Origin of the sequence: Paenibacillus favisporus (genome assembly GCF_040545415.1) — a bacterium.
Taxonomy (GTDB): Bacteria; Bacillota; Bacilli; order Paenibacillales; family Paenibacillaceae; genus Paenibacillus_AQ; species Paenibacillus_AQ favisporus.
This window is the reverse complement of sequence record NZ_JBEPLV010000009.1, coordinates 57,672-115,342: the sequence shown is the minus strand read 5'-3', so window position 1 is coordinate 115,342 and position 57,671 is coordinate 57,672. Positions and strand designations below refer to the sequence as shown.

At 51.9% G+C, this 57,671-nt stretch carries 46 protein-coding genes and 1 pseudogene (1 of these 47 only partly in view); 11 read left to right on the top strand and 36 right to left on the bottom strand.

Annotated elements, in window-relative coordinates:
- From ABID47_RS31495 to ABID47_RS31455, 9 genes are all read right to left on the bottom strand, one after another.
- Positions 1-846 carry the 5' portion of a carbohydrate ABC transporter permease gene (locus tag ABID47_RS31495; protein ID WP_354502928.1) on the bottom strand. Its footprint begins 21 nt before the window's first position, so only the first 846 of its 867 coding nucleotides appear in the window; its start codon is at positions 844-846; the stop codon falls past the left edge of the window.
- Positions 846-1,778: an ABC transporter permease gene (locus ABID47_RS31490; RefSeq protein ID WP_354503117.1), complete on the bottom strand. Its 933-nt coding sequence runs from the start codon at positions 1,776-1,778 to the stop codon at positions 846-848. Before ABID47_RS31490 ends, ABID47_RS31495 begins: the two co-directional genes overlap by 1 nt.
- 192 nt (positions 1,779-1,970) lie before the next feature.
- A complete protein-coding gene (locus ABID47_RS31485) occupies positions 1,971-4,268 on the bottom strand; it encodes a helix-turn-helix domain-containing protein (RefSeq protein ID WP_354502926.1) in 2,298 nt (765 codons plus the stop codon).
- A 308-nt stretch (positions 4,269-4,576) separates the two neighbouring features.
- Entirely contained in the window at positions 4,577-8,275 is a 3,699-nt protein-coding gene (locus ABID47_RS31480) for a DUF4450 domain-containing protein (protein WP_354502924.1), read from the bottom strand.
- Positions 8,265-8,489, bottom strand: a complete 225-nt coding sequence (locus tag ABID47_RS31475) for a hypothetical protein (protein ID WP_354502922.1) — start codon at positions 8,487-8,489, stop codon at positions 8,265-8,267. The genes ABID47_RS31480 and ABID47_RS31475 overlap by 11 nt, the downstream gene beginning before the upstream one ends.
- A gap of 11 nt (positions 8,490-8,500) precedes the next feature.
- Positions 8,501-9,793: a Gfo/Idh/MocA family protein gene (locus ABID47_RS31470; protein ID WP_354502920.1), complete on the bottom strand. Its 1,293-nt coding sequence runs from the start codon at positions 9,791-9,793 to the stop codon at positions 8,501-8,503.
- Positions 9,794-9,811: 18 nt separating this feature from the next.
- A complete protein-coding gene (locus ABID47_RS31465; RefSeq protein WP_354502918.1) occupies positions 9,812-10,933 on the bottom strand; it encodes a glycoside hydrolase family 88/105 protein in 1,122 nt (373 codons plus the stop codon).
- 251 nt (positions 10,934-11,184) lie between these two features.
- Positions 11,185-12,408, bottom strand: a complete 1,224-nt coding sequence (locus ABID47_RS31460) for a S41 family peptidase (protein ID WP_354502917.1) — start codon at positions 12,406-12,408, stop codon at positions 11,185-11,187.
- Positions 12,409-12,416: 8 nt separating this feature from the next.
- Complete coding sequence (locus ABID47_RS31455) at positions 12,417-13,019, bottom strand: TetR/AcrR family transcriptional regulator (RefSeq protein ID WP_354502915.1); 603 nt, start codon at positions 13,017-13,019, stop codon at positions 12,417-12,419.
- A 236-nt stretch (positions 13,020-13,255) separates the two neighbouring features.
- Here ABID47_RS31455 and ABID47_RS31450 point away from each other — a divergent pair, with 236 nt between their 5' ends.
- From ABID47_RS31450 to ABID47_RS31440, 3 genes are all read left to right on the top strand, one after another.
- Positions 13,256-14,737, top strand: a complete 1,482-nt coding sequence (locus ABID47_RS31450; RefSeq protein WP_354503115.1) for a DHA2 family efflux MFS transporter permease subunit — start codon at positions 13,256-13,258, stop codon at positions 14,735-14,737.
- Positions 14,738-14,942: 205 nt separating this feature from the next.
- Positions 14,943-16,127, top strand: a complete 1,185-nt coding sequence (locus tag ABID47_RS31445) for a cytochrome P450 (RefSeq protein ID WP_354502913.1) — start codon at positions 14,943-14,945, stop codon at positions 16,125-16,127.
- 29 nt (positions 16,128-16,156) lie between these two features.
- Positions 16,157-16,396 carry a DUF362 domain-containing protein gene (locus ABID47_RS31440; RefSeq protein WP_116230504.1) on the top strand — a complete coding sequence of 80 codons (240 nt, stop codon included), beginning with the start codon at positions 16,157-16,159 and terminating at the stop codon, positions 16,394-16,396.
- Between the two features lie 93 nt (positions 16,397-16,489).
- On the opposite strand, the gene ABID47_RS31435 is transcribed toward ABID47_RS31440, so the two are convergent.
- The 10 genes from ABID47_RS31435 to ABID47_RS31390 all read right to left on the bottom strand — a co-directional run bounded on the left by ABID47_RS31435 (position 16,490) and on the right by ABID47_RS31390 (position 32,416).
- Positions 16,490-18,958 carry a family 43 glycosylhydrolase gene (locus ABID47_RS31435; RefSeq protein ID WP_354502911.1) on the bottom strand — a complete coding sequence of 823 codons (2,469 nt, stop codon included), beginning with the start codon at positions 18,956-18,958 and terminating at the stop codon, positions 16,490-16,492.
- A 114-nt stretch (positions 18,959-19,072) separates the two neighbouring features.
- A complete protein-coding gene (locus ABID47_RS31430; protein WP_354502909.1) occupies positions 19,073-20,833 on the bottom strand; it encodes a glycoside hydrolase family 2 protein in 1,761 nt (586 codons plus the stop codon).
- Positions 20,830-22,863 carry an alpha-L-arabinofuranosidase C-terminal domain-containing protein gene (locus ABID47_RS31425; RefSeq protein ID WP_354502907.1) on the bottom strand — a complete coding sequence of 678 codons (2,034 nt, stop codon included), beginning with the start codon at positions 22,861-22,863 and terminating at the stop codon, positions 20,830-20,832. The genes ABID47_RS31430 and ABID47_RS31425 overlap by 4 nt, the downstream gene beginning before the upstream one ends.
- 60 nt (positions 22,864-22,923) lie before the next feature.
- Positions 22,924-23,823, bottom strand: a complete 900-nt coding sequence (locus ABID47_RS31420; RefSeq protein ID WP_251675720.1) for a carbohydrate ABC transporter permease — start codon at positions 23,821-23,823, stop codon at positions 22,924-22,926.
- 16 nt (positions 23,824-23,839) lie between these two features.
- On the bottom strand, positions 23,840-24,802 hold the full coding sequence (locus ABID47_RS31415; RefSeq protein ID WP_089547274.1) for an ABC transporter permease: 963 nt from the start codon (positions 24,800-24,802) through the stop codon (positions 23,840-23,842).
- A 44-nt stretch (positions 24,803-24,846) separates the two neighbouring features.
- Positions 24,847-26,418: an extracellular solute-binding protein gene (locus tag ABID47_RS31410; RefSeq protein ID WP_354502904.1), complete on the bottom strand. Its 1,572-nt coding sequence runs from the start codon at positions 26,416-26,418 to the stop codon at positions 24,847-24,849.
- A gap of 127 nt (positions 26,419-26,545) precedes the next feature.
- Positions 26,546-28,222 (bottom strand): response regulator, encoded by a 1,677-nt coding sequence (locus ABID47_RS31405; protein WP_354502902.1) that lies wholly within the window; start codon positions 28,220-28,222, stop codon positions 26,546-26,548.
- Entirely contained in the window at positions 28,222-30,021 is a 1,800-nt protein-coding gene (locus ABID47_RS31400) for a cache domain-containing sensor histidine kinase (RefSeq protein WP_354502900.1), read from the bottom strand. The genes ABID47_RS31405 and ABID47_RS31400 overlap by 1 nt, the downstream gene beginning before the upstream one ends.
- A gap of 372 nt (positions 30,022-30,393) precedes the next feature.
- Positions 30,394-31,728 (bottom strand): sensor histidine kinase, encoded by a 1,335-nt coding sequence (locus ABID47_RS31395; protein ID WP_354502898.1) that lies wholly within the window; start codon positions 31,726-31,728, stop codon positions 30,394-30,396.
- Between the two features lies 1 nt (position 31,729).
- Positions 31,730-32,416 carry a response regulator transcription factor gene (locus tag ABID47_RS31390; RefSeq protein WP_354502896.1) on the bottom strand — a complete coding sequence of 229 codons (687 nt, stop codon included), beginning with the start codon at positions 32,414-32,416 and terminating at the stop codon, positions 31,730-31,732.
- A gap of 155 nt (positions 32,417-32,571) precedes the next feature.
- Between ABID47_RS31390 and ABID47_RS31385 the strand changes: the two genes are divergently transcribed.
- From ABID47_RS31385 to ABID47_RS31375, 3 genes are all read left to right on the top strand, one after another.
- Complete coding sequence (locus ABID47_RS31385) at positions 32,572-32,781, top strand: SHOCT domain-containing protein (protein ID WP_306434095.1); 210 nt, start codon at positions 32,572-32,574, stop codon at positions 32,779-32,781.
- A 107-nt stretch (positions 32,782-32,888) separates the two neighbouring features.
- Positions 32,889-33,941, top strand: a complete 1,053-nt coding sequence (locus ABID47_RS31380; RefSeq protein ID WP_354502895.1) for a DJ-1/PfpI family protein — start codon at positions 32,889-32,891, stop codon at positions 33,939-33,941.
- 36 nt (positions 33,942-33,977) lie between these two features.
- Positions 33,978-34,625 carry a DUF2306 domain-containing protein gene (locus ABID47_RS31375; RefSeq protein ID WP_354502894.1) on the top strand — a complete coding sequence of 216 codons (648 nt, stop codon included), beginning with the start codon at positions 33,978-33,980 and terminating at the stop codon, positions 34,623-34,625.
- A 116-nt stretch (positions 34,626-34,741) separates the two neighbouring features.
- Here ABID47_RS31375 and ABID47_RS31370 read toward each other — a convergent pair whose 3' ends face one another.
- Positions 34,742-35,302 (bottom strand): AAA family ATPase, encoded by a 561-nt coding sequence (locus tag ABID47_RS31370; protein WP_354502893.1) that lies wholly within the window; start codon positions 35,300-35,302, stop codon positions 34,742-34,744.
- Positions 35,303-35,485: 183 nt separating this feature from the next.
- Between ABID47_RS31370 and ABID47_RS31365 the strand changes: the two genes are divergently transcribed.
- A complete protein-coding gene (locus ABID47_RS31365) occupies positions 35,486-36,049 on the top strand; it encodes a restriction endonuclease (RefSeq protein WP_354503113.1) in 564 nt (187 codons plus the stop codon).
- 89 nt (positions 36,050-36,138) lie between these two features.
- Here the strand turns inward: ABID47_RS31365 and ABID47_RS31360 are convergent, their stop codons facing one another.
- The 9 genes from ABID47_RS31360 to ABID47_RS31320 form a co-directional block, all read right to left on the bottom strand.
- Positions 36,139-36,951, bottom strand: a complete 813-nt coding sequence (locus ABID47_RS31360; RefSeq protein ID WP_354502892.1) for a formate/nitrite transporter family protein — start codon at positions 36,949-36,951, stop codon at positions 36,139-36,141.
- A complete protein-coding gene (gene nirD, locus ABID47_RS31355; RefSeq protein ID WP_354502891.1) occupies positions 36,926-37,276 on the bottom strand; it encodes a nitrite reductase small subunit NirD in 351 nt (116 codons plus the stop codon). The genes ABID47_RS31360 and nirD overlap by 26 nt, the downstream gene beginning before the upstream one ends.
- 12 nt (positions 37,277-37,288) lie before the next feature.
- Complete coding sequence (gene nirB, locus ABID47_RS31350) at positions 37,289-39,694, bottom strand: nitrite reductase large subunit NirB (RefSeq protein ID WP_354502889.1); 2,406 nt, start codon at positions 39,692-39,694, stop codon at positions 37,289-37,291.
- 238 nt (positions 39,695-39,932) lie between these two features.
- The gene (locus ABID47_RS31345; protein WP_435530690.1) at positions 39,933-40,418 is read right to left on the bottom strand and encodes a VOC family protein; all 486 of its coding nucleotides are present in this window, start codon (positions 40,416-40,418) and stop codon (positions 39,933-39,935) included.
- 137 nt (positions 40,419-40,555) lie between these two features.
- Positions 40,556-41,431 carry an alpha/beta fold hydrolase gene (locus tag ABID47_RS31340; protein WP_354502885.1) on the bottom strand — a complete coding sequence of 292 codons (876 nt, stop codon included), beginning with the start codon at positions 41,429-41,431 and terminating at the stop codon, positions 40,556-40,558.
- A 296-nt stretch (positions 41,432-41,727) separates the two neighbouring features.
- The gene (locus ABID47_RS31335) at positions 41,728-42,231 is read right to left on the bottom strand and encodes a DUF1572 family protein (protein WP_354502883.1); all 504 of its coding nucleotides are present in this window, start codon (positions 42,229-42,231) and stop codon (positions 41,728-41,730) included.
- Positions 42,232-42,386: 155 nt separating this feature from the next.
- Positions 42,387-43,361: a phosphotransferase gene (locus ABID47_RS31330; protein ID WP_354502881.1), complete on the bottom strand. Its 975-nt coding sequence runs from the start codon at positions 43,359-43,361 to the stop codon at positions 42,387-42,389.
- Between the two features lie 330 nt (positions 43,362-43,691).
- Entirely contained in the window at positions 43,692-44,150 is a 459-nt protein-coding gene (locus tag ABID47_RS31325) for an NUDIX domain-containing protein (protein WP_354502879.1), read from the bottom strand.
- A gap of 45 nt (positions 44,151-44,195) precedes the next feature.
- On the bottom strand, positions 44,196-44,591 hold the full coding sequence (locus tag ABID47_RS31320) for a VOC family protein (protein ID WP_354502877.1): 396 nt from the start codon (positions 44,589-44,591) through the stop codon (positions 44,196-44,198).
- A gap of 163 nt (positions 44,592-44,754) precedes the next feature.
- Here ABID47_RS31320 and ABID47_RS31315 point away from each other — a divergent pair, with 163 nt between their 5' ends.
- Positions 44,755-45,237 (top strand): nucleoside deaminase, encoded by a 483-nt coding sequence (locus ABID47_RS31315; RefSeq protein ID WP_354503112.1) that lies wholly within the window; start codon positions 44,755-44,757, stop codon positions 45,235-45,237.
- Positions 45,238-45,355: 118 nt separating this feature from the next.
- On the top strand, positions 45,356-46,267 hold the full coding sequence (locus ABID47_RS31310; protein WP_354502875.1) for an AraC family transcriptional regulator: 912 nt from the start codon (positions 45,356-45,358) through the stop codon (positions 46,265-46,267).
- A gap of 102 nt (positions 46,268-46,369) precedes the next feature.
- On the opposite strand, the pseudogene ABID47_RS31305 reads toward ABID47_RS31310, so the two are convergent.
- The 7 genes and pseudogenes from ABID47_RS31305 to ABID47_RS31275 form a co-directional block, all read right to left on the bottom strand.
- A pseudogene (locus tag ABID47_RS31305) lies at positions 46,370-46,606 on the bottom strand (isochorismatase family protein); the annotation flags it as partial.
- Between the two features lie 166 nt (positions 46,607-46,772).
- Entirely contained in the window at positions 46,773-47,450 is a 678-nt protein-coding gene (locus ABID47_RS31300) for a DUF3995 domain-containing protein (protein WP_354502873.1), read from the bottom strand.
- Between the two features lie 12 nt (positions 47,451-47,462).
- Positions 47,463-48,521 (bottom strand): hypothetical protein, encoded by a 1,059-nt coding sequence (locus tag ABID47_RS31295; RefSeq protein WP_354502871.1) that lies wholly within the window; start codon positions 48,519-48,521, stop codon positions 47,463-47,465.
- A 166-nt stretch (positions 48,522-48,687) separates the two neighbouring features.
- The gene (locus ABID47_RS31290) at positions 48,688-49,347 is read right to left on the bottom strand and encodes a response regulator transcription factor (protein ID WP_354502869.1); all 660 of its coding nucleotides are present in this window, start codon (positions 49,345-49,347) and stop codon (positions 48,688-48,690) included.
- A 48-nt stretch (positions 49,348-49,395) separates the two neighbouring features.
- Complete coding sequence (locus ABID47_RS31285; RefSeq protein ID WP_354502867.1) at positions 49,396-50,835, bottom strand: sensor histidine kinase; 1,440 nt, start codon at positions 50,833-50,835, stop codon at positions 49,396-49,398.
- 454 nt (positions 50,836-51,289) lie between these two features.
- Positions 51,290-54,202, bottom strand: coding sequence for a glycoside hydrolase family 3 C-terminal domain-containing protein (locus ABID47_RS31280; protein ID WP_354502866.1), 2,913 nt, complete (start codon positions 54,200-54,202; stop codon positions 51,290-51,292).
- Between the two features lie 133 nt (positions 54,203-54,335).
- On the bottom strand, positions 54,336-55,232 hold the full coding sequence (locus tag ABID47_RS31275) for a copper amine oxidase N-terminal domain-containing protein (RefSeq protein WP_354502864.1): 897 nt from the start codon (positions 55,230-55,232) through the stop codon (positions 54,336-54,338).
- Between the two features lie 260 nt (positions 55,233-55,492).
- Between ABID47_RS31275 and rlmD the strand changes: the two genes are divergently transcribed.
- Together rlmD and ABID47_RS31265 are read left to right on the top strand one after the other, a co-directional pair.
- Entirely contained in the window at positions 55,493-56,902 is a 1,410-nt protein-coding gene (gene rlmD, locus ABID47_RS31270) for a 23S rRNA (uracil(1939)-C(5))-methyltransferase RlmD (protein WP_354503109.1), read from the top strand.
- A gap of 35 nt (positions 56,903-56,937) precedes the next feature.
- Complete coding sequence (locus ABID47_RS31265; RefSeq protein ID WP_354502862.1) at positions 56,938-57,645, top strand: DNA alkylation repair protein; 708 nt, start codon at positions 56,938-56,940, stop codon at positions 57,643-57,645.
- Positions 57,646-57,671 lie beyond the last annotated feature (26 nt).

Below are 57,671 nucleotides of genomic sequence, written 5' to 3'. Positions count from 1 at the left end.
CATTGCGCCCTTCACAAAATACTTCTGCAGAAACGGGTATGCCAAAATAATCGGCGTCGCGGCAAAAATAATCGTAGCTGCCTTCAGCGTTGTCGTGTTGTATCCGATGTTACCCAGCATGTCGGCGACTTCTAGCGTCTCAGGTGTCATGATATATTCCCTGAGCTTAACCTGCAGCGGATGCAGGTCCGAGTCGCGGATAAACAGAATCGCCCGCTGAAAGGTATTCCAGTACCCTACGGCGTAAAACAGGCTGACGGTTGCGAGCACCGGCTTAGATAAAGGCATATAGATTTGGAACAATACGCGAAAATCGTGGCAGCCGTCGATCTGCGCCGAGTCCTCGAGCTCTGTAGGAATGCCCATGAAGAAGGTCCGGATAATGACCATATTGAATGTACCGATCGCGCCGGGCAGGATCAGCGACCAAATCGAATCCAGAAGGCCGAGTGATTTGACCGTCATGTAGAATGGAATCAGCGGTGCGTTGAAAATCATCGTAATGACGATCCCGAACATGACATGCTTGCGAATAAGAAACTTGGCGTGTGCCAGCGGATACGCGGTAAGTACGGACAGCAGCACGCTGAGGAACGTCCCCACGACGGTAATAAACACGGTGATGCCAAACGACTGCCATAAATCCTGCCTGTGCAGGATATAGATCCACGAATCGGCCGTCCATTCGACCGGGAGGAGAAACACTTTTTTGGAGTCTGCGGCAACCGGCGAGCTCAGCGAAACCGCCAGCATTTGCAGGAGCGGAGCAATCATCGTAAAAGCCGCTGCCGTTAGCACAACATAGTTGACGACGGTAAACAGTTTTTGACTCAGCGTTGTTTTCATCACCATAACCCCTGCTCTGTTTTTCTGGCTAACCTGTTAAAAATCCACAGCAATATAAATCCGATGATCGATTGGAACAAACCGATCGTCGTCGTCATGCTGTACTGCCCTTGCAGGACACCGGCACGGTAAACGTATGTCTCGATAATATCCCCGACCGAATAGGTCATCGGTGTCAGCAAGTTAAAGATTTGCTCGAAGCCGAGTTCGAGAAAGTTGCCGATCCGAAGCAGAAACAGAACCGTAATGGTCGGCAGCAGCGAAGGCAGCGTGATGAACAGCGTTTGTTTCCATCTGCTGGCGCCATCCACGACCGCTGCTTCATATAGATTCGGGTTGATCCCTGCCAGCGCGGCAAGATAGATGATGGTTCCCCATCCGACCTCTTTCCAAATGCCGGAGATGACCACGATCGAGCGGAACATTTTCTCCTGCTGCATGAACAACACTGGCTCATAGCCAAACCAGCCCCGAACGACGTTGACGATACCGCCTGTCGCTAGCAGTTCAAACACGATGCCGCCAACAACGACCCAGGATAAAAAGTGAGGCAGATAAAAAAGGCTTTGGTACGTCCGCTTCATGACCATGCTGCGAATTTCGTTGAATAGCAGCGCCAGCACGATCGGAGCCGGAAATCCGAACACGAGCTGATACAAGGCGATCAGCGCCGTATTGCGCAGCACTTTCCAAAAATCAGGATAGGAAAATATGAATTTGAAATTGTCCAGGCCGACCCATGGACTCGCCCAAATCCCCTTCATGATCTGGTAATCCTGAAAGGTGATAATGCTCCCGGCAAGCGGAACGTATTTAAATATGATGTAGAACAAAATGCCGGGCAAAATCATGAGATACAGCATCCAATGCTTCCTAACGTTTTTCAAATAACGGTTCCCTGATTCCCGCTGCCGGTTTGCCTGGCGGGGCATCTCATGAGAATAAGCCATCCCCTTATCGACCGCCTTTCTTCCGAAATGAAACTTGCGATAGCGCGCTTCTAAATCATACGGTCCCCTGCAGGCTTCCGGCAATGAATCATTCGGTTTTGGCATGAGCAGATAAAGAAAATCCACCCATATGAACGTTTCGCTCATCGGATGGAGAATTGGTTGATTGCCCGCTCAGACGGGAAACTTATTATATTTCTTGTGCTCACGGTATTTTCCGGGGGTAATGTCCTTCAGTTTGCGGAATACCCGAATAAAACTGTTCTCATGCTGATACCCGACCATTCGGGCGATTTCTGATAGCTTGTAATCCGTTTCGATTAGCAACTCGCCGGCACGCTCGACACGCAGCCTTGTAAGATAATCGTGAATGGTTTCGCCCATCTCCTGTTTGAACAATTGGCTGGCCAGGCTTACGCTGATCGGAACGGAAGCGGCGATTTCCTGCACGCCGATATTTCCGTCCAAATGGCGGTTCATGAAATCGACCATCTGCTGGACCATCATGAATTCTTTGCTGCCGCTTAAACTTCGGAAGTGGTCCGCAAGACGGCAGGCCTCCCTTTCCAGCAAAAGAAGGATTTCGCTGAGATCCAGCGTCTCGAGCTCCAGCGCAACCTCCGCCTCATCCCATCCTGTGCCGGATTTTATACCATCCAATTTGAACAGACCCTTCCGGATCGTCGCCAAAAATGCCAGCGCTTCGGAAGGTGAAGGCTCCTGGTTGCCCAGGTGCTCGCCAAGTCGTCCGATAATTCGGAGCACCTGCTCCGTTGAACCCGACTGCACCGCTTCAAGCAGATTCGCCGTTTGGGCCGCATCCTGGATCGGTTCCGCCGAATGTCCGGACATCTCGATTTCCCTGTACGGAATGACTGTGCAGTAGCCGAGGTAGAGACGGTAACTGACGGCAGACTGTGCCTCATAAAACGCAAGCCTCAGCTTCAGAATGTCATCGAATGGCAGGCTGACACCAATCGATATGTCCGTTCGCAGCATCCCCTGCACCATGCGTGTGGCGTCGCTAAGTCGATGCAGGAGATCAGGCTCCTGCCCCTCACGGCCGGATGCGTGCTGCACCAGCAGGGCTAGTTTATCTCTTCCGAGGTCAAGATTCACACTGCGGTAGGCGTTCGCAAGCAGTTCCTCCACAATATTCAGCATGGCGTATTTATACAAAAAACGGTCGTTGTCCGAAACGTTCTCCGCCCACGCCTTATACCGGTCGATCGAAATGACGATGACCCGCAGAGGAGCATCGGTCCATTCCTGAAAGTATTGGCGCCAGCGGGATTCGATTTCCCGCTTTCCGGACAAGTTGCCCATCACCACGTCCTGCACAAATTTGGAGGCGGCTTCCGTTTTCGTCTGCCGGATCTGCCGGGACAGCTCTTCATGCGACGTTAGCAGCCGGGACGTGATGCTTTCCAGCTTCCCGAAATCCGCTCCGTCCTCGCTCCGTTCATAATCCGCCAGAAGCTTTCTCATTCTGCGAATCGGCCGGAACGAAACGGCGTGGATATGAAAAATAAGCCAGGCGCCGAGCACAAGTGTAACGAAAGAAACGAGAAGAACGACCGTTCGGATCGTTTTCGATTTGGCCAGCACCTGATCCTGGGGCACGATGGAGACGTAATTCCACTGTGTGATCGGCGACGGATTGTAGGTCAGCAGCAGCCGCCTGCCTTCATGTTTGAAATCACCATACAGCTTATCGTCTAGACGGCCGATCGTTTGATGGATCGCCTGCTCGTCAATCAGATGGCTTCCAAGCGCGTAGACGAGATTTCCGTTTTTGTCCAGGATGTATTGGGAGTTGCTAATCGGCGAGACGCTGTTGAGGTGCATCTGCGAAAACAGCACGGAGCTATTGAAGTTCATGGCGATCAGCCCTCGGGTCTTCCCCTGAATCACGATTTTACGGAAATAAGTCAGCTGGCTTCGCCCCTCATGATCCGAAGAAGCGGACAGCTGTCTTGATTTCACCAGCATGGGCTGTTCCTTCAGCTCCTTTTCGACTCCGATCCAATCCGAGTCCGGAAATGTGCTGAACCTGGAGCTGTATCCCTGCGGATACGCAATGAAGCTGCGGGTGTCCATATTATATATGTATACGCTTTCTAAATAGGGCAGATTGACGACGATCGATTTCAAGTAATCGGTCAGCTGTTTTATGTCACGCTGGGTCGCCTGCGCTTCCTCCGTTAAATACCAGTACACCCCGTTGTTGAGCGCCAGCTTGATCGCACTGCTGTCCGTGTCCTGGATGTAGCCTTCGATAAAGTTCATTTTATCGCTCAGAAGTTGATGATGCATCTCGCTTAGTTCACTTTGCAGCACCGATTTGGATGTGTAATACGAGGTCAGGCTGACCGCCAGTATGATTACAAAAACCGCAATCGTAAGGACAAAAACCAGCCTGGCCTGCGTCGTCGACAGCAGCGTCTTTGCCCAATTGGATAGCTTCGTCATCGTTGCACATGCCTCCCGACTAACTGAATGTTCTCCTAATGTTACCACATACACCCCGAATTCAATGATATGAAATTGGAATTGCAGCAGATTTTTTGTAACCGCCATCATTTCGGTAAGGCAAAGCAGACTCCGTAATCCCATTGGTAGATAGCTGGCTGCTCTAAATTTCATGCTGACAAAGCAAAAAACCGGGCTTGCGCCCGGAAATTCACAGCATAAAGCAGCATAGCGTGCCGGATTTACCTGCCGATGACCTATGACCCGAGTTATCTTGGGCTTCTGGTTAGATGACTCCACCGTTTGTTCTAGTCCACAACAGTCAAACCAAGCACGCCGATGATGATATCGTTCGCTACAGCCCGTATTCTCACCCGGTCAATGTCTTTCGGCTTCACGGCGATATCCTTCACCTGCGCGTAAAGCGATCGGGCATAGATTTGGTTCAGCTCATGCCAATCCGGGCCTTCCGGTTCGGCATAGCTGTCATTCCAATGCTCCGAGTCACGAATATCGCCGATGCATAAACGGCACAGCGGAACGGGCCCATAGACAGCTCGGTCACAATCCCGCTCCGTCTCCGGTCCTTTCTCCATGGACCTGAAGTCTCGCGGAGCCACCAACGGATGGATCTCAGCTTCACCGTCATGGTAAATAACTTCAATATCCGCGTTGACAACGCCGCACTGCATTTGGTTCGTGTAACCGGTCAGCAGCAAATAGATCCGCCGGCCGCTGCAGCCGACCGGAAGTTCAAGCGAGTCCGGAAACGCGTCCCAACGGGAAGCAAAGGCACCGTTAGGAAGCTGCGGATCCCGCTGCTGCAAAAAAGATACCCCCGCTTCCGTCACCACAAGTCCGTTTGCGTTGACCTGGCGGCTCAGCAGAAGGTCGTTGATGAGTTCCATGCCGATCGATCGGGTTACGCACCAATTGGAAGGAATTAAATGGATCGGGACCTGCAGCGAGCAAAAGGGGCTTCTCGGCGACAAATACTCTATACGGAACAAATCGCCAGCCCTTGCGTTAAAAGCCTGTTCGATCGGAATATGGTGCAGCTTCACACCAGCTGCAAGCTTTAGGGTCCAATCCGTGTACGAAGCTTCCGCCTCCATTTGTTCTCCGTCCGGCAGGGATAACTTCAACGGAAAGCGGTTGGTCCCCGGCAGCGCCTTTGCCCCCTTCATCCGAAATGTCAGCGGACCGGTGCTCTCCCCTCGCCGCAGCCCGATCGGGTAGGAAACCGACCCGTAGGATGCTTCGAATTGCAAATATTCCTGCGTATGATTGGTGAATCGTACGCGGAACTCTTCATCTTCCGGGCTCCAGTCGACACACCTTGTCTCGATAGGCGGCCGAACGTCGATATGGAACGGCTGCCAAGAAGGTAATCCGTTCTGCAGAACGCGAACGAAAGCCGTATGTCTCCCCAAGGCATCCTGACGGACTTCGCCTTCGATCGCATCCTCCCCAGAGCCAATCGATGGATCCCGAAACATGCCTTGCGGATCGTAAATCTCCTTGGCCAGCATCCCTTCCGGAAGCTGTACCCTCCACTTCCGGCCGGCGGCAGCGGTAAGTTCAGGAGGCAGCGCTGCGCGTTCGGTGCCTTCGTAGCGAACGATAACGCATACCTCCTTTCCTGCCGGCAGCTCGATTCCGTCCACGATAAGATAAGGATGTCCGATGCCTGCTTTTAGCTCGAATGCGGTTGGCGATCCGTTTGCCTCGGCAGACAGCACAGCGGAGCGAGCCCTTAGCTTCACCCGCAGCGAAGCGTTCACGGACGACCGGAATACGTACGTTTCGGTCTGGCCTTCCCGGCTATAGCTGTACCCGATTCGCTCTGAACGGAAGGATGCTCGTTCCCATCCCTCCGGAAAATTAGGCGAAATTTCGTACCGGCCATGCTGCAGCTTCGCTTGTATGCCGTACAACCCTTCGGTCACCGTTCTGGCAAACATGCTGGATGTATCAGTAAAGTCGACGCTTTTGCCCTCGTAGACGCACATGAAAGCTCCCGGTGACACATGGCGGGAGGTCGAGTCGTAAACAGCACCGAGCAATAGCTTATACCCCTCTTCCGCCTGCCCGATCCGAAAGTAGCTCAATGCCGCGTGCAGGACATCCGCATAATCGATGTCCCGGACGCTCCAAACGTAGGGCGCCCAATTGCTGTTCCATACGAGTTCTCCAACACCTTCGCTTGTTTCAATAGCTACGCGCTCGAGCACGTGCTTCGTATACTGCAGCGTTTGATAAATTTGAAAATCGTCCAAAATGCCGGATTCGATCGTATGCACGATCGTCGGCAGACTGGCCGAAGGATGGACCAAATTAGCGCCGTATCCGTCTTGCGATTCCGCGATGTGTCCTTCCCGGACGAGCCACAGCCTGCCGTGCACCGCTTCGCGAATTTGCTGCGCGCGCCGGCGGTAAGGCGCCGGATCTTCGCCCAACTGCCCGGCCAGCTCCGCAGCACCTAAATGGGCACGGTAATTATAAGCGGAAGCTAAGGCGCAGCCTGCTCCCGATGCGAATACGCCGTCGCTGGCCCAATAGTTGGCGTAGTTTTCGTACAAGCCGTCGCCGTCAGCATCAAAGCACAGCTGCTCCCAAGCCAAATGCCGTTTCAGCGCGGGGTACAGCTGTGCCGCAAACGTTCGGTCGCCCGTCCATTCCCACTCCATCAGCAGCTGGTCCATGAACACCTGCTGCATATCGTATTTGGCCGTCCCTTCCATGCCCTTCGTGTAAGGAATCATCCCTTCGCTGACGAAAACGCTGCGGCCGCTTTGTCTGGCCAGCCCGAATTCAGGATCGGGCTCCGGCCGCCCGGTGCCTCCGGGGCCGCCCTTGAGCTGCAACCCGATAAAGTGGCCAGCCTCCGCTCGTACACGGTCATGCCAGCCGAGCTGAATCGGACCATACATGCTGCGCCAGCCCGACAACCGGCTGTTCCAGGACCACGCTCCGTGGGCGAACACCGGCGACAGCCAGGACCCTTCCAGCGCGGCACAAGCGGTTCGGAGCGCCGCGTTCAGGAGTTCGCTCGGCGTATCGACTGTCGCGGTTGTCGCAACCTGTTCGTAACAGGCGGAAGCTTCCTGGTACAGCTGCTCTGCTGCGGAAACCTCGAGTGGAACGATCTCTGCGTCGCCGTAGCGAAGCACAATGTAATGTGGTTTGTTCCAATCCGTATCGCCACTGCTTTGAAAGACGAGCAGCGGCCTCTTCGCAGACGAATCCATATCCGGTAACGGATTCGCCGGCGAAGCACCGGATTCCCGCGGTCTCGTCCCGAACCCTTGTGGTGCCGATCCTGGATCCGATGCATGAAACGCTCCGCCTTGAAACCACACCCGAGTTTCCATGGCGTCATCCACATTAAACGTGCCGGGCATTGTCGTTTGTCCCGTGATCCGGCCTCCCTTCATCCAACCGGCGGACAGCTCGAAGCCGTCACCGTGTGCTTGGATCTTGTTCCCTTCGCAATCGACCGGTTTCAGCTCCGTCACTTCCTGAGGCGTGTAGCCGGGGTCCAGCGTCCTGGCGTGGGTCTGCCCGGACGCCCCGCCATATGCCGCCGTAACCGTTAATCCGTTCAGGCCACCGGGGGCGTCGAGTTTTACCACCATGCCCGCTTCGGCCGCAAGTGGCATCACCTCAAGGCGCAGCATTCCCCGCGGTCCAAGGATCGGGTCTGTCATCTCGTAGACCATACGTGCCCCGTCATACCTGGCTTCGATCCTCCCGCATTGACGCAGCGGCTTTATTGACCGCCCGTCCCCGAGCCCAAGCAGCAGCCGGCCGCCGTCGCCGGGCAGGAACATCATCCACTCGGGAAGGTCGCCTGCAAAGACGCGGAACCGTTTGCCGATATGCGGCAAGTAGGCACCGTACAACGCACGATTGTATACCTGAGGCCCGTTTACAACCTGGAAAGCCCCGTCCATCGCTTGATATGGCGAAGGGGTTCGGCCGGACAGATACGTTCTATTCGGCATGGGCGGCCGCTCCCTTCGCGGGCTCTTGCAAGCTGGAGAGATACGTCCGGTGCCTCTTCGTTTCAATGCCAGCCAGCAGTGCGATTCCGACGCCATACGTATCGTTGATCAGCCAGGACAGCCGCTCCTCATTTGTCCATTCCCTCCTCGGCACCTGTGCCTCGGTTGTCCATCCCCCTTGAGCGATCGCATTTCTTTCATCAACGTAGCCCATGGCAAACCTCCTTATCTGAATATGACCAGGTCGTCAATATGAACCGCCTGTCCCGTCCGGATCGAGCGGTTGGCGGCAATTCCCGTCAAAATCGACTTTGCGCCGTCGATGTGGTTGGCAGCACGCTGAAAACGATCTTCCGCCGGGTCTCCGAAAATATCGCGAAGCAATGCCGGATCGCCTCCACCATGACCACCCGCGGCCAGCTCCACCTCAACGTCGTACGGCTGGCCGAACATCGGGATAACGCGGATCGATCTCGTTTTCACGGCACCTTCCTGCGCTTTGTCACCTCCCGCATTCACGTAGGACTGTTCGCCAACGGCCATTTCGATACGACCTTTCGTGCCGTTAAATGCGATTCGGTAGCCTTCCCAAGGCATGTACGCATTTAGCGAGTATGTGAGTATGGCATTGTTTTTGTAGCGAACGAGAACGCCCATCGTGTCTTCAATGCTGATCCCGTCGCTAAATACGCTCCGGTCACGGATATAGCCGTCCTCTTGCTCGGCATCCAAATACAGCGCCTTCAAGCTTTCGCTTTCATCCATATGAAGCGCGAACGGATCCTCCTTCGCGTTCGGATGTCCAGTCGAGCGGTCATAGAATGATGTGACGCCTCGCTTCTCTGCGTTTTCCTTCCCATAGAACAGCAAATCGCCGAACGCGAATACCGTCTCCGGCTCGGAGCCGATCCAGAAATTGACCAGATCAAAATGATGCGTCGATTTATGCACGAGCAGCCCGCCGCTGTTGCGTTTGTCCCGGTGCCAGCGCCGGAAATAATCCGCCCCGTGCTTCGTGTTCAGCAGCCATTCGAAGTGGACCGAAGTGACCTGCCCGATCGTGCCGTCCGCAATCAGCTCCCTTGCTTTGGTATGATGCGGAGCATATCTGTAATTGAAGGCGACCCGCACGTTACGCCCGGTCCTTTGCACGCAGTCCAGAATTTGCTGGCATTTGTTCTCGTCGACCGTCATCGGTTTTTCCGTAATGACATCACAGCCCAGTTCCATCGCCCGGATGATGTATTGGTGGTGCGTCCGGTCGACCGTCGTGACGATGACGGTATCCGGCTTATGCTCGGCGATCATACGGTCGAAATCACTCGCCGGATAGGTTGGAACCGGATGGCTTCCGTATTTTTCATTAAGCAGCTTGTTGGCGTAATCCATACGCGTCCGATTCGTATCGCAGAAAGCAAGCAGCTCCGCTGATTCCTTATATTCCGTGACCAATGCAGAATAAAAAAATTGGGATCGTCCTCCTGTGCCAACCAGCACGTACGTTTTTTTCTTAGGCATCGTCGTCATCGTCCTTTCCTATTCGATTGGCTGCTGTTCCAGCAGCTCGGTTTCGATGGCAGCCATCAGAAACGCTGCCGTTCCTTTCGGATCGTCCTGCCTCGTTGGTTCGCCTATGTAATAGTCATATGATCCGTCCCGATATGGACGCCCGCCAAGTCCCGCTACCTTGCAAATGCCGTTAAGGTGAATTTCCCCGTCCGCTTCCGTAACGCAGTGGGTGATTAATCCTTCGAATCCCCGCTGTGCCGCTTGCGCTGCTTCATCCTGCAAATAGCCGAGACGGCTGCCCTTAGCGAGCGCGTATACAAACATGGCTGAAGCGGATGTCTCCAAGTAATTGCCCTCACGGCCTCTTTGATCCAAAATTTGATACCACAATCCGGACGATTCGTCCTGCACACGAATGACCGCTTCCGATAGACGATGAAACAGACCGACAAGCAAGCCCCGCTTTGGATGGTCCAGCGGCAGGTCATCCAGCACGTCGGCAGCGGCCATCATAAACCATCCCACGGCCCGTCCCCAGAAGTGGGGTGAACAGCCAGTATCCGGGTCCGCCCAACGCTGTTCTTTGCTTTCGTCCCAAGCATGGTACAGCAGCCCTGTTACTGGATCCCGCGCCCTTCTTTCCATCAGCTCAACTTCCTTTGCCGCTTCGTCGTACCAGGAGGTCTCGCCGCCTAAGGACGCATAGGACGTCATAAATGGTGCCGTCATGTAGACGCCGTCCAGCCACATCTGGAACGGATATATTTTTTTATGCCACAGTCCCCCGTCGCTTGTTCGCGGATGACCTTTCAGCTGCAATGCCAGCCATTCGATCGCCGACCGGTATTTCCCATCGCCCGTCTCACGAAGCAGCGCGAACAGCGGCTTGCCGGAATTGATTTGATCGACGTTATAGTCGTTCAAGCGGTAGCCGCGAATGGAGCCATCCTCCTGAACATACAAATCGACGTTTGTTTTCACATAGTTGAAATAACGGATGTCACTGGTTTTGTGCCACATTTTTTCCAACGCGGTGAGCAGGCAGCCGATTTCATAATTCCAGGACAGGCGCGAATAAAAAGGCAAGTCAGTAACCAGCGGGTAGCGCGCAATGAAAGAACGCGCCCATTTATCCGACCAGCGCTCCATGAACATCTCCCCTTTCTGTGCTTCATCCTAGACGCCGCCATACCTTGACGGCAACCGTTCGAATCACCATCAAATAGTCCATTCCCATACCATGCGGCCGTCTGAAGGATCGGTTTATTTCCCGCAGAATCGGTTGATCCACATGGGATGCTGTCACCGCTAACCGAAAAGCCGTTGGTCGGGTATATGTCCTGTAAAATAATAAAGGCCGGGCACTGTATGCCCGACCTTCGTTTTATTACGAATTACAATCATGCATTTTTGATAACCTCAAGCGCCTTCTCCAGCGTTCTGTCCCTTCGTTGATACAGATCTTCTCTCCTCACCGGAACTTCGATATCAGGTACGATGCCAACATTCTCAAATGGGTCCCCGTTTGGAAAATAGGAGCGGACGGCTCCGACCAGCACAACGATATTGCCATCATCGAAATGCTGAACGAGCGGCTGACCGGTTGAACCGTAAGTCCTCTCTCCGATGATGATTGCTCTTCCGTTGTCAATAAATTGCATGGTAAAGTCTTCGGCTGCAGAACCGGTGAATCGATCCACCAAGATGATGACATTTCCTTGGTAGGAGGTTTCGGCCGAAGGTTGCGTATAGTCCGGATCAAATATGGAAAACCGATAATCCGTTGTAAAGGAGATTTCGGCATTCGGATGCCGACGGCATAAAAACTCGGGATGCCGCGCCATCTCTTTCCACCACCGATACGGACGGTTCATAAGCTTATGCGTTAACCTTCCCGGCGTGCTCCCGCCGCCGTTTCCTCTCACATCGATGATGATCGATGAGGCGTGTTGATATTCCCCGATCAGCTCGAGAGCCTTCTCTTCAAACCTCGAATGGTTAAAGCTTGGAATATGTATATATGCCGTTTTGTCTTGCTGCAGCCATTTTCCTGAAGTATCGCCATTGTTGTGACTGTTATAATCTATAGGCTGACGGGATAACGTAACCGTTCGAGTATTGCCCTGCTCATTCAACAATTCGATATCTGCCTTCTCCTTCATGTAATAATGCGAAAAATACACAGATAGACGGCCAGCCATCATACGCCAATCCGCAATCCTGGCCCATTGATTCATCTCGTTCAGCCACTCGTTCATCGATTTACCGGCAATGGATACCACCTTATCCCCGGGGCGGGTAAGACCGGTGTCGTCTTCCTTTACAAGCCAAGAGCCATCCGACTCCAGCAGTGATAATGGAAATACCCCGCCATGCGGGAACGGCGCCGCCCTGTCGATATAATTCGAATGAGCGTTACGAAGCTGTCCAAAATACGCCCACATCACCTTTTGAAAATCAGCCCGGTTCTCGGCCGCTGCGGCTTTGTCGAAAAACTCTTTTGCCGCTTCCCCCAATTCATCAGGTGTGATGGTTGCACTCTCCCAGTGCGCAAATGCTTTTTCGGTCATCCGGATCGTTTCCGATAAAATCAACAGCCGCTCTTTTAAAGATAATTCATGCATCCAACCATTCACTCTCCCTTCGTTTCAATCCGGCTGCGCATCAGCAAATAAAACTGCTTAGCGAGAAAGGCCGGTGTGTACGGCATGTCATTCCGCAGCCAGGCCACAATCGTACCAATGAGGGCTGCTGATCCGTGCCAGATGGCGATGTCCTTGGGTATGCCTGCTTTGTAACAAAAAGACTCGGTCCCCATCTCTTCGATTCTTGCCGAAATTAACTCGGTCAGCATATTTAACAACCTTTCACTGAATATGGGCGCCTTCCGCGATCCCAAGATCACCTTGTAGAACTTGTGATGCTCTGCAATATGCTCCAAAAGCCGCAGCATCATGGACCAATCCTCTTCCTCGGTTGCCGGTTTTTCCGGCTCAATGCCCACGGCCTGCTTGAAATCTTCGATCATATCATCGGCCATTTTTTCCAGCATGTCGGGAATATCGCGGTAATGCAAATAGAAAGTGACACGGTTAATGGTGGCTCGTTCGGCGATTCGGCTAATGGACATTTTCTCAATATCCATCTCCTGCAGCAGATCGATAAAAGCATCCTTGATGAGCTGCCTTGTACGAAGCACTCTGGGGTCGGTCGGCTGTTTGGAAACGTCGGGCATTTTTTTCCTTCCTTTCTCCTGGCCTGCGTAATAGACAATTTAATACCAATGTGCAGTAAATCTTATCACTAATCAACATTAAAACGATGAAACGAAAACTAATTTACATTTTTTGTGAAAACGTTGTTTGTAAGCTTCCACTCTTCTGTCTATAATCTCATTTATACAATGTTAATTATCCAACACATTGTAAATTAAGTCTAGAGAGAAAAGAAAGGAGTAGATTGAGTCATCCTATGGACACAACCAGCAGTTCCGTCAAGAAGGGCCCGATTCTAATCATTATGATACTGGGCGCCTTTCTCGCAACACTGAATCAGACAGTCATGAGTGTGGCCACCCCGGAATTGATGATTGATTTCAACATTTCGGCCACCACAGCTCAATGGCTGACCACCGGCTATATGCTGGTCAACGGAATCCTGATTCCGATTACGGCTTATTTTATGCAGAGGTTCTCCACCCGCCAGCTGTTCCAAGCTTCGATGATGATCTTCCTCGTCGGAACCATTGTTTCCGCCCTCGCGGTCAACTTCCCGGTTCTGCTCACGGGACGCATGATTCAAGCTGCTGGCGCCGGTATCATCATGCCGCTATTAACCAACGTGATTTTGGTATTGTTCCCTCCGGAAAAGAGGGGCGCGGCCATGGGGATGATGGGACTCGCCATCATTTTCGCTCCAGCGATCGGCCCGACGCTGGCCGGCTACATCCTGGAAAATTTCAAATGGCAAACGATGTTCTATGGCATGATCCCGCTTGCCGTTATCGTCATTATCTGCGGCTTTATTTATTTGAAAAACGTGTCGGAGACAGTCCGCTCCAAGATGGACATCATCAGCGTCGTTCTGTCCACAGTCGCATTCGGCACGCTGCTGTACGGTTTTAGCCAGGCAGGGAGCCAAGGATGGTCCAGCGCCGAGGTGCTGGTGTCCATTGCCGTCGGCGTGATTGCCCTGGTGCTGTTTGTTTGGAGACAGCTGGTTTCCAAGAAACCCTTGCTGGATCTAAGGGCTTTCAAGTATAACATGTTCTCCCTGACTACGGCGATCAACATCATGGTCACGATGGTCATGTATGCGGATATGATGCTGCTTCCGTTATACCTGCAAAATGCACGCGGCTATTCCGCCTTGGAATCCGGATTGCTGATGCTCCCGGGGGCGCTTGTGATGGGACTGCTGATGCCCGTCACCGGCCGCCTGTTTGACCGCTTCGGCGCCAAATGGCTTGCCGTTGCCGGATTGATCATTACGATCGCAACAACCGCCGGATTCATCAACTTGACGGATCATACCACCTATGCGTATCTGCTGTTCATGTCGACAGGACGCCGGATCGGTATGGCCCTGCTAATGATGCCAATCCAGACCGCAGGTCTCAACCAACTGCCTGCCCGATTAAACGCTCATGGAACTGCCATATCCAACACCGTGCGTCAAGTAGCCGGTGCGGTCGGTACGTCCCTGTTGGTAACGGTCATGTCCGACCGGACGAAAACGCATCTGACGGACATGATGGCGTCCGGCGGCGCAGCGGCGAATCAGAAGCAAATGGTTCTGGAAGCGACCATCCAAGGAATTAACGACGCCTATGTTGTCATTATCGGTATCGGTATTGTTGGCCTGCTGCTCTCGTTCTTTATCAAGCGCACGTCCCGGAATATTGAGCATGCATCCGAAGCTGCAATTCAAAAAGGCGTCGTGAGCGAGGCCTAAGGGTTCGCCCATGGTCTTGATCCAACCGTTATAACCGGAAAGCGGACCTTTAGGCGTGGGTCATTCGGTCGTGGTTCCTCTGACGAATATATGTTAAATTAACATATGTTAATTTAATCGTAATCCATAATAATTCAAACCGGGAGGGAGTATTATGCAGAAGGAAATTATCTCCTTAGCTAAAATCACCTAATTTCGATCCGCCGTGGAAGAATTCAGCCCTTTTGAATGGTACAGGCACCACTTGGAACATGATCCGATCAGCTATAATGAGGAAACGAATTCCTGGAATGTCTTCCGGTATGAAGATGTAAAAAGAGTATTGAGCGATTACGAGTACTTCTCCAGCGTGAGGGCACGGACGACGATCAGTGTCGGCGCCGATAATGAAGCCGGCCAGCATAATTCGGGACGGGTCGATCTCAGTTCGGATCCTCCGGAACACCGCAAAAGCCGCAGCCTGCTGTCGGCGGCGTTCACGCCAAGAAGCTTGAAGCTGTGGGAGCCGCGCATCCATGAGGTGGTCAGCCAGTTGATCAAAGACATGGGCGACGAGCCGGTTATCGATATCGTCAAGAGCTTCTCAAGCGCGCTGCCCACCATCGTGATCGCCGACCTGCTCGGCGTTCCGTCCGAAGACCGCTTCTTGTTTAAGGAATGGGTCGATCATCTGTTCCTCCCTCTTCCGGCCGACAATGTCGAAGACGTTCAGGAGCTGAAGCGGCAGGCGGCCACGAATTACTACAACTATCTCTATCCGCATGTCATCGCCAAAAGAAGCCAGCTCACCGATGATATTATTTCTGATCTGATTCAGGCCGAGGTCGATGGCGAACGTTTGACCGATGACGAAATCGTCCGGATGACCATGTTCATTCTCGGGGCCGGCATTGAGACGACAAGCCATCTGCTGTCCAGCACGTTCTATTCCTTCCTGTATGATAACGACCAGATCTACGGTGAGGTCCAGGCTAACCGTGAGCTTCTTCCAAATACGGTGGAAGAAATGCTTCGCTACCGGTTCCACATGGCGAAGATGGACCGTACGGTGAAGCAGGATAATAACGTGCTCGGCGTGGAGCTTAAAAAAGGAGACGTCGTCGTCGCTTGGATGAGTGCTGCGAATATGGACAAAGAGGTTTTTGAGGACCCGTTTACGCTGAACATCCACCGTTCCAACAATAAACGGCATCTGACCTTCGGCAACGGTCCGCATTTCTGCCTGGGAGCACCGCTGGCCCGGCTAGAAGCCAACATCGGCCTGGGGCTGTTCATGGACCAATTTGAGCGGATTGAGCCCGTTCCAGGATTCAAGCTGGAAGATCACTTAACCCCATCCGCTGCCGGACAGACGCTGATCTCTTTACCGGTACGCGTGATACGCCGGTAGTAAGCATTTCATCGAAAGGGTGAGACCCAATGCCTTATGTGATTACTTCGGGATGTATTGATGAAAAAGCGGCAGAATGCGTGGACGTTTGTCCGGTAGACTGCATCGAGGAAGGCCCGGACCAGTTTTTCATCGAGGCGGATATTTGTATTGAGTGCGGTGCTTGTGAGGTAGCTTGTCCGGTCGGAGCCGTTTTTTACGATACGGATGTGCCGGACGAAGAAAAACATATGATCCAAAAAGCAGAGGATTTTTATAAATCGAAATGATGCGATCATGAGAACAGCCTGCCGATCCAGAAATCGGCAGGCTGCTGCTGTTACGGAGAGTACACAGAGATCGGGATACCTTCCTGTTACGGCTTACGGCGAAACTTTAAAGTTATCGAAATGCGTATGCTTATTGGCCGTTCTGACGCCTGCTTTGCCATGCGTGAACGGGTTCAGACTGTTGTCCGTATAATCGATCTTCGGTTGGTTCATATCATCCACGTAAACTTTCATATTTGCCCCTTTCGCCACCACTTTCATATGGTACCAGGTGTTTGTCGCATAAGTCTGCGGCGCACTTTTGATGAATGTCCAACTGTAACTCATCTTGCCGAGGTTAACCCCGCTTGTCGTCAAATAGGCATAGTACCCCTGGAAGGCGTCATAGTTGTTTTGCCCCCGCTCCGTGCCATGGGAAGGGTTGGACACCCGGAAGAGCAATCCACCGTCGCCGCCAGCGTCGATCATTTTGACGTCGGCTTCGACCGTGTAATCCGCCCAATTTGCGTCACCGATCGTGGACTTGGCAGGTCCAGAGCTTCCCGCGCTGTACTCGCCGTTCTCTACGGCCCATGTCCCTTCAAATCGCGTCCATCCGTTGTCATTCCCATCGTTAAAGTCATCGCTAAGCGCTGTGACTTGTGCGCTCTTATGGAACGTCATCCGCGAGAAATCGGCCTCGCCTTTAACGAATTCGACTCGAAGCTCCCGCTGCCCGGCATTCAGATAGACTCCCTTCTTCGTTACGGTCTGCCATTTATCCCAGTCCCCTGTGTTCGGCACGTCGATGATTCCCGTTACGTCCGTCGATCCGTCCCACAGGCGGATTTGCACACCGTTCATCGTCGTGGCCATTCGGAAGTCGATATCGTAATAACCGCTTGATTCCACGTTGACTTTGTATTTATACCATTCTCCCGTTTGATTCCAGCCTAGGTTAAACAGCCCCTCGCTGTTGAGACGAATATCGCCAGCGTCCGTGCGGTACGCGCCGCCGATATTATTCGCGGTCGTGTCATGATAGGCGACACCCTCGCCTCCCTTCATGTAATGCATCGCTTCGATTGTCCCTGGAACCGGTTTGTAAGCATCCCATGCGCTGCTTCCGTTGACATCGTTACTGACAGCGACATAGCCGAAATCCGCATGCGTATCTTCCGTCAGGACACCGATTTTACCTCCGCCCAAATTGGCCGTCCGCGTTCCTTTCAGCATGCCGTCCACATAATACTTAAACGTCGTGCCGGACTTCTCGATACGAATGCTGTGCCATTTCGTGTAATCAAAACCTGCAGGCAGGTCGAACGTTTGCCACGCTTGATCCACACCGTTGATCCGGAAGGACGTCGCAAGACGGTTATTCTTCGAGCTTAGCAGTGCTACGCCATAATTGTTCTCGTCCGTGTACGAGAAGGTGGCACCGTATCTTGGGCTGGCGGAAGTGCCCCGCTTCATTTCTTTCGTATTGAATTCGGCCGTATAATCGGAAGAGCTGGTTGCCGACGAAATCTGTTTGTACCAGGTCGTATCCCCGATCGAGTCCTGCCACATCAGCTCCTGATTGTAGATGCCCCAATGGCCGCCGTTGACATTGGTCCACCCGCTGCCGATCGATGTCCGGTCGAAGTAATCGTAGAATGTGGGCATCGCCGGATCCTGCTGCGGGGTTGTTGTCGGTCCCTGAACGATCAGCTTGTCGTTGTTCCAAACGATGCGGTCCATATTGAGATGACGGAGCGGACCAACCACGCCTGGCCCTTCCAAGTTGTGATAGACGATGTAGTGGGTATCGAGGTTAGGGCCGACCACCACGGTGTTGTGACCAAGTCCCACGGTCGGGCCTTCCGTGCTGATTAACGCCGGATTCAGGCTGTCGGCAGCGTAACCGGACCGCGGACCTGTCGTACTCACCGCATAATCTACCCGGTATCCTTTGCTGAACACGTGATTCCCGGTATAAGTCATATAGTATTTGCCGTTCCGCTTGAACACGGTCGCCCCTTCGGTCCAGCCTCCCATGCCGACACCTGTAGACGAGCTCGCCCCGATCGAGGTCGGGCTGCTCATCGGCGCTGCATCGATGCGTCCCTGCCCTGCGTGATAGAAGCTGAACGATCCGTCGTCGTCGATAAAGACGTGGCCGTCGATCGTTTTACCGAGATTGCCGGTAACGACGTTGAACGGACCGGTAGGACTCGTGCTGCTGAGGACGTAATGTCCTTGGCCTGCCGGCGACGTATACATATAGAACATGCCGTTCCAATAGACGACCTCAGGCGCATAAGCTCCATGCGTAATCGGGTCCGTTGCGGCCAAACCCCGATAGGACCAGTTCACCAAGTCCTTGGAGCTCCATACTTTAACGCCGTCATCCGTATCTCGCGTACTCACATACAAATAGTAATATCCGTTAAATTTCAAAACGTAAGGGTCTCCGAGTCCATACTGCCCCCATTCGTCAGGAAGTGCTCTCGGGTTTTGATAAGCAGAGGTTTCGGTGGGCACCGTGGTGATCAGGGAAAATGTAACCGCTACCATGATTAGCCATCGCAAAGATTTCACTATGATATTACCTCCCTAATTTGTACGATAGATTACGTTTTTCGTAATGGATCTGATCAAGGGAAGAGCCAAAAGAAATATGATTCTTTTGGCTCTTGGAGTAACGGCGTTCGGTTATGCCATATTGATCTGTTTAATTTTCTCGAGCGGAAATTTTGGCTTTCGGTCTTCGTTCAGAATCCCGTTCATCTCCTGCTGTACATCAGTCAGCTGCGTATAGCAGTAGCCAACGATGGAATCGACGCTCTTGATTGCCATGGTCAATCCCTCGAACCGGCTCAGAAACTCCTCTTCAGTTGCGACTTGACGTCCGTAACCCCAGCCTTTGTCCGACCGGAACGCAATGCCGCCGTACTCGGTGATCATTATAGGCTGGCCCCGGTATTCATACCCTTCGGCAAAAGCGAATTTCCATTGGTTACAGGTCGTTTCGCATGTTAAGACAGCCTCCAGGTTCGAGTACCGTTTCATGAACCCGTCTCCAATTTCGACATAATCATGCAGCGTCAAAATATCGGATACGGTGTGCTCCCAGCCATCGTTGGTAATAACCGGCCGGTAAGGATCAATCGCTTTGGTCAAATGATAAATGCCCTCGGTAAATTTCTGCTGTCTTGAATCTCGAAGGATCGATGAAATCCCCCACGATTCATTAAAGGGAACCCACGTGATAATGCTCGGATGGTTGTACTGCTGCCGGACGATCTCCAGCCATTCCTTCGTAAACGCCTCGACCGCCAGATCGTGGAATTCGAAGGTCGCAGCCATTTCAGACCATACCAGCAGACCTTTTACGTCGCACCAATAGAGGAAGCGGGCGTCTTCGATTTTCATATGCTTGCGAACACCGTTATAGCCCATCGCTATCATGCTGTCGATATCTTCGATAAGGGCTTCCTCGCTCGGCGGTGTCAAATGGCTGTCCGTCCAGTACCCCTGATCCAGGATCAGCCTTTGATAGATCGGCACGTTATTCAGCAGCACCCGGCCATTTTCGATCGAGATTTTTCTCATTCCAAAATAGGAAAAGACGCGGTCCACCACTTGGCCGTCCATAGTCAGGACAAACTCAACATCGTACAGATTCGGGTGCTGCGGCGACCAAAGGCATTTTTTCCACGGCCCGTTCGCCTCATGAATCAGATCCACTTCCACCGTCAGGCAGGGGCGGTCAATCACTAAGCTCACCCGCTTCACGGGCTTGCCCTTCAATGTAACGATCGCCTCCAGCCTCAAATCGCCTGAAGTTTCCACCCCCTCCACTTGGTAATCGAAACGGACGATCGACCGGTCGACATCCGGTGTGATTTTGACGGTTTCCAGCCGCTGCTCTTCTACATATTCCAGCCATACCGTCTGCCAAATGCCCGTCGTCTGGACATAAAAGCATTCGAAGTTGTCCTTCGTCCAGCGCTGTTTGCCGCGCGGTTGGGTGCAGCTGTCGCTGTCTTCTGCTTTCACCGTAATTTGGTTATCGGCGCCAAAGACCAGGTATGGCGTGATATCAAAGGAAAAAGCGGCATACCCGCCCTGGTGGCTGCCGGCCATCTGGCCGTTGATCCACACTTTGGCAACGTGATCGACGGCTTGAAAATGCAGGATGACCCGTTTTCCCCCGGCTTCTTTCGGGATATGTACCTTTTTGTTGTACCAGACGTAAGGGTGGAACTCTTCGATCCCGATTCCGCTCAGCCGGGTTTCGTACGTAAAAGGAACGTTGATCTTATGCGTTTCAACGAACGTCTCCTGCCAGCGTTCCTGTTCTCCCGCGTTATGGTCGTCGAATCGGAAATCCCACACTCCGTTCAGGCTCATCCAGTCGCCTCTGACGAACTGCGGCCTTGGATAATCCTTGATATAGCCTCTGGTTGTCATTTTGCCACTCCTGACCTTTGTTCTTTCTTGATTTCAATTGCATACACCGATGTTTTCCGCAAAGGATAACCGTCCTGCCAGGCGGAAACCGGAACGACACGGGGCACGCATTTGATGCAGTCCGGTTCGAAAACGGAGTTAATGTCTTCGAAAGAGTCGCCTGTGATCTCATGTAAAATAGTGTCACCGAATGGTTCGAATGAGAGCAGGTCAAGCTTTGCCTTTACTTCATGCAGGCTGCGGTTCACGATCAACAAAGTGATGACGCTGCCGTCCTCGTTAATACCTGCGGTCACGTCCAAGTCAGGCACCGCATCTAGCCCAATGCGCGTCTGCTTCGGCGATTGCACGGCAAAGGTGCCGCACTCCGCATCCACCGGCAGGATCCGCTGGATGTCCCGGTTGGCGTACAGCTTTAACACTTCATATGTCGGCGTTCCGTACACTGTAAGCGGCAGGCCGCTCCAGCCGGGCTTCTTGCCGCGGTATTGATCGGCGTAGTAATCGCCAACACGGATGCAGCCGCCAAGCCAACCGTTCACCAGATCGGAGAAGCTGCCAATGTGCACCATATCGCTCCTGCGGAGCATTTCGTTCAGGTTGGCGGCGTTGGCGACAGCGGCCCCCAGCGTATGCTCATCCGGCAGCCCTTTGCGGACCGTGTTCGGAAAGTACATGGTGTTGTACTCGGTGACGGCGAGCTTCACATGGCTGTGCTTCGGATTCGCGCGTATGAGTTCCTCCGCCTGCCGGATATCTTCACGGGTCCATTCCGGGAACGTAGCGATGGCTTTATATCGTTCCTCTGCCGGCGTATCGCGGTTCATCCCGAAGCGTCCGAAGCCGTGGTATAGATGCATCGTCAAGTAGTCGATCTGTTCGCCTGCAATATCGAGCACCGGCTTATTCCATTCCGGGTCGGTATGCCCGCAGCCCAAGATGACGATGGACGAGTCGACCGCCTTCATCGCGAGCGCGAACGCCTTGCAGCGCTCGGCGAAGTCATTGGCGGAGCAGGTTCCCACCTGCCAGTCGCCCCATACTTCGTTGCCGATTTCCCAATACCGTACGTTATACGGCTCGGGGTGACCGTTCGCCGCCCGCAGCGCTCCCATCGGCGTGTCGATGCTTCCGTTGCAGTATTCCACCCACCGTGCGGCTTCCTCGGCCGTACCGGACCCGTCGTTGACGGAGATCAGCGGCTCCACCTGCAGCTCTTGGCAAAATCGGATAAATTCGTCCGTCCCGAAATACTTGCTGGTCCATCCGCCCCAAGCTTCGTTGTACATCACTGGCCGCTCCAGCACCGGACCCACGCCATGTTCCCAGTGGTATGCGCTGATGTAATTCCCCGAGAGCCGCATCATGCCCGCATTCAGCGGCCGGGCCATATCGATCACCTCGCGTTTCACCAGGCCGATGTTGTCCTCAGGAAGCAGGGATACGTGATCGAGCCACAGCATGCCGGTGGAAACATGGTCGGTCCAGCGGGGATGATCTGCCGGAACATAGACACGGATCTCCGCGTCGGCACAGTTTCTAGAGACGGGCACGCTGGCTTCGTATTCCTGCCAATTGTGGCTTTTGAGCTCCATCTTCACACGCCCAAGAAGCTCCTCGGTCCGCCGGTCCACCGCGTCCAGTATGATATAACGGAGCTCAACGGATGCGCGGGCGACAATGCGGACCGTGTAAGTCATCGGTCCCTTTAGCGCAGCGTTCTGTGCGATGCCAGCGTAGGCCTCATCGTCGCTCATGATCCGGATGCGCTGAGCGCGGCCTGAATGTCTCAGTGCCGGCGCTTCCAGCGCATATTGCGTATTTCGTCCGTTCGTAAAGGGAATCCAGCTTCCCGATACGGCGCTCTCTCCGGTTTTCTCGCTTTCAAAATCCATATCTCTTAGGGGAAAAGCCAGCATCGCTTCCATATGGTCGCGAATATCTTCCACAAAATGCCCGAAGAGATAAGGGTTAACCGTATGTTCACCAGGCCGGCCGCAGTCGATTGTTATCGTCGCATTCGTTTGCACAATGTACCTCCATAAGTAAGAAGTTATTAAATGCCGCCCAATAAAGGCGTCTGCCCATGTCTATCCTTTAATGGAGCCAATCATGACGCCTTTGACAAAATGCCGCTGCACAAAAGGGTACATAATCAAAATCGGCAGGCTGGAAATAATGATGACCGCGTACTTGATACTTTCCGCAAGCAGCACCTTGCTCTCCAGTCCGACGTTGCCGTCAACGGCATCGGTCTGGCTGATCAACAGGATTTCCCTCAGGACAAGCTGCAGCGGATACCGACCCTCGTCGCGGATATAGATCAGGGCATTAAAAAATGAGTTCCAATGACCGACGGCATAAAACAGCACCATGACGGCCAAGATCGGCTTGGACAGGGGCAGGATGATGTTGATCAACAGCCGCCAGTTCGAGCATCCGTCGATGTGGGCGGCCTCCTGCAGTTCCCAAGGGATGCTGCTCTGAAAGTACGTTCTCATAACGATCAGATTGTACGTGGAGATCGCACCCGGAACGATCAAGGCCCACATCGTGTCCAGCATGCCCAGATTTTTGACGAGCAAATAAGTGGGGATCAGCCCTCCGCCAAAAAACATCGTAAGCGTGATGATGACCATCAGCACTTTCCGGCCGGGCAGGTCGGGTCTTGACAGCGGATAAGCCGCCAATATGGTCAGGATCATATTAACGATCGTGCCGACTACCGTATAAATGATCGTATTCATGTATCCCGTCCATATTTTTCCGTTATGAAAAATATTCGAGTACGCGTCCAAAGACACGCTTTTCGGCAGCAGCCATACTTCCCCGTTCAGCACTTTCGCCGGGTCGCTGAACGATGCGCTAACCACAAAAATGAGCGGATAAAGCACGATCAGAATGATGAGCGATGCGATCGTATACACGACCGCATCGAACACCCGCTCATCCCTGGGTCTGCTGATCATAGCAGCAGCTTGTTTAGACATGGCGCATGGTCCTCCTTTACCAAAGGCTCGTTTCCGACGTTTTGCGTGCAAACCGGTTCACCAATAGCAGCAGCACCAGGTTAATGACCGAGTTGAACAGCCCGATGGCCGCGGTGTAGCTGTACTCTCCTTTGAGAATACCGGTCGTGTACACAAACGTGGAAATGACATCGCTCGCCTCAAGGTTCAAATTGTTCTGCATTAGTAATATTTTCTCGAATCCGATGTCCATGAAATGGCCGATGTCCAGGATCAGCATGATCACGATGACGGGAACGATTCCCGGCAAGGAGATATGCCACACGCGCCGCAACCGGGAGGCACCGTCCATCTTCGCCGCTTCGTACAGCTGGGGATTAATCCCGCTGAGCGCCGCGATGTAAATGATCGATTGCCAGCCCATATTCTGCCATATGTTCGAGCCGATGAAAATCGTTTTAAACCAGCCGGCCTCTTCCAGAAATCGGATTGGCGAACCGCCGAATGCCTCGATCAACGAATTGATCGGCCCCGTCGTGGGCGAGAGGAATACGTTCAGGATGCCTACGATGACGACGACGGAAATAAAGTGCGGTATGAACGTAATATTTTGCAGCAGCTTGCTGAACGATTTGCTGCGAATTTCATTGACAATCAGCGCCAGCACGATGGAAATCGGAAATGCGATCAGCAGCGAGAACAGATTAATCGATAACGTGTTCCACAGCAGCCGCCCGAAATAATACGAATCGAAAAACCGTTCGAAATGATCGAAGCCGACCCAGCCGCTGCCTATAATTCCTTTGGCCGGGTTGAAATTTTTAAATGCAATTTGCAGACCGTACAGCGGCCCGTAATGAAAGATCAAATACCAGGCGATCGGCACCAGCAGCATGAGATACAGGTCGTACCGCTTGACCATCTGAATCCATATGCGTCTCCCCCGTCTTGCGGAAACCCGGGATGGAGCGGCCGTCGCCTGGACTTGCGCGCTCTTCATAACCATCTACTCCTTACCTCATGACGAAATATCATCAAATTCGATTACTTTTCCATCTTGTCATAGGCTGCTTGGTACAGCTCCTGAAGCTTGTCGATCTGCATCTTTTTCAGCGTGGATTGGAATTCATCCCATTTATCGAAGCTGAGCGCACCGGCAATGAATTTGGTGCTTTGCTCTTCGTAATACTTATCGATATCGTTCCGGAGGATGTTGACTTCCTGTGCCGTCTTCTCGTCGAACATCGGAGCCGCATAACGGACCTTCGGCATGTATGGATCCAGCTTCTTCTGAGCTTCCTGCACCTGAGGAGGATTGATATAAGAGGCTACCTTATCACTAATGAGGTGTGGCGCTCCTCCTCCTGCATAAGGTGTGATTTTTGGCTGGTTGTCGGTCTTCAGGAAGTCTTCTTTATAATATGGAATTCCGTCCTTCAGCTCATAGTGCTCGCCTTCTCGCCCGAACCGTAGCAGGGTCGATCCTTCGTCGCTGTAGAAATAGTCGATCCAGCGCATGGTGATTTCCGGATATTTATTGACGGACGAAATGGCGAAGGCACCAAAGTCACGCGGCACTGGCGCTGTCTGAGCCTGCAGCCGATCGCCGTTCGGACCTGCCGGAGGCGCAATCCCTACATATTGGTCGGCAATAGGCAGAAAGTTGTTGTTCGTCTGATCAAAGAAAAATCCGGCATTGCCCGAGCCCTGTTTGGCCAAATACTGTGCTTCCTTCTGCGAGAACAATTCCGGATCCAGAAGCTTCTCTTTGTACAGCTTGTTCAGGTACATGAGCAGCTCTTTGTTCTTCTCGCTGCCCATCCAGATGTTGACCTTGTCGTTCTCCAGATTGATGTTGTAGCCAAGCTGCTGGTCGAGACCAAACGATCCGCTCATCAGGTTGACGACAGCCAGACCCGCCCGGGCGGTCATCGGAATTTCGTCCTTCTTACCGTTGCCGTTTGGATCCTTATCGCGGAAGGCTACCAGCACATCGTACAATTCGTCCGTCGTTTCGGGCTCTTTCAGGCCCAGCTTCTTCAGCCACGCCTCATTGATCCACTTCTTATCCGTACGGGCGGCTGCAAGCGTCACGATTCCCGGGATCGCGTAAATGTGGCCTTCCGGTGTCGTGATCGCTGAGCGGATTTCCGGGTACTGTTCCATCAGTGATTTCAGGTTCGGCGCATATTTGTCGATCAGGTCTTCCAGCGGAATCAATTGGCCAACGGCACCATACTGCGTCGCTTCAAGCGGCGTAATGCCTGAGCGGTAAAAAGCGTCGGGCAGCTCATTGGACGCGAACAGCAGATTTTTTTTCTCCTGGAAGCCGTCTGTCGGCGCTTCGGTGAAGTTTACATGCACATTGCTCATTTTTTCATAATCCTGAAACACCGGCATGTCCTTGAAAGGACCATTCAGCGGGGCAATCCGGGTGAACATGTTCAGTGTGACGGGCTCTTTAGTTAGCGGAAACCCGGTCTCATTCACCGTTGCTTCGGACGGCTCCGCCGTCTTTGCATCGGATCCCGAACCGCTGTTGGAGCTGCAGCCCGAGAGCAGTAAAGCGGAAACGAGCGCTGTGCTCAGCGCATATTTACCCCAAAGTTTGTACATGATTCTATGACCTCCGTTTTTGTATATTTGGGAACAGTTGAAAGCGTTTCCCCTGGTGCATGTGAGTATTATAGTTCACCCGGCATGACAGCAAATTCTACTTATTTGACTATTTACTCCACATATTTTACGGTTTCGACCGGTGTCGTTCCGGACGGAGGCTCTCCACATAAGCATGCGGTGTCATCCCGGTCAGCTCCTTAAACACTTTGAAAAAGTAGTTATATGTCGTAAAGCCCACTTGGCTGCTGATTTGTTTGACCGAATATTGATCGCTCTCCAGCAGCTTTTGGGCCGCGTCGATGCGTATGCGGTTCACGTATTCCGAGAAGTTGCACTGCGTCTCCTCTTTGAATAAACGGCTTAAATAAGAGGGATTGAGCCCGATGGAAGCCGCCACCATTTCCAAGTTGATATAACCTTGATACCGCTCCAATATAAAATGGATAGCCTGCGAGACATGCCGGGAATAGCTGCCTCCAGCACGCTGACGCTTTAGTAAATTCAGCAAGGCGGTGAAGTAGGATCTCAGCCATTCCTCAAGCTCATCCATGCTGCCGATCCGCCCCAGATCGCGTCGCGGCGGGAGTTCTGACATAACGGCTTCCGCTGCAGGTGTGGAAATGGACTTTTTCAGAGCCTTGTCGCCGGTGTGCAGCAGCTCGCTGACAATCATCTGCACCGCAGGCGAATGAAGCGGCTGATGACATACAGAACCGCAGACGGAGGCGATCAGCTGCTGCATCCTTTCCTGGTCCAGACTTTCCAGGGCAAGAAGCAGCTGTTTCTGTTCCTCAATCGTCAAGGCAACGCGAAGATGCTGCTCGTTCGGTCTTTCTTTGGCAGCAGGCTCGTTATGGGTCACATGTTCGGATCGTATCCCATTCTCCACGACAGGAGAGGTATCGAGCGCCTTTTCGGCCGATCTGTAGCTCGTCCCCAGCTGCGTCAAGCTTGCACATGGATGCCCAAGGGCATAGACGGATTTCAAATTCAGCATCAGCTCCAGCGCATGCTGAACTTTGCCCATCCATCGGTGCGCCTCGCTGCTGCCGGCATGTTCGCTGCGCTCCTTGAACGCAAACACGACTATCAGCCGCCCGTTCTCCACGTAAGCGGCCGTCCGCTCATGGATATCTCCAAGGCTCTGCTGCATCACATCGACCGCCTGCTGTACCAGCCGGTTCGTTTGGCTGTCGCTGAACGACTCCGTCAGCAGCAGGAAGGGGATGATCTGCAGTGCCGCTGCCGCATACCGGACAGCACCTGGATACAAGCCTTCCAGCCCGCCCGCAACCTCAAGGGTCCCCGCCCCTTCACCGTTCTCTCTCACCAGCTCGGCAATGCGGCTTCTGATCAATACGGGCTTCATCGTCTCCGCCATTTTTTTGCTCGCCAGCCTTCCTTCCTCCACCCGGTCTTCTTCCTGCAAATCCTTAACGGCTTTGCCCAAAACGTTCAGCAGCAACGCCTCATCAAGCCGGTGCTTGAGCAAATAGTCGACAGCCCCGTTTCGCAAGCATTCGCGGACATAATCGTAATCGTCATAACTGCTGAGCATGATCGTCTTAACCGACGGATACCGCTCTCGGATGATCCTTTGGAGCTCTACCCCGTTCATCCCCGGCATGTTCACGTCGATAATGGCGATGTGGGGCTGCGACTCCTCCATCATCCCCAATGCTTCCGTCCCGCTGTATGCTTCGCCGACGAACTCGAACCCGTGCTTCTTCCAATTGAATAACGTTCGAATGACATTGCCAATCAACGGCTCGTCGTCGATCAACAGTACTTTAAACATCATTAGACCACCTCTTGATCAGATTGATCGCTGTTACGGATTTGCGGAAAACGAATTTCCACCTTCGTATACAGACCCGGCTCGCTGTATAAGCTCAAACCGTACGATTCGCCGAACATTCTCACGATCCGTTCGTTCGCATTGCGTACGCCCATGCTGCTGAAGCGTGACGGCATTTCCTCACGGTCCGCTGCTCCAAGAAGAGCGTCGATCTGGTCCTGTGTCATGCCCCGGCCATTGTCCGTGACTTCGATCCGCAGTTCTTGATGCTCCGCATAGACCCGAATCAGGACAAAGCCCCCTTCCCCGGATGGGCCGATCCCATGCATAATCGCATTCTCGACGAGAGGCTGGAGCATCAGCTTCAGCACACGGCAATCCAGCAAAGCGTCGTCTTCGATCTGTGTGTGCACCTCGATGGGTTCCAAATATTTGTATTTCACGATCGATATGTAGCTGTTCACATAGTCAAGCTCTTCGCGCAGCGTTAAAAATTCGTTGGAGTTCCCCAATAAGCCCCGCATGAGCTCAATGAGCGAGCCGGATACTTCCTCGATATTGGGCACCCCGTTCAGCTTGGCCAAGTACTTGATCGTATTCAGCGAATTGTACAAAAAATGCGGACGAATCTGCGCCTGAAGGGCGGTCAGCTCGGCCTCCCGCTTCTTCTTCTCGCTTAATCGGATGCCTTCCATCAGCCGTTTCAATTCGTCTACCATGCTGATGAACACGCGGTACAACTGTCCGATTTCGTCCTTTGAGTGAATCTCCGTTCGGGGAAACGACAGATTCCCGTCCTTCACCTGCATCATCATTGATCTTAGCCGACGAATATTTATAGTGGTCCGCGAAGAAACCTGATGGGAACCGATCAGGATGACGATAAAGACGATGATCGATACCTCGGTCATCAAATTACGGATTCGCGTCGATTCACTAAGTAACGAATCAAGCGGAATCAGTGCCAGCGTGCTCCACCCCGTGTATTCGGAATGGCGGCTGACCACGATGTAGGACCTGCCGTTGATCTTCTGCTCCACGACGTCGTTATCTCCGGCAAGCTTCCCTTTGATTTGGATGATTCTGTCCAGCGGAGGCGCATAAGAAGACGGCGCAGACTCGGATTGATACACATAGCCGTTCTGCTCATCAAGAACATACAGCATGCTGTCCGCTGTCGGTTTGACTCCGTACGTTTTTTTAATAAAATCATAGTCCAAGTCAACCATGACGATGCCGACCGTCTCGCGGTTATAGCGAATCTCACGGCCGACGGTAATGGCATCCGCAGTTCCTTCCGGCTTAAAATACGCATGACGAGATCCGTTGTGCAGCATGTAGTTGAGCATCGGAGTACCCAGAACGCTCCGGTCCATCCAGGGACCGCCGGTAAAAAATACTTTTCCGTTCAGCCCGACGACCGCCATGCGGGAAATATAAGGCTTGTACTGAATCAGTCCAGATAAATACTCCGTAATCCGCTTCTGTTCCAGGAACCATTCATAACTAGGCTCTTCGTTTGGGCTCATGATCGTATTGATCACCGTGTTTTTATTGGTCACGACAACCGTGTTCAGCCGGTCGATCTCCTCGAGCATGACGTTCAATGATTCATCCGCCTGCCGGATGCTGTCCGAGACGGATGTGACCGCGTTATGCTTGATCGTCTCGCGCATATTCACATAGACGATAGCGGTGACGGAGACGATGGACAGAAACGTGATCAGGCCGAAAGCCATGAAAATTTTTCCCTGGAAACTCGTTTGCGGCCACAGCCATCTTCGCAGCGTTGATAAATTCATATTATACCACCCTTATTAGTGTGTTTTAAATTTGTTATATATGGCGATGGACTGGCAATTTATATGCAAGCGCTTCCCAACCCTCAGAAAAAAATATTCGCTTGTTTCTCTAAGGGTACTGCTGGAAGAGATGGTAACACTTTGTACTTACGCAACAAAATGACAACTTTCCAATTGAGCGGGGCTGCTTCTTAACGGGGGAAATTTATACATATTATATAAAGGAAAATAAAAAATTGTCGAGTCAACCTGACATATTGCCAAATCAGGACCAACCGAAAGAAATAGAAGCGGCTGCTTATACGCAAAAAAAGCCGGCCGCCGAATGGCAGTGACCAGCCTATTTCAAAGTGTTATCTGCAGTAAGCTCTATCAAGAAAGATGTGAGTCTGCAGCTGGAATCCAGCCCGTCAGCCTTGCGCCGCCCTCTGGATCGTTGCTTGCCGTGAGTTCGCCTCCATGCTGCCGGACAATTCGCTGCGAGATGGTTAATCCCAGGCCGCTGCCTCCGGTCGAACGGTTTCTGGACGCTTCCCCGCGGTACAGCGGTTCGAACACGCGCTCCAGCTCTTCCGCCGTGAACCCTGGTCCGCTGTCTCGGATCATAAACGTGATTTTCCCTTCTTTCTTGTTACATCGGACATCTATTGTACCGCCTTGCGGGGTGTGCCTCACCGCATTATCCAGCAGGTTACTCAGTGCGCGCTCCAGCAGATGCGCATCCCCGCTAACGATGCAATCGGCGGCCAGATGGCTGTTGATCACAATACTTTTATGCCCGGCACTGGGACTCAAGCTGTCGATGGATTGCTGGAGCACAACCGGTAAATCGATTGGCGCCTTGTTCAATGGACGATCCCAATACTCCATTTTCGTAAAAGTAAACAGGTCTTCTACCAACCGATCCAACTGGGCCGATTTCTCCTTGCACACCGCCACATACTTTGAAATTTTCTCCGGCGTTTGGGCAATGCCTTGCTCCAAGCCGTCCAAATATCCCCTCAGGGCGAACAACGGAGTACGCAAATCATGCGCAACCGCAGATATGACAAAGCGGCGTTCTTCCTCCAGCTTTACTTGCTTCTGGTATGACGTTCGCAGCCCTTTAACCATCACATCAAATCCATCCCCTACCTCAGCGATTTCCGTAATTCTCGACTTCGGTAACCGTACCTCCCAATCGCCTGAAGCGATTTGCCTTGCGGCCCGGCTCATTTTCTCCAGGGGCTTTAGCAGGAATCTCCGCATTTCTACGCCAACGATGAAAAATGCGAGCAGCAATCCGGCAAACGCCGATATCATCGGAAGCGTGTTAGACTTGGGCAAGTAAAGAACCACCCTTCCAAGCAAATGACCGTTCTCGATAACAGAGAACCGCTCAGTTGACCGCAAACCACCTTCACGATCGGTCGACCGATAAATCTCCCCATCGGAATCGGATAAAATGATGGCGTCCAGCTTGGTTTGACGCAGCTCGCTTTGCAGCTGGCCTTGCCAGTTCGGATCCCGCCATTGGCCCGAGCCCATCTCAATCATGTGAATGGCCTCGTTTATATCTTTCTGCAGACTTTCATCGTACGGCTGGTTTGAGCCGATTTTTAGCGAATGGGTTTCCAGAAAGTTGGCTGCAACGAAAAATACCCAGGGCACGAGCGTGATCATAAATAGGCAGAGTATCGTAAATGTGCGAATGCGAAGTGTTTTCATCTTATCCTCCCTCGAAGCGATACCCTACACCCCACACGTTGACCAGGTATTGCGGATGATTTGCATCAACCTCAATTTTCTCCCGGAGCCGGCTGAGATGAACCCGAATCGTATGCCGGTCGCCGATCCCTTCCCAAAACTTGGCGAGCAGCTGCTCATAGGAAAATACATGCCTTGGATGTTCGGCGAACAATCGCAGCAAATCGTACTCCTTCGGGGTGAGCACGATGCTGACCCCATCCACAAAAACTTCTCTGGTAGACAAGTTTAATTGGATCCGGCCGTAGTCAAGGATCCTTTCCTTCGTATGCTCCCGTGAAGCGGTGCGTCGCAGGACGGCTTTTACCCTGGCGACAATCTCTCCCGGAGAAGCCGTCTTCACGATATAATCGTCGCCGCCGAGCGTCAGCCCCCGAATCTTGTCCACATCATCGCTGCGCGCGCTCAGAAAAAGGATCGGAACGTCGCTATCCGCGCGGATCCGGCGGCATAAATCAAACCCGTTTTGTCCCGGCATCATAATATCCAGAATGATCGCGTGAACCGTATTCCGTTCGAACATGTCCCACGCCTCTGCCGTATCGCAGGCCGTGATCACACGAAAATTGTCATTCTCCAAAAAGTCCTTCAACAGTTCGACGATGCTGGGATCGTCGTCTACAACGAGAATCGTATGGCCTCCGCTCATGTACATCCCACCTTCGCATCTAGTTTATCATCTTTTTAGGGAAGAACTAACTGCCCTACCCATTTTGTGATGCAATGTTTATCGTTTTGTGACACTTTTATTTCTTCATTCGAGATATTCATTTGATAGGATGTTGTTCGTGAAGGAGGTTGACCATGGAAAACAGCAGTGTATACGTGTTTAGCGCTTTGTTTTGTATCACGCTTTTTTGTTTTTTGGCGGTTCGGATTTATTCCATTCGCCACAAGTCCGGTAATAGCCGCCGCCGGGAGGATGACATTGCCTGGATTCTCAAAAACCGGATGGCCAAAGGTGAAATCGACGAACAGGAATATAGCCGGCTTAAGGACTTGCTGACCAAATAACGATGATGACCCATAATGTACCGTTCGGCGATCGTGTCTCGCGTAAAAACACAAGGGGCTCAAGTTGAACATACGGGCTTCGTCTTCAATGAAGGAGGAATGTATCGATGTTAACCGTTCAAATCGTTCTTTTTGATGGCTTCGATCTGCTGGATGCCTTGGCACCTTATGAAGTTTTCTGTGCCGCGGCGATGATGTCCAATGATGCGCTGGAGGTGAAGCTTGTCACCGCCGAAGGAGCAAGAGCTGTGGCCAGCGGCACCCAGGGCCTGCCTATTGAAGCAGGCGGCAAACTGGATCCAAATCGAGCGGGGATTATTCTCGTTCCCGGCGCAGCCGGAGATGTCGAAGGCGACGGTCCCGATTCCGTCCCAGCCATATTGGCACGTACCGCAAATACCGAATTGACCGGCATGATCAGGGAAGCCCTCGGAAGGAAAGACATCATTGTCTCCACCGTATGCGGGGGATCCTTGGTTTTAGCCATGGGAGGCTTGCTGGAAGGCAGACGGGCCGTTACGCATCATCTGGGCATGGACGTCCTTGGCGCAACCGGTGTTCTGCCGGTCAAAGCACGTGTCGTGGACGACGGCAATTTGGTTAGTGGCGGCGGCGTAACGTCCGGGCTCGATGTTGCCCTGCATCTGGTGGAACGCGAGCTTGGCCCTCGGATCGCCCATGCGATCGAGGAGCTGTTCGAATACGAGCGGAGAGGTATCGCATGGCGGGCACAGGGAATGGTGCCGAACTCGGAAAAGACCGAAACAGACAAGGAATCGAACCTTGTGCTGAGTACGAAAGCGATTAATCCACCTTCCCCTCCCCTACAAAACACATCCGGACATATAGAGTCCGTTTTCGACGGAGACTGGGAAGTGACCATTGCAACGCCCGTGGGCAAAATGGATGTCAAGCTCTCCATCGCAACAAGCCATGGTGAAGTCCACGGAACGGCCACCCAAGGGGATGAAACGGTCAAATTTATGAATCCCGTCATTCAAGGTAACAAGCTTACCTGGTCCCAGCAAGTGACCAAGCCGATGCGTTTAAACCTGAAATTTGATGTAACCGTCGATGGCGACGAACTGCACGGCACCGCCAAAGCCGGCGTGCTTCCGGCCTCCAGGGTCGCCGGCAAGCGATTGAAATCAACTTTTTAACAATGAAATGAAGTTCTATCGGGGGTTGTAAATGAAGTGAACAAACGAAAAATCTTATATGGTGTGTTGGCCTGTGTTAGTATTTTGTTTATCCTTTACGCTTTAATGGATAATTTTATTATCGATCCCGGTGCGGAAGGCTTTTTAAGCCATAAAACCGGTCTTAAGCGTGAAATTCACCTCCCAGCGTGGTTAAGCGTCATGCGCATACATGTTGCTTTTGCGTGCATCGCCATGGCGGCTGGGCTTGTCAATTTTTCCAACCGTATTTTTCAAAAAAGCCGCAAATTCCACCGGATCAACGGATACGTCTATATGGTGTCGGTGCTCGTTGTCGTAATCACTTCCGGGTATATGGCGCCATACGCCACCGGAGGAAAAGTGACGAGCATGGCGTTTAACGCGCTGAATTTAATCTGGCTGTTCATTACGGTGACGGCACTCGTTCAAATTAAGAAGAAACGGGTCATTCGGCACCGCAACTGGATGATTCGGAGTTATGCGTTTTGTTTTACAAACCTGTTGATTCATCTGATCACTTCCGTTCTTCAACAAGGCTTTGGGGTTGAATACGCTTTGAGTTATACCGTCGGCGTCTACGGAGCGATCGTGCTGCTGCTGATTGTTCCAAATATTCTGATCAGAACGATGAAGATAACGCGGAAAATGACTGTTGATCTGTAATAAAAAATTGTGCTGAGATGAGAAGTGCTAATGTTCCTCCTGTAGAACTGTGAAAGGCTGCCGTGCGTATGGCAGCCTTTTAGTAATCCGCAGAACAGACCAGCAGAATCTGCCGGCTATTGTTGCTCACACTCATTTTCTACTACGATTTCTCCTTCCCCCTGAGGCTCTTCAAACGAGTTTAGAAAATTGTTCAACGTCTCCTCGGTTATAGGAAAGGCGGCGTTCGCATCGAAACGTTGGCTTCTGATCTTGAGGCGCTTTCGCAATTCATCAGGGTGTACTTTTAAATAAATTAACTTCCACTCTCCTCCCGAATGTTCAATAAGCCGTTTATAGTCATCTCTCGCGGAACGGCTCCAAAAGCTGGAGTCGACCACAACCTGCTTTTTGTTTTGAACTAATGTGACTAGCTTTTTTCGTAAGCTTGCATGCGCTACATCCAAGTAATCTCTGTATTTTTCAACCGGATAATCGATTCCGTAACGACCGTGCGTGTTCCACACCTCCTCGTCAATAGAGAGACGGATGAATCCTTGTTCCTCCAATCTCTGGGAAAATGTAGTTTTCCCGGAACCGGCGATTCCGCACATGAGCACGACTAGAGCGGAGTCACGATCCCGATCCCCTTCCCGATCCCGATCCAACCATTCCTCGAAATTCAACGTCTCGGTCATTTAACAATCACACCCCATGTTTTATTTATGCATATCCTTTACTCTCTCACGGTCATGTGCAGCTAGCAAGTCATTTGAAATGACTTCCTTCGTTGACGCGATTTTGATATAGTGGATAGGAACAAACATTCGGATATTTGGAGGAAACCTAATTTGCCTACTACCTTGGATACAACGACCATCATGATCGCAGGGCTGGTTGCCCTGCTCCTCGTCCTATTCGTCATACGTTTGGTCAGAAACCGCAGAAAAAGGATCCGCCGGGAGGCGAATCCGCGCAAGATTACGATCAAGGATATCGATTTAATGGCAGACGGCTCTGAATTTGAGCTGTATCTCTTCCGGCTGTTTCACGAGCTCGGATATAGAGAAGTGTATCAAACGACAGCCAGCCGTGATTTTGGAGCCGACTTGGTATTTACGGATCAGAACGGACTAAGGAACGTCTTACAAGCCAAGCGCTACGGCAACAGCAATCCGGTCAGCATCGGAGCGGTTCAGGAGGTTTATACCTCGATGCGTTACTATGAAGCTGAACGGGCAATCGTGCTGACCTCCGGTAGATACACCGAAGCCTGCCGCATCCTGGCGGCCGTAAACGGGGTGAAGCTGTTGGACAGGGACGATCTGGAGGAACTGATCATTCTATTTAAAAGCCGCCGTTACGATGAAGCAATGGCTATCATCGAGGAGCCTGCTGAGACGGAAGCGCCAACGTGGAAACCGAAAGCCAAGAAAGCGACCTGATGGGGCGTACCGCGCTTTCTTGGCTTTCATTCCTTGCACCCTTGGGGCTCTATAGAGGAAGGCTAACGGCGTTTGATTATTTCACATCTTTAACTTGCAGACCTTTTGCTTTGCGGCAAAGTTTCGATCCCCACTTTCTCTTTATCTTTCGTCATATACCAATAAGCCAGACCTACGAACACGCTGCCGCCGACCATATTACCGAGGGTAACCGGAATCAGGTTTGCGGCCAGCCCTCCCCAGGTTACCGTGTCTGGATGCGGGATGAAGAGCGAGACTGAGAGCAGCGTCATGTTCGCCACACTGTGCTCAAATCCGGAGGTAATAAAGGCGAACAGACACCAGAAAATCATGACCAGCTTGGCGGTCTCTTCTTTCAGCTTCATGGAGCACCAGACGGCAAGACAGACGAGCGTGTTACATAAAATTCCCCGCATGAACAATTCCATAAACGGTGCATTCATTTTAACAGCAGCCGTGCTGTTGATGAATTCGGCCGTTCCCCCTTTCCCCAATCCCGTCCATACGAAGATCGCCGAGACCAGCAAGGATCCGGCAAAATTGCCGAGGTAGCTGTACAGCCATATTTTAAGCGTATCGAGCCAGGTCGTCTTCTTGTTCAGCGTGCTGACCACCATGACCATATTGTTGCCTGTAAACAAGTCCGATCCTGCCATCAGGACCAGACTCAAAGCGATACCAAAGCTGGCTCCCATGACGATCTTCATGGCGGGTGCGTGAACCGGCGCGAGCAGTCCGCCGATCGTAAAGATCAGTATAATGCCGAGACCCACGAACAAACCGGCAAGCATGGAGGATACAAAGTATTTGCCTATACTCCGGTTCATGAGGCTAACCTTGTTTATCCCGGCGGTTTCAACGATCTGAATGGTGTTTTTCATGCTCCTTCAGTCCTCCAATATAGACGTAACCGTCGATGACCGCGGTTTTGTAGGTCCGGATGCAGCCGTCGTCCGGTTTTTGCACTTCCCCTGTCGTCAGCGAAATTTTCCAGTCGTGGAGCGGGCAAAAAACAAATTCACCCGACACAATCCCCTCAGCCAGCGGACCGTTCTTGTGGGGACACCGGTTGCTAACCGCCCGCACCTCCCCGTTTGACAGCCGGAACAACGCAACCGACTCATCGCCAACGCGTACTTCCTTGCCAATCTGCGGCTTCAGCTCCTCCAGCTTCATCACTTTCATCATTTCTCTCGTCACGCTCATGCCCTTCCCCCCTTATGGTCTCTCCACGGTATACATCCGGCGGCGTTCTTCGTCTTCCAGCGCTGCCGACCATGCTTCGCGATACGTTGTTTTTGCATGCTCGAAGCGGCTGGCTAAACCGGCAATCTCCTGCTCATTGCCCAACATTTGGCGCACCCAATCGGTGCCCATGCGCTTCACCCATGGGGCTGTGCGTTCGCCGTAAATGCCGGTTTCCCGGTATAACTGTACGTAGGCTTTAGCCAACAGGATCACTTCGTCCTCTGTCGCCACCGTCGTCAGGCTGTCGCATTCCCGGACCTCAGTGCCGCCGTTTCCGCCAAAATACAGCTGGTATCCGTTTTCCACGCAGACGACGCCAAAATCCTTCGTCAATACTTCGGCACAGTTTCGCGGACAGCCGGTCACGCCCATTTTCATTTTGTGCGGCGTATCGACCATCTCGATCTCCTGTTCCAGCCGGATGCCAAGCCCTAACGAGTCCTGGGTGCCGAACCGGCAAAATCTCGAACCGACACACGATTTGACATTACGCAGCGACTTGGAGTAGGCGTACCCCGAACGCATCTCCAGCTCCTCCCAAACGTTCGGGACGTCTTCCTTCTGTACGCCGTACAGCCCGATGCGGCTTGCGCCCGTAATTTTTACCAGCGGCACGTTGTATTTCTTCGCAACTTCGCCGATGCGGATCAAATCCTCCGGTGTCGTCGTTCCGCCATACATCCGCGGAATGACGGAGAATGTGCCGTCCTTCTGCATGTTGCCTTCCATTCGTTCGTTGACATATCGGGATGCCTTATCGTCGGCATACGTCTCGGGATGCAGCATCCGTAAATAATAATTCAGTGCCGGACGGCACTTCGAGCAGCCTTCCTCGGATGCAAACCCGAGCACGATGCGCGTCTCCCTTGGCGACTGCAGACCTTTCTCGCGAATCGCGGCCACCACCTCATCGCGGGTAAGCGTCGTGCATGCGCACATGCCTGCCGCCTTCTGCGCCGATGCGTCGAATTTGTCGCCCAGCGTATGCGCGAGGATCGCCTCAACCATGCCGCGGCATTTGCCGCATGAGCCTCCGGCTTTGGTCACAGCTTTCACTTCGTCGAACGTGGTCAGTCCGTTCTCGAGAATGGCGCCGACGATGCGTCCCTTGGTTACGCCGTTGCATCCGCAGATCGTTTCGTCCGCGCTGATTGAAGCGACATCGAGTACGCTGTCTCCCCCGGCTTTATGGAGCACGGAAGCGCTCGTATATTCCTGAATGTCGCTGCCTTTCTTCAGCAGGCTGAACAGCCGGGTTCCGTCGGATACGTCCCCGTACAGCACGACACCGACGATGCGGTTCTCGCGAACCAGGATCTTTTTGTAGGATCCGGCGACCTCGTCCTGCACGACGATGGCTTTCGTGTCCGCATCCGCATGGATTACTCCGCCGGAAAACAGATCGCATCCCGCTACCTTAAGCTGCGTGGACAACACGCTGCCCGCGTAACCTTCCGTTGGCCGGCCTGTAAGATGGTCCGCAAGCACAGTGCCCTGTTCATACAATGGCGCCACCAGACCATAGGCTACGCCGCGGTGTTCAGCGCACTCGCCTACGGCATAAATTGACGGGTCCGTCGTCTGCATCAGGTCGTTGACTTGGATCGCCCGGCCAACCGCCAGCCCCGCGTCCCGCGCCAGCGCTGCATTGGGACGGATGCCAACGGCCATGACGACAAGATCGCATTCGACGTTCGTTCCGTCTTCAAACCGAAGCCCTTGTACTCTCCCGTCACCGTAGATTTCCGTTGTTTTCTTTTCCATCAGAAACTTCATGCCCTGGGCTTCCAGGTCCTGCTGAAGCAGCTTTGCCGCTGCCGCGTCGAGCTGCATTTCCATCAGATGGGGCAGCAAATGAACGACATGGACCTCCATCCCCTGGTTCATCAATCCGCGAGCTGCTTCCAAGCCGAGCAATCCGCCGCCAATCACAACCGCCTTTTTGTATTGTTTAGCCGTTTCCAGCATCATTTTCGTGTCTTCAATGGTGCGGAAACCGACGACGCCTTCCAGGTCATGTCCTGGTACAGGTAAAATAAACGCGCTGGATCCGGTCGCAATAATCAGTTCGTCGTAGGGGACGACGGTTCCCCGGTCGGTTCGGACTTCCTTCGACGCTCGGTTAATCTTTACTGCCCGTTCCTTGGACAGTAAATGTATGTTATTGGACTGATACCAGTCCCAATCGTTAATCGTGATTTCTTCAAACGTTGTTTTCCCTTGCAGCACAGGGGACAGCATAATTCGGTTATAGTTGGGATACGGCTCATCCCCGATCATCGTTATCTCGTAGCGGTCGCGGTCCCGGCGGAGAATTTCCTCGATACACCGCGCCCCCGCCATCCCGTTGCCTATCATCACCAATCGTCTGCTCATAAACACGCCTCCCGTGCAACCTTGTGAAATTAATTACATTTATATCGTAACGGATATGGGAGGCTTTGCCTGTGAAGTAAATCACAGTGGCTTGGTTAAAACAAAAAATTGGCGAAGGCCAGGAATTTTACGGCGTTATTGTGATGACCTCCAACCATAAGAAGCAAAAGTGCAAAAGGCCACCCTGATGGATGGCCTTTCTTCGAACCTTCGTATTTTACGCGGGTAAGAATAACCGCTAATTTTCGTAAGCTTGCTGCAGCGCCTTTATGTCGATTTTCTTTTTCGTCTGGAGTATGGCTTGCATGACTCGCCCTGCTCTTACCGGGTCGGGGTCACAGATCATCTCTGTTAAATCGCTGGGGACGACTTGCCAGGATACGCCGAATTGATCTTTTAACCAACCGCAAACCTGCGCCTTTTCGTCTCCTCCCTCAGAGAGCTTATCCCAATAATAGTCCAGCTCCTCCTGATCATCGCAATGAACGATAAAAGATATGGCCTCATTGAACTTAAAATGCGGACCCCCATTCAGCGCGACGAATGATTGCCCTTCCAATTGAAATTCCACGGTCATCACCGTTCCCTCAACACCCCGGCTTTCCGGACCGTAGCGGACAATTCTGCCGATTTGGGAATCATGGAAAATGGACGTATAAAAATTCGCCGCCTCTTCAGCTTGAGAATCGAACCACAGGTTTGGGGTAATCTTGTGCAATTTCATTCGCGTCATACCTCCCGGCTATAATCATTTCTATGATGATTGTAGCCTATCAAGGGAACCGGCGTTTCTTTTCGATTGCTTTGTTGGCAGCATGGGATCAGAGGAGTGCTAGTTTTGTTGACTCCCGTGCAATTCGTTTAGTGTTTGTCTAAAAACACAAACAATTTTCGATACATTTCAGCGGAGTCTTCTCCAAGCCAAATTAAATGACCCCACGAATTCAATTCACATAACTGGGAACTGAGAATCACCTCATGAGCAAATCGGGCATGATCTATGGGCACGGAGGCATCATGAATACTGTGCATGATCAAAGTCGGGCACCTGATAGCGGACAATTCATGATCAAGCTGCTTCCCGGTCTGCACCAGGTCGATCAGAAAACCGTGACCGGACCTCTGATCTTTCAACATATTGGAGAACTGCTCCAAGTCGTGCTCGTTCGTCTGATTTAATACCTCTGATTTCGGTAATTGACTGAACGAACCGATCATGCTCTTGAATATCAGCTTGGGGAAAAAATAGTTCATCGTTCTCATCATCGCCCAAACGTATTTTTCCAGTGAAGGATTAAACATGATTTGAGCCGATTTGTATAATTTGTCAGCTGGAGTCAGCCACCTCCGAGTAACGGCCGATTGAAGCACAAGGCTTCTGACCTGCTGCGGATAGGATGTCACAAAATTTATTCCGCTTGGCCCTCCGGCCGATATCGCGATGAGGTGAACCTGATCGATGCATAAATGGTCTAAGAGTTCCTTGTAAGCATCGCAAGCGACACTCAGATTCTCACCTAACTCCTTTGACGTCTTACCGTAACCCGGTCTGGATGGTGTGATCACCGAGTAGCCGTGTTCGTAAAACTCCCGGTAACCCAGTTCTTCTCGGCAATTGGAATGACCTCCATGCATCATTAGAAGAGGCTCCCCTTTTCCAACAATCGAATATTCTATTGTATAGCCTGCTTTGGTAGTAAAATAGCCAATGGTCCGGTTGACCCGATCTCTAGTCATCAGAAATACGCCATCCCCCTTGCACCCAGCTGCTGATCGATCGAACAACAGCGATGATGAATGATATGAACAACAACCCGGAAGCTATCTACCAAAGAACAGCTTGAAAACGGTCAGGCTCAGGAGGCTCACCTACAGGACCTGTCTCGGGGATCATCGGATGCAGGCACAGATATCCTGCCCGTAACGAGCAGACTGCCGAGATCAACGATGAGATCGCAAGCAGCACCCATTTCATTTTTTCCATACCCTGTCCCCTTTCCGAAAAATGTACAGCACCACAGTTTCTGATCTCTTCAGTCCCAAGTTAACTCGCCTTTTCTCATTTTGGCAATATAAATGATCTGTCCCGTATGGTAGTGCACTTCTCTGAACATCGCCATCATCAGATTTAGGGCTGTCGTTTCGTTGTTCACTTGGCTGTATGTAAGCGGCGGCAGATGGAGGAAAGGCTGGGACATCAATTGCTCCGGCTCGGATTGAAGCTGTTCAAGATACTGAAGAATGATATCAAACGCGTCTTTTGTATGCTGATATGCCTCTTCTTTCGTCATCATCAGTCCACGTTCGAATTCCTTATCCCGGTCCCGCTTGTCCGGAATGTTATACAGGATCGTCTCGACCCGTGAGTGTGCGGCCCCCCGAATATGCGCCACCAAATTAGCAATACTGTTGCTTTCCGGAGTCGGATGCCAGGTAATATCTTCTTCAGACACTTGTTCAATAGCTTTAAGCGTCCCTCTTTGTTCCGATATCAGCTTGACCTTCATGCTTTGGATAAATTCGAGTGCAAGTTCCATTTTCACGCCTCCTCGTTTATTAGCCCGAACATTATGGATCTCCTATTGCTCCCTATTCGATCCATTGTCTTGGCCCCACCTTGTGAAACTTAGACGGCATTTCATAAAAACTTCACGTTTCAACGGACGCTGTTCTCTGATGATACTCACCACCCTTAAATACCGCCAAATATATCCCTCAGACCATGCCAATGCTGACCGACCCAAAGGTTCTCTTCCCGAAATCTTTTGATGGGTTTGGAATCCCCTTCCTTTTCCACGTTCACCCACCCGGCCTCTTTCCACCAGGTTAACTGGATGGATCTGACCAATTGATCCAACGTAAGCGGACGGTGCTTGCGGTAACCATCGACGAATGCACGAACGACTTCCAGACGGATGCCTCCCTTTTCTAAAGCACAGGACAAAATGGGTCTGGAAATATCGAAATCGGGATAAACATAATTCAACCGGTCAAAATCAAGGACCGCGGAAACCGAATTTGGCCTAAACAAAATATTGTCAACAAACAAATCCCAATGGCACCAGCCTTGCTCGCAGCCTGAAAATAGTCCGATATCCGTCTCGTTAATGATGTCTCGCTGGATTTCCAAAGCGGCTAGCGTTTTTTCGCATCCCATCGATACGGCATCGGACCATCTGCGCTCCCAATGTTTTTGCATTTCTTCTTTGTTGCGGATATTCCAATGCAGAGGCTGTTTGGCATGGTGCGAATTCAGGAGCTTGTGCATGTGCCCGGTTATTTTCCCAAGCGAATACATTTGATGTACATTGGCCGTACCCGGCTGTAATATTTCACCTTGGCAAGAACGCATCAGGACGTATCGTTCCTGTGAAGGCGTGCGGAGCACATATTGGCCTTGATGCTGGAAAAGTTGGGGTACGGGGATCCCTTGATTATAGAGATCGTTTTGATGCGATAAAGAAATCTCCAGTCCTTGAACGAGATGCTCGGGATATCGGTTCTTGTTGTACTGCTTCGCAAACAGGCTTCCGAGATCGGTTTCAATTTTCCATTTCAGATTTAGATATCCTTGATCGATTTGGTGGTAATCATCTATTCCGATCCCAAAGATATCTGTAATGGATTGCAGAATTTCATCTCTTATGGTTGTCGTTGATTCGGACATTTCTTGCCCCTTTCATGGAATGATCAGATTGAACAACCAATATGTATAGCTTTGACGACCTCACAGCACCCCGTTTTTCCAAAATTCTCCTGCTCATTATACCAGAACATATATTCTGAATCATCCCTGAAAATAACTTAACCTTCAACAGATTTCTGCTTTCTCAAATCCCCATAAAAAAAGAAGCCGTTCAGGCTCCCTTATCATTTTCATTTGTTAAATCACTCGATTTTCAGCAAACGAACAACCTCACCATCCCAAAGGTCATCGCTAACTTTCAGAAATCCCAAAGATTCGTATAAATGACCTGCGGTTATTCACCTGAATCACTTAATTCACATCACCGAGATACCGGACGTTCAATTCATTATTCACTAATTGATGTCCAAGCGCTTTCGGATACAGCCTGATGTGATCGAGTTGACGAATATCCACCCATTCTACGCCGATCTGATCCGGGTCGGGCTGGGTTCCATCCATCTGTGCCGGGGCTTCCTGCGCAAGCGAGCAGACAAAATAAAACTCCACTTGATGAACGTCATGATCCCATGCTGCGAACTGATGATTTTTCCCGATGTACTCGCGCACGTAAACAAGGTCCTGCACCTTAACTTGTACTCCAAGTTCTTCGATGCATTCCCTCTTGAGGGTCTCTTTCAGTACTTCTCCCTGCTCTTGGCCGCCGCCGGGGAATAGGTAGAAAAAACCGTCGTTATCCTTGTTTTTGGTCAATAACAATTTTCCTTGCTGAATGATGATCGCTTTCGCAGAGTTTCTAATTGGCTTCATGCTAACCTCACGATTCCTAGATTTCTATGTGGTATGGATCAGTCTTTAAAATCCGTTATGTTGGACAAGGTCCAGCCGATTTCCATAGAGATCCTCGAAGACCGCCTCAATGCCCCAAGGGACCTCTTTCGGTTCACTGAGAAAATGAACTCCGTTTGCCTTCATTTGTTCGTAATCACGATAGAAGTCATCGGAATGGACGACGAGGAATACGTGGTTCGCGGCTTGGGTTCCAACCCTGTCCTGCTTAGCCTCCGTGTCTGCCACCACAAATACGATGGCGGTTTGCGCATCCTTCGACGGAGCTACGGTGACCCATCTCATGCCGTTCCCGAAATGGTTGTCCGTTAACAGAACGAACCCTGCCTTTTCTGTGTAAAATTCAATCGCTTCGTCAAAATTTTTAACCAGCAGCGTAACATGACCTATTTTTTTCTGCATGAACGTTCACTCCTCGTTGGTATATGAAAAAGCTCATTGGTTCTGAACCTTTTTTATATTTTTCCTTCGGCCTTCTCCATGTTAACATTTTCGCATAACAGAAAAAAAGAAGAAGTTGACGGAATGAATCGGCTTCTACATCCGTAAAAAGGAGGTTCTTATGATGATTCAGGAAAATGATCTGAAGCATCTCAGACGCTGCGTAGCGTTGGCCAAAGCCGCTCTAGAGGAAGGAGATGAGCCCTTTGGCTCCGTACTTGTCTCTGCCGATGGTGAGGTGCTGGCGGAAGACCATAACCGCGTAGCCGGCGGCGATCATACCCGGCATCCGGAATTTGAGCTGGCACGTTGGGCGGCCCGGAACATGACGACGGAAGAACGAAGCAAGGCGACGGTCTATACCTCAGGCGAGCATTGCCCGATGTGCGCTGCGGCCCACGGCTGGGTTGGATTAGGCCGAATTGTTTATGCCAGTTCGTCCAAGCAGCTGATGCAATGGATGGAGGAAATCGGAGCTTCCCCACCACGTGTACGCAGCCTCCCGATCCAGGATGTTATTCGCGACACGGTCATCAACGGCCCTGTTCCTGAACTCGCTGAGCAAGTTCGCGATCTTCATCGCCAATTTTACGCACAGATTCGGTAACCACCTTTCCTCCGATCTAATATATAGCTGGTCAGAACAATTCAATCCATCCATTCTTGCCTGATGTCAGCTCCTTTGTTATTCTTACCGTATGTTTGAACAAGGAGGCGTTCTAAAAATGGATCGAGAAATGCAACCAGACGGACTCGAACCCTATTTGTCTGAATTATCCGGGCGGCTAAATCAGCTGTTGCAGACGGATGGATTACATATCACAGAGAACCCGTCGCTGCACATGATGCGGGCTACGGCGACGTCCGAACCTATTCATAGCATGTACGCGCCTTCTTTATGCTTCATTGTCCAGGGCGCCAAATCCGCAGCGCTTGGTCAAGAGATTTACCATTACAATCCGACTACGTACCTCGTGACATCCGTTCATCTTCCGATCAAAAGTGAGATCACCCAGGCATCGCCTGATGTTCCGTTCATTGGGCTTCATCTGGAGTTTACACCGGATCAAATTCTGGATATATTGCAGCATACTGATCTGGCCTGGCCTGAAGAATCGGAGCCGGGAAGCGGCATATTTGTCGGCAAGACGAATTCGCAACTGCTTGATGCCCTGCTGAGGCTGGTTAAATTGTTCGACCAACCTGCCGAAATCCCTATCCTGGCCCCGTTGATTACACGGGAGATTCTATTCCGCGTTCTGCAGGGCGAGCAAGGCCATTTAGTCAAGCAGTTTGCGGTGATCGGCAGCCAGGCGCACGCCATTGCGAAGGCCATTCAGCTCATCCATCGTGATTATTCCAAGCCGCTTCGCGTCGAGGAACTGGCGAAAGAAGTAAATATGGCCGCGTCGTCTTTTCATAAACATTTCAAACAGGTGACGGCTCTGAGCCCGCTGCAATATCAGAAGCGGATCCGGCTCCAGGAAGCGAGACATCTCATGATCAGTGAAAAAATGGGGGCAGCCGATGCCGCTTTCCAGGTTGGTTATGAAAGTCCTTCCCAGTTCAGCCGCGAGTATGCGCGATTGTATGGTCTGCCGCCTAAAAGTGATTTGAAGCAAGCCTCTATCCAGTAAGGGCTTCCCTCCATTCCAAAGGTGAAACACAAGCTGCGACACAAGAACAGCAAGCCCCGATCTCGGTGAGATTGGGGCTTGTTCTCTTCATGATGACCAAATTTAATTAATCATGTTAAGGTTTTGTTCTCTGGTGCGTAACTTCCCGATTCGGTGAAAAATCGTACAACACGCATGCTCATGTTCTTTCTTGGTGGATGGGGCATCCGCATCTTTTGCAAACATTTGGTGATATCCATGCTGATAGGCCTCATGGGCCGTCGCGTCCACGCCAATGGATGTCGAAACGCCGCACATGACGATCGTATCAATGCCGCGGCGCCGAAGCTGCAGGTCGAGAACAGCTTAAAGTACACCCAAGTGCTGTTCAGCAGAAGTTGTTTTTTAATTAATGTTATTATTTATTTATAACATAAATTATAAAATCTTTGGTACCGAATCACTGTAAAAAGCCGCTATATCAGCGGCTTTTTGGTGTGCCCCCCCTTTCCTAAATTGGATCATGTCAAAAACTCAAAATATCGGAAAAGCCGAATACGATCGACGCAATTAATAACAAAGTCAGAAGCGATACGATCACAACAAATCGGATCATCCATAGCCGGAATCTTGGCAGCATCACCCCGGAAGCATGAGCATGGTGCGCTGCAGCCAGCCCGCTCATTATGCCCATGATCAGAAACCATGGTTCATAAAAAAACAGATCCCATATAGCAAGCCGTTCTTTGTCAATGACTGCCCACCCTTTCAGCTCCAAAGGAATAGCCCCAACCAGGAACAGCGTCTTGGTAACGATCCCAGTTGTCCCATGAGCTATGAGCATCGAGGTGCTGAACAGAGTGGGGATCAAAATCAACTGGCGGGGAATTCTTTTGCGCCTGAAAAGGGGTACCCATGCGGGAACCGTAAGCCCCCATGGCTTGACCAGACCAAGCAGAATAAAACCGCAGATCATGATTAGAACTCCTGCTCCATAACTAGCCATGCTGAACCCTTTCGGATTGGAAAGCTGTCCATAGCCGCCAATGATGCCGGCAGCCGCTTCATAAAAGCGCACAAAAACGGCATAAAGCAACGCCCAACAGAAACCTGCATATGCTGGCCAAACCGACACTATAGTAAAACGTTCAAAGGCATTCATCTTCTGGGTGGTTGAAGTAACGCTCGAGTGATCTTTGTTCATGGCCTCCCCCTATTAAGCCTGGTTACAAAAACCGCAACCGCCTCGCCGACGGTAATAGTAAGTAACGGCTGCAATGGCAAGCGCCACACCCCAAGGCACCCATAATATCATCGGGCCGATGCCCCCTTGAACAGCATTCAGCGGGAAACCATCGAGTGGGATGAAGTTGAAGCGGATACCCAAATAAGCAAAACTGAACACAACGCCAGCTGCAGTGACCGGGACGGCTACGAACAGTGCAGGAATGACCGCCAGTGAAATGGGCACCCTGTTGCCCCCTACAAATGGAAACCAACGCGGAAACACTTCTCCCCATTTCTGGATCAACCCAAGAGTCAACAGACCACCTCCAATGCATAACGAGCCAAACACCCATTCCGTTACATAAGCCATCGGATTCATCCTAGGGAAGTCCCGTACGAAGCTTGGGTCGACCCCCAAAGGAATATGAAGTGCCCAAGCAAACCGGGATATCGCATACGGAACGGGGGCTACAGCGGCAATGACCGCTGCGATGCGACCAACTCTATTCAGCAACCGGTGATTCCCACTTTCCCTTCGCCCGCAATGCATGCAGGCATGTAACGATTTACGCCGGTATCCTAATCCGGCAAAAGCCCACAGGCAAGCGCCTAATATACAGACCAGTTGATAAAGCATTTGCCCGGTAAAAGTGAACTTAAATAAAAAGGCGTAAGCCATACTCATGATCAAACTGATATCCGGAATAAACAAAATTAACGCGATTGCGAATCCCCAAGCATAGCCTTGTATAAGCCAACGAGGAAGAACGCCGATCCGGCCGTTATGCATAGCAATGCCAACAAGTATGCTGGCAAAACAGAGCATTATGGAAATCAGACCGGCCGTTTGTTGGGGAATATAGGTAATTAAGGCCGAAAATATTCCCATGTTTCCCTGCTTATAAGGATATCCTTCTCCGCCTAGCAGCCAGTAAAGTTGAAGCCCCCCATAGATCAGCGACCAGATGATCGCTGCGCTGCCGATCCAAGCTGGCCATCGATTCAAAAATCCGCCGGTCCTCTTTTCCCGTTCTACAATCGCAGTCATCGCACTCACCCTTATCATGTATTATTTGCAGAAGCGAAGATCTGCAAGCTTCGGCTTCGTTAAAAATGATACATTAGGGTACATGGTTTGAAACGCTTCTTGAGGACCGTTAAGACACCCGACTGGAGATCCGTTTAGCGGCAGGACCTAAGGTTCGTTCAGTGGCCTAATTCGACTCCATCAATCCTTTCTGCCAGGCAAATACGGCTGCTTTGGTCCGATCCAGCATATGGAGTTTGCTTAAAATATTGCTTACGTGGCCCTTCACCGTTTTTTCGCTGATGATGAGCTTCTCGGCAATTTCGGCATTCGACAGTCCTTCGGCGATCAGGCGAAGCACCTCAAGCTCACGATCGCTCAACTCGGCAAAAGGGTTGGCATCCTCATGCCGTGACTCGCGAATTTCCTGAACTACGCGGGCGGCCACCTGCGGATGCATCATCGATTCTCCGCGAACGGATCTTCGTACTGTCTCGACCAATTGGCCCGGTTCGATATCCTTCAGAACATAAGAGACCGCACCAGCCCGAAGGGCAGGGAAAATATGCTGATCATCGTGAAATGAGGTCAATACAATGATCTGCGATCTTGGACTGACCTGCTTTACCATCTGGGTTGCTTCTACGCCCCCGATGCCGGGCATGACCAAATCCATCAGCACGATATCGGGCACCAGTTCTTTGGCTATCCGAACGGCTTGTTCTCCTGAATCCGCCTCCCCAACGACAAGGCAATCCGGCTGTATTTTAAATAATGCGTGCAATCCCTGCCTTACAATCGCGTGATCATCGACGATCAGAATGGTGATCTGTTCAAATTCTGTCACTACGGCTCACTCCCACATTAGAAATCCATTATTACCAGTAACCTCAGCTTATTTCCCTTTGGTTTCACGGGTATAGCACTGAGCTGTTATCAAGGTACCTTTGCCAGGTTCACTCCAAATATCAAGCTTTCCGCCCAAGGCTGCAATACGCTCCCTCATAGATGAAAGCCCGACGCCGGGTCGGATGTGCTGTTCATCAAAACCGCGGCCGTTATCCCGAATCATGAGCGTTACGGAATCGCTGCACTCCAAACGAACCGTCACTTCTCTGGCCCCGCTGTGACGGGCCGCATTAGACAAGGCTTCCTGCGCAATCCGGTAGAATGCTTCCTCGATGGCCGGTAGCGCCATATCGTCGCCAAATGATTCAAATGCAGCCGCAATGCCTGACTGCCCCTGCCAGGCCCGTACATACTCCGATAGAGCTTTGGGCAGATCTTTACCTTCCAATGCAATCGGTCGCAGTTCCAATATAAGAGCATTCAGCTCCCTCTGCATATGGCCTATCAGCTTTTCCGCTTCTGCCAAATGCGATTTGGCAGTTTCTTTATCCTGTTCAATCAAGGATCTTCCAGTATTTACCCAAATGGAGACTGCAAACATTTGCTGCTTGATGCTGTCGTGCAGCTCCCGTGCCAAACGATTGCGCTCTTCGACCGCCGCCAAATCCTGCCGTGTCCGCAGCAGCTGTTCGAGCTGTCCGGCCATATGATTTAGCCTGCGACCCAGTTGTCCCAACTCGTCATCGGAACGGTCCTGTACAAACACGGAGAAATCACCTTCGCTCCAGCGGTTCGCCGAGGTGAGAAACTTCTGAATCCGGCGGACAAGACTCCGAGATGTTACAATGCCGAATGCAATACCGACAATTGTGGCACCAACCAGAAATCCCAACAGACTGATCCCGAAAAAACTTGCCGCATTCGGAATAAACTGGTTGAAGGTTTGGGATGCCAGATGGATATGGCTTGCCTTGACCACAAGAACCGCCCGAACTTCCACGTTATTAGCAATCGGCGCTACGATATATACCGTATCTTGGACCTTAGCTGTATAAGTCCTTAATGTCTTGGCCACTGTGGGCACTAGTGCAAAGGTTGACTGGATGTTCAGGCGTACTTTATCAGGTATGCGAAGCATTCGTCTGTCAGGCATAGAATCACCTGAGAAGGCCAGAATCTCGCCTTTTGGGTCAACCACGGCCGAATAACCTTGGAACTCAGCACCGAATTCGGCCGGCCACTCCCGTAGAGCTTGATTGAGTTTGTTTTGGTTGATATAAGGCCCGCTGATGCTTGAAGCAGCATTTTGGGCAACGGTCCCAACCTGCATGGCAAGGACTTTGTTCGTATTGAGATTCACAAAAGCATAATAACCCAAAACGGCAATCATCTCGAGCAGAATCATGACGATAATCGTAGTGAGGATATAAAATAAGGTCAATTTCCACTGCAGCCGGTGAAATCGTCCGGATTTGTTCGCTAACAAGGTGAATCCCCTCTTTTTCTGATCAAATCATACCGCCCCATCCGCTTGTAATAGGCGATTCGATTATAGCATGGAAACATTAACCAGAGACAAACGGAAATGTGAGTCTTCTTGACGAAAATGACTGCCTAGCTCAAATGTCATTCCCATAGCATATTGCGCTTTGAACCAAAAGTTCTAATCGTTACAGATAACGGAATATCACAGAAACGACCTGATAAACAAGCTTTCAAGAGATTGTCTTGATGTCATGCTCCGTGACTTTGAGGCGGTCGACCCATTGCTCAGATCGTGGAAAAGGAAACAAAAATGGGCCGGAACGGTAACGGAGAGCTAAGTAGACCGTGCTAAGTCTGCTAAATCAAACACTTAAACCCGCCTTCAATTGAAGGCGGGTTTAAAACATTACCCAATATATATAGGGCATCCAGCATTAAAATGAGATGCTCTTCGATTAAGCGAATTGGAATTGGCTAATTGCCAGGTTCCCTTTCAAAATAAAATACACATTCTGACTTCCGTGTATTCCGCTAAGCTTGCAGGAATAATCCTGCCATGTCTGTAAGTCGCCTGAAGTCAGAGTGATCCGGCCCACAGGCAGCCCTTCAGGATGATCCAGCCGCACTTCAACGACGGCATCCGCCGCTCCGGCCGCCCGGATTCGCAGCGTATCCGCACCGTCCTCGAACTTGGCATCACGGAAAGCGATCCATCCGGATGGATCCTTCACAATCACGGCGCTGCCGCCTTCCGTACACTCACCAATCAGAACGCCTTCGTAATCGTCGTAATTGATGGCTTTCGTTGATTGCGTAAGGTCACGCGGCGGAATGGTCTCCCCGTCTACAACCAGCTCGGCTGTCAGTGGCAGGTTCTCAGAAGAAGCGCCGGCCATCATCATATAAGTGCCGGTCTCGATGCAGTAGCGCTCGCGGGTGACATCCCAGATCGCCAGCTGATCGAGCGGAACTTCAAAGGACACATCGGCCGTCTCGCCCGGTTGAAGCATCACTCTGCGGAATCCAAGCAGCTGCTTGCGCGGACGCTTGACGCGGGACTGATTTGCCCGGCCGTACAGCTGCACCACTTCCTCCCCTGCCACTTCACCGATGTTGGTTACCCTGCATGTCAGACGTGCCGTTTGATCCGTGCCTGCCGTAAGCTTTTCCTTCGCAAGCTGCAGCCCATCATACCGGAAGCTGGTGTAGGACAAGCCGTGTCCAAACGGATACAGAGCCTCGCCTTCGAAGTATTGGTACGTTCTGCCGTGCTTAATGACATCATAGTCCATAAATTCAGGCAGCTGGTCGACGGATTTGTACCATGTCATATTCAGTCGTCCCGCCGGGTTGGTGTCCCCGAACAGCACGTCTGCCAATGCATGCCCCAGTTCCTGGCCTGCATGGGATGTGTACAGGACGGACGGTACATTCGCGTCCACCCAGTTTAGCGCGTACGGGTAACTGCCTACGACGACGACCACCGTGTTCGGATTGGCTGCATAAACCTCCTGAATCAGCTTCTCCTGCGATTCCGGAAGCGTAATGTCCGGACGGTCGATCGTCTCCTTGCCGTTAATCAGCGGATGATTGCCGACGAACACAACCGCCAGGTCTGCTTCCGCTGCTGCTTCTTTGGCAGTCTGAAGCTTGTCCGAAACGATTTCCAGCTCGAACAGATCGGCATGGACGATCGGGGCATCCTCACCGGATACCTCGGCAGCACCTGCAACGTTGATCTCATTCGCAGTCTCCGCGGCTTGGCCATCGCCAACCAGCAGCTGACCTGATTCGGCATGCACCGTCACCGGTGTACCATTCCATGTTGAGAAGGTTACGCATCCTTGCTCATGTTCGGCAGGATGGATGAGGAAGACTTCTTTGGTGAACCACTCCCAAATTTGTTCGGACGACGCTTTAACGATCTTATCGTCAGTTGTCAGGTAGCGGCCATTGTCTTCAGAGATCAAGGTGTAGCTTCCCCAGCCCCAATCCGTCATTTCAAACACAGACGCATCCAAAGCATTTTCGGTCGTTGCAGCCAGCGCAGCCTCTTCTCCGGCCTGAATTCGCACATACCGCCCTGTCTTTTTGGATTTCAGCCGAATCCGGTCCGTTCCCCCGCTGTAACTTGTCTTGCCGTTCGTTCCTGCCCCGGAAAGCTTCTCTTGGATGCCTTGAAGCGGCGTGACCGCATAAGGGAGTGAACCGCTGTACCAATCCCGGTACACAATCCCGGCAAGTGGCCCGATCACGGCCACTTTGTTCAGCTTGTCTGCATTGAGCGGGAGCAGCCCACGGTCATTCTTCAGCAGCACCATTGCTTTACGGGCGGCTTCCCGGGACAGCTCCGCATGCTCTGGCCGTAAGATTACGGATTCATCGATCGCAGCATACGGGTTGCCCTCTTCAGGATCGAATTCGCCGAGCCGGAAACGGACGCGGAAGGTATTCGTCAGTGCGGCGTCAAGATCGCTCTCGGCCAGCAGTCCCTCACGCAGCGCTTCACGCAGCGCATCCTTGATCACAGCCGAATCGTCCGTGATGCTGTCAATCCCGCCTTCTTTAACGGAGCGGGCGACGGCCTCCTTATACGTATCCAGGTATCCATGATCGCGGACGGTACCGGTCACGTCGAAGGCATCGCTTACAACAAAACCGTCCATGCCCCACTCGTCCTTGACGATGGCTTTGACGTCAGGACTCAGGTTCGCCGGCACGCCGTTGATGGCGTTGTAAGCCGTCATCATGGACTGGGCGCCGCCTTCCTTGAACGGAATCTCAAACGCTTTCAAATAATATTCCCGCATGTTGCGCGGATCAATGCTGACCGAAGCGTCACCCCGGCCAACTTCGTTATTATTCGCAATAAAGTGTTTCAAAGTGGCAACCGCTTTCAAGTATACAGGATGATCGCCTTGAATCCCCTGAATGAGCGCGGAAGCCAGTTTCCCGGTCAGGATCGGGTCTTCTCCGTAAGCTTCTTCTGTTCTGCCCCAGCGCGGGTCGCGTTCCAAATCGACGGTCGGAGCCCACAGTGTCAATCCGTTCACTTTGGGATTGCGGTGGTAGAACCCTCTGGCCTCGTCACCGATGACGCTGCCGATTCGTTTCATGAGTTCCGTGTCCCACGTACAGCCAAGGCCGATCGGCTGCGGAAATCCGGTCGCTTCTCCCAGCCACGCCATGCCGTGGGCTGCTTCTGTTCCGTGTTTATACGCTTTCACACCGAGCCGCTCGACGGCAGCTTGATATTGAACCATCAGCTCCACTTTTTCTTCCAGTGTAAATCGGGAGACCAGGTCTCTCACTCGTTCTTCTAGAGGTAAGGATGTATTCTGAAATGGATAGTCGGTCTGTGCTGGCATCGTTATCATCTCCTTCAGGCGTATTTTAAGCCATATCGGTTTCAGGAGATACCCGGATAATTAGAGGCGTTTTCATATAGAATTCATAGAAAGACTGTCCGATTGATCACGATGTGGAAAGATTCGTATGTTCCTAGTTCACTGGTGCGTATTCGGCAAACCCCGTCGTCAATGTTCTTATGCGGATGTCGACGCGCTCCACCTTCCAAGCCACTCCTATCCAGATGAGAGAAACGGTCCGATCCTCAATGTATTGATCCTCTCCCGTCAGCCCGTTCCCTAACGGAGCCGATTGTGTAAACGTGGCTGCAGTTTTGCCGGTATATTCGGGAAGGGTTACCGGATCTTTATAGCGGCCGGCTGTCTGCAGCCCTTGATCATGAATCAGCGTACGGATGAAGCGTTCGGTAAAATAGGATTTGTAGGGTGCGCTCACGTATTTAGCGTCCAAATTTTGGACTTCGTTTAACTTATCCGACAACAACTTCATGCGGGCGGAGGTCAGTTTTTGGGTACCCGGCATAGAAACAGGGGATGGTGACGGTTTAATTTGGATCCGGATCCCTTCCAGCTTCGCCGTGGCAAGCTTGGACGGCCCATCCCACTCAACTGTAGCACCCAATGCTGCTGCGACAAATTTTAATGGAACATAGACACTCCCATTCAACACTTGGACGGGAGCTCCCATATCGGCATACTCGCGATGCGGCAGGTCCGGATATTCAGGAAATTCTCCTCTTGATGGGGTGTCCACGATGGCCCGCCTGAAATTTGCAGCCAGCCGAATGGTAAGATCGTTTTTGCGGATAACCATTTCCTTTTCTGCAGGAAACCATTCTAAACGGGCTCCCAACGGTTCGATTAGAGGCCGGACCGGGACGAGGAGATGTCCTTGGTTCCATTCTGCATTTTGAATTGCTACCGACTGTGGGGCTGCTGCGGCTTGTGCAGATTCATTCATCGCAAATCCCGTCATTTCTAATCCCGTTGTGGCCATCGTTATCCATAATAATAATTTCAGCTTTTTCATATGAAACAGGTCACCTCTGCTGCTTTTTTAAGATATAAACGCTGACCATCAGGAAATGTCACGAAAAATGCAGAACCCGGCGGCGGAACATGGCATTCGTACCTGGCCGCGTGGTATAGTGAAACGAAGAACAAGCGATGGAGTGTAGAACGAACATGAATGAACGAAAACATCCCAATAACAAACGACAGTCCCAAGCAGGGACTCATTTATATCGAAAGGATGCAGCTGCTCGCAAAGGCTTCCGCAAAAACGAGCCGATGAAGCAGACGCCTGGCTCTGCCCGGGATCATGCCGATGAGCTTCGGACCGGCGACCGCATCGTCGTGACCATCAAACGTTTGGGCATTAACGGTGAAGGCGTAGGTTATTATCGGCGGAAGGCGGTTTTTATCGACGGAGCGCTGTCCGGTGAAGTCGTCAAGGCCGAGGTAACGGAAGTGCAGCCTAAGTTTATCAAAGCGCAGCTTACAGAGGTGGAGAAACGATCTCCCCACCGGATCGAACCTCCCTGCCCGGTTTTCGGCGTATGCGGCGGCTGCCAGATTCAGCATATCTCGTATGAAGGACAGCTGCAGGCCAAAACGGACATTGTCCGCGAAGCATTCAACCGGTATGCCGGTATCGACCAGCTCAAGCTGAAGCCGATCCTGGGCATGGACCACCCTTGGGGATACCGCAACAAAGCCCAGCTGCAAGTGGAACGCCGGAACGGCGAAATCATAGCTGGGCTGTATGAAGCCGACAGCCACAGCATCGTGGATATCAGCGGCTGTCCGATCCAGCATCCAAAGGTAAATGAGGCTGTGGAGAAAGTGAAGTCCGTGCTGGAAGAACTGCGCATCCCGCTGGCCAAAGAAAACGGCAGTAAAGAAGGCGTGCGTACGATTGTGGTGCGTCATGGCTTTCAATCCGACCAGCTGCAGGTGACGCTGGTTTGCGCAAACAGCAGCCTGCCGCGTCAGGAAGATCTCATCCGTCTGCTCAGGTTGTCTATCGACGGATTGGCAGGGATCGCCCTGAACGTCAATCCGAAGCGGACCTCGCTGATCTTCGGAGATCGGACCATCACCATATGGGGGGCCGATTCCATGCAGGAATCCTTGAGCGATCTGGAATTCTCCTTATCGCCTCGAGCGTTCTTTCAGCTCAATCCGCAGCAGACCGTGAAGCTGTACGAATCGGTCCGGGCAGCCGCCGGTCTGACCGGCCGCGAGACGGTCATTGATGCTTACTGCGGCACCGGCACGATCGGACTCTGGCTGGCCCCGCACGCCAAGGAAGTCCGCGGCATCGAAACGATCGCGGAGGCTGTTGAGGATGCCAAGCGAAATGCCGAGCGCAACGGCCGTCATAACGCCAGCTTCCATGTAGGCGAAGCGGAGGATTTGCTCCCGCGATGGGTCAAAGCGGGACTTCGCCCGGACGTCATCGTCGCCGACCCGCCGCGAACCGGACTGGACCGCCGCTTCCTGGAAACCGTTCTGAAAACGAAGCCCAATCGTTTCGTGTATGTATCCTGTAACCCTTCAACATTGGCAAAAGATAGCAAAGTGCTGATCGACGGCGGTTATGAGCTCCAGTGGGCCCAGCCCGTGGACATGTTTCCTCAGACGAGCCATGTGGAGTGCTGTTCGCTGTTCGTTTGGAACGGCAAAAGCGGAAAATAAATACGGCAACAATTTGAAGAAGGCGGTGTCAAAGCATGGATTTGAAAGAGGTCATGCAGGAACTTGAAGCTCTCGGCAAGGAACGGCTCAAGAAGCAGTATATGTCCAATGGAGCACACGAACCGCTTTTTGGGGTAGCGACAGGTGCCATGAAACCCATGGCCAAGAAGATCAAAATCGATCAATCGTTGGCTGAACAGCTGTACGCCACAGGAAATTATGACGCCATGTACTTTGCCGGCATCATTGCCGATCCGAAAGCGATGACCGAAGCGGATTTTGAGCGTTGGATTCAGGGGGCCTATTTTTATATGCTGTCCGATTACGTGGTGGCGGTAACCTTGGCGGAAACCGATATTGCGCAACAAGTCGCCGATCAATGGATCGCAAGCGGTGAGGAGCTGAAAATGTCGGCGGGCTGGAGCTGCTATTGCTGGCTTCTAGGCAGCCGGCCGGACGCCCAATTTGACGAAAGCAAACTCGCGGATATGCTGGAATTGGTGGCAAAGACAATCCACGAATCTCCGGAACGCACAAAATCGGCGATGAACAATTTTATATACACGGTTGCCGTATCCTATCTGCCGCTCCATGATAAAGCGGTCGAGACTGCAAAAGCAGTCGGTCCGGTAGAAATGAAGCGCGATCATAAAAAAAGCAGCATCCTAAATGCTTCGGAAAGCATTCAAAAAGCGGTGGATAAACAACAGCTCGGTTTTAAACGCAAATATGTCAGATGTTAATTGCAGTTATGTAAGACGTTAAAAGA

Coding starts and splice junctions, on each gene's coding strand:
- ABID47_RS31490 (WP_354503117.1), bottom strand. CDS start 1,778: ATGCCCCGCCAGGCAAACCGGCAGCGGGAATCAGGGAACCGTTATTTG.
- ABID47_RS31485 (WP_354502926.1), bottom strand. CDS start 4,268: ATGACGAAGCTATCCAATTGGGCAAAGACGCTGCTGTCGACGACGCAG.
- ABID47_RS31480 (WP_354502924.1), bottom strand. CDS start 8,275: ATGCCGAATAGAACGTATCTGTCCGGCCGAACCCCTTCGCCATATCAA.
- ABID47_RS31475 (WP_354502922.1), bottom strand. CDS start 8,489: ATGGGCTACGTTGATGAAAGAAATGCGATCGCTCAAGGGGGATGGACA.
- ABID47_RS31470 (WP_354502920.1), bottom strand. CDS start 9,793: ATGCCTAAGAAAAAAACGTACGTGCTGGTTGGCACAGGAGGACGATCC.
- ABID47_RS31465 (WP_354502918.1), bottom strand. CDS start 10,933: ATGGAGCGCTGGTCGGATAAATGGGCGCGTTCTTTCATTGCGCGCTAC.
- ABID47_RS31460 (WP_354502917.1), bottom strand. CDS start 12,408: ATGCATGAATTATCTTTAAAAGAGCGGCTGTTGATTTTATCGGAAACG.
- ABID47_RS31455 (WP_354502915.1), bottom strand. CDS start 13,019: ATGCCCGACGTTTCCAAACAGCCGACCGACCCCAGAGTGCTTCGTACA.
- ABID47_RS31450 (WP_354503115.1), top strand. CDS start 13,256: ATGGACACAACCAGCAGTTCCGTCAAGAAGGGCCCGATTCTAATCATT.
- ABID47_RS31440 (WP_116230504.1), top strand. CDS start 16,157: ATGCCTTATGTGATTACTTCGGGATGTATTGATGAAAAAGCGGCAGAA.
- ABID47_RS31430 (WP_354502909.1), bottom strand. CDS start 20,833: ATGACAACCAGAGGCTATATCAAGGATTATCCAAGGCCGCAGTTCGTC.
- ABID47_RS31420 (WP_251675720.1), bottom strand. CDS start 23,823: ATGTCTAAACAAGCTGCTGCTATGATCAGCAGACCCAGGGATGAGCGG.
- ABID47_RS31415 (WP_089547274.1), bottom strand. CDS start 24,802: ATGAAGAGCGCGCAAGTCCAGGCGACGGCCGCTCCATCCCGGGTTTCC.
- ABID47_RS31410 (WP_354502904.1), bottom strand. CDS start 26,418: ATGTACAAACTTTGGGGTAAATATGCGCTGAGCACAGCGCTCGTTTCC.
- ABID47_RS31405 (WP_354502902.1), bottom strand. CDS start 28,222: ATGATGTTTAAAGTACTGTTGATCGACGACGAGCCGTTGATTGGCAAT.
- ABID47_RS31400 (WP_354502900.1), bottom strand. CDS start 30,021: ATGAATTTATCAACGCTGCGAAGATGGCTGTGGCCGCAAACGAGTTTC.
- ABID47_RS31395 (WP_354502898.1), bottom strand. CDS start 31,728: ATGAAAACACTTCGCATTCGCACATTTACGATACTCTGCCTATTTATG.
- ABID47_RS31390 (WP_354502896.1), bottom strand. CDS start 32,416: ATGAGCGGAGGCCATACGATTCTCGTTGTAGACGACGATCCCAGCATC.
- ABID47_RS31385 (WP_306434095.1), top strand. CDS start 32,572: ATGGAAAACAGCAGTGTATACGTGTTTAGCGCTTTGTTTTGTATCACG.
- ABID47_RS31380 (WP_354502895.1), top strand. CDS start 32,889: ATGTTAACCGTTCAAATCGTTCTTTTTGATGGCTTCGATCTGCTGGAT.
- ABID47_RS31370 (WP_354502893.1), bottom strand. CDS start 35,302: ATGACCGAGACGTTGAATTTCGAGGAATGGTTGGATCGGGATCGGGAA.
- ABID47_RS31365 (WP_354503113.1), top strand. CDS start 35,486: ATGATCGCAGGGCTGGTTGCCCTGCTCCTCGTCCTATTCGTCATACGT.
- ABID47_RS31360 (WP_354502892.1), bottom strand. CDS start 36,951: ATGAAAAACACCATTCAGATCGTTGAAACCGCCGGGATAAACAAGGTT.
- nirD (WP_354502891.1), bottom strand. CDS start 37,276: ATGAGCGTGACGAGAGAAATGATGAAAGTGATGAAGCTGGAGGAGCTG.
- nirB (WP_354502889.1), bottom strand. CDS start 39,694: ATGAGCAGACGATTGGTGATGATAGGCAACGGGATGGCGGGGGCGCGG.
- ABID47_RS31345 (WP_435530690.1), bottom strand. CDS start 40,418: ATGAAATTGCACAAGATTACCCCAAACCTGTGGTTCGATTCTCAAGCT.
- ABID47_RS31340 (WP_354502885.1), bottom strand. CDS start 41,431: ATGACTAGAGATCGGGTCAACCGGACCATTGGCTATTTTACTACCAAA.
- ABID47_RS31335 (WP_354502883.1), bottom strand. CDS start 42,231: ATGGAACTTGCACTCGAATTTATCCAAAGCATGAAGGTCAAGCTGATA.
- ABID47_RS31330 (WP_354502881.1), bottom strand. CDS start 43,361: ATGTCCGAATCAACGACAACCATAAGAGATGAAATTCTGCAATCCATT.
- ABID47_RS31325 (WP_354502879.1), bottom strand. CDS start 44,150: ATGAAGCCAATTAGAAACTCTGCGAAAGCGATCATCATTCAGCAAGGA.
- ABID47_RS31320 (WP_354502877.1), bottom strand. CDS start 44,591: ATGCAGAAAAAAATAGGTCATGTTACGCTGCTGGTTAAAAATTTTGAC.
- ABID47_RS31315 (WP_354503112.1), top strand. CDS start 44,755: ATGATTCAGGAAAATGATCTGAAGCATCTCAGACGCTGCGTAGCGTTG.
- ABID47_RS31310 (WP_354502875.1), top strand. CDS start 45,356: ATGGATCGAGAAATGCAACCAGACGGACTCGAACCCTATTTGTCTGAA.
- ABID47_RS31300 (WP_354502873.1), bottom strand. CDS start 47,450: ATGAACAAAGATCACTCGAGCGTTACTTCAACCACCCAGAAGATGAAT.
- ABID47_RS31295 (WP_354502871.1), bottom strand. CDS start 48,521: ATGACTGCGATTGTAGAACGGGAAAAGAGGACCGGCGGATTTTTGAAT.
- ABID47_RS31280 (WP_354502866.1), bottom strand. CDS start 54,202: ATGCCAGCACAGACCGACTATCCATTTCAGAATACATCCTTACCTCTA.
- ABID47_RS31275 (WP_354502864.1), bottom strand. CDS start 55,232: ATGAAAAAGCTGAAATTATTATTATGGATAACGATGGCCACAACGGGA.
- rlmD (WP_354503109.1), top strand. CDS start 55,493: ATGAAGCAGACGCCTGGCTCTGCCCGGGATCATGCCGATGAGCTTCGG.
- ABID47_RS31265 (WP_354502862.1), top strand. CDS start 56,938: ATGGATTTGAAAGAGGTCATGCAGGAACTTGAAGCTCTCGGCAAGGAA.